General features: G+C 39.2%; 58 protein-coding genes and 1 pseudogene (2 of these 59 only partly in view). All 59 read left to right on the forward strand.

Annotated elements, in window-relative coordinates; all coding sequences use genetic code 11:
* Window positions 1-272 carry the 3' portion of a 50S ribosomal protein L19 gene (gene rplS, locus AC4NPH_RS14605; RefSeq protein ID WP_013084808.1) on the forward strand. 73 nt of this gene lie to the left of the window's left edge, so only the last 272 of its 345 coding nucleotides appear in the window; the start codon falls outside the window, past its left edge; its stop codon occupies window positions 270-272.
* Window positions 273-452: 180 nt separating this feature from the next.
* Window positions 453-1,004, forward strand: coding sequence for a signal peptidase I (lepB, locus tag AC4NPH_RS14610; protein ID WP_013058893.1), 552 nt, complete (start codon window positions 453-455; stop codon window positions 1,002-1,004).
* 21 nt (window positions 1,005-1,025) lie between these two features.
* On the forward strand, window positions 1,026-1,892 hold the full coding sequence (gene ylqF, locus AC4NPH_RS14615) for a ribosome biogenesis GTPase YlqF (protein WP_491938793.1): 867 nt from the start codon (window positions 1,026-1,028) through the stop codon (window positions 1,890-1,892).
* A 107-nt stretch (window positions 1,893-1,999) separates the two neighbouring features.
* Window positions 2,000-2,767, forward strand: a complete 768-nt coding sequence (gene rnhB, locus AC4NPH_RS14620; protein WP_013058891.1) for a ribonuclease HII — start codon at window positions 2,000-2,002, stop codon at window positions 2,765-2,767.
* A 369-nt stretch (window positions 2,768-3,136) separates the two neighbouring features.
* Window positions 3,137-4,297 carry an ADP-forming succinate--CoA ligase subunit beta gene (gene sucC / locus AC4NPH_RS14625; RefSeq protein ID WP_013058890.1) on the forward strand — a complete coding sequence of 387 codons (1,161 nt, stop codon included), beginning with the start codon at window positions 3,137-3,139 and terminating at the stop codon, window positions 4,295-4,297.
* Between the two features lie 18 nt (window positions 4,298-4,315).
* Window positions 4,316-5,218 carry a succinate--CoA ligase subunit alpha gene (gene sucD, locus AC4NPH_RS14630; protein ID WP_013058889.1) on the forward strand — a complete coding sequence of 301 codons (903 nt, stop codon included), beginning with the start codon at window positions 4,316-4,318 and terminating at the stop codon, window positions 5,216-5,218.
* Window positions 5,219-5,281: 63 nt separating this feature from the next.
* Window positions 5,282-6,163 (forward strand): DNA-processing protein DprA, encoded by an 882-nt coding sequence (dprA, locus tag AC4NPH_RS14635; protein WP_013058888.1) that lies wholly within the window; start codon window positions 5,282-5,284, stop codon window positions 6,161-6,163.
* Window positions 6,164-6,317: 154 nt separating this feature from the next.
* Window positions 6,318-8,393, forward strand: a complete 2,076-nt coding sequence (gene topA, locus AC4NPH_RS14640; RefSeq protein ID WP_013058887.1) for a type I DNA topoisomerase — start codon at window positions 6,318-6,320, stop codon at window positions 8,391-8,393.
* A gap of 206 nt (window positions 8,394-8,599) precedes the next feature.
* Window positions 8,600-9,904, forward strand: coding sequence for an FADH(2)-oxidizing methylenetetrahydrofolate--tRNA-(uracil(54)-C(5))-methyltransferase TrmFO (trmFO, locus tag AC4NPH_RS14645; protein ID WP_013058886.1), 1,305 nt, complete (start codon window positions 8,600-8,602; stop codon window positions 9,902-9,904).
* Between the two features lie 65 nt (window positions 9,905-9,969).
* Window positions 9,970-10,872, forward strand: coding sequence for a tyrosine recombinase XerC (gene xerC / locus AC4NPH_RS14650; RefSeq protein WP_013058885.1), 903 nt, complete (start codon window positions 9,970-9,972; stop codon window positions 10,870-10,872).
* Between the two features lie 14 nt (window positions 10,873-10,886).
* Window positions 10,887-11,429: an ATP-dependent protease subunit HslV gene (hslV, locus tag AC4NPH_RS14655; protein ID WP_013058884.1), complete on the forward strand. Its 543-nt coding sequence runs from the start codon at window positions 10,887-10,889 to the stop codon at window positions 11,427-11,429.
* A 16-nt stretch (window positions 11,430-11,445) separates the two neighbouring features.
* Window positions 11,446-12,846, forward strand: coding sequence for an ATP-dependent protease ATPase subunit HslU (hslU, locus tag AC4NPH_RS14660; protein ID WP_013058883.1), 1,401 nt, complete (start codon window positions 11,446-11,448; stop codon window positions 12,844-12,846).
* Window positions 12,847-12,874: 28 nt separating this feature from the next.
* Window positions 12,875-13,654: a GTP-sensing pleiotropic transcriptional regulator CodY gene (codY, locus tag AC4NPH_RS14665; RefSeq protein ID WP_013058882.1), complete on the forward strand. Its 780-nt coding sequence runs from the start codon at window positions 12,875-12,877 to the stop codon at window positions 13,652-13,654.
* 444 nt (window positions 13,655-14,098) lie between these two features.
* On the forward strand, window positions 14,099-14,488 hold the full coding sequence (gene flgB, locus AC4NPH_RS14670) for a flagellar basal body rod protein FlgB (protein ID WP_013058881.1): 390 nt from the start codon (window positions 14,099-14,101) through the stop codon (window positions 14,486-14,488).
* A gap of 2 nt (window positions 14,489-14,490) precedes the next feature.
* Window positions 14,491-14,940, forward strand: coding sequence for a flagellar basal body rod protein FlgC (flgC, locus tag AC4NPH_RS14675; protein WP_013058880.1), 450 nt, complete (start codon window positions 14,491-14,493; stop codon window positions 14,938-14,940).
* A gap of 12 nt (window positions 14,941-14,952) precedes the next feature.
* Window positions 14,953-15,243, forward strand: a complete 291-nt coding sequence (fliE, locus tag AC4NPH_RS14680) for a flagellar hook-basal body complex protein FliE (RefSeq protein ID WP_013058879.1) — start codon at window positions 14,953-14,955, stop codon at window positions 15,241-15,243.
* Window positions 15,244-15,292: 49 nt separating this feature from the next.
* Window positions 15,293-16,885, forward strand: coding sequence for a flagellar basal-body MS-ring/collar protein FliF (gene fliF / locus AC4NPH_RS14685; protein WP_491938794.1), 1,593 nt, complete (start codon window positions 15,293-15,295; stop codon window positions 16,883-16,885).
* Between the two features lie 11 nt (window positions 16,886-16,896).
* The gene (gene fliG / locus AC4NPH_RS14690; protein WP_057273955.1) at window positions 16,897-17,916 is read left to right on the forward strand and encodes a flagellar motor switch protein FliG; all 1,020 of its coding nucleotides are present in this window, start codon (window positions 16,897-16,899) and stop codon (window positions 17,914-17,916) included.
* Window positions 17,909-18,697 carry a flagellar assembly protein FliH gene (gene fliH / locus AC4NPH_RS14695; RefSeq protein WP_057273954.1) on the forward strand — a complete coding sequence of 263 codons (789 nt, stop codon included), beginning with the start codon at window positions 17,909-17,911 and terminating at the stop codon, window positions 18,695-18,697. Before fliG ends, fliH begins: the two co-directional genes overlap by 8 nt.
* The gene (fliI, locus tag AC4NPH_RS14700; protein ID WP_013058875.1) at window positions 18,672-19,985 is read left to right on the forward strand and encodes a flagellar protein export ATPase FliI; all 1,314 of its coding nucleotides are present in this window, start codon (window positions 18,672-18,674) and stop codon (window positions 19,983-19,985) included. The genes fliH and fliI overlap by 26 nt, the downstream gene beginning before the upstream one ends.
* Window positions 19,986-19,987: 2 nt before the next feature.
* On the forward strand, window positions 19,988-20,431 hold the full coding sequence (fliJ, locus tag AC4NPH_RS14705) for a flagellar export protein FliJ (RefSeq protein ID WP_013058874.1): 444 nt from the start codon (window positions 19,988-19,990) through the stop codon (window positions 20,429-20,431).
* Window positions 20,432-20,440: 9 nt separating this feature from the next.
* Window positions 20,441-21,058 carry a MotE family protein gene (locus tag AC4NPH_RS14710; RefSeq protein ID WP_013058873.1) on the forward strand — a complete coding sequence of 206 codons (618 nt, stop codon included), beginning with the start codon at window positions 20,441-20,443 and terminating at the stop codon, window positions 21,056-21,058.
* Between the two features lie 17 nt (window positions 21,059-21,075).
* The gene (locus AC4NPH_RS14715) at window positions 21,076-23,337 is read left to right on the forward strand and encodes a flagellar hook-length control protein FliK (protein ID WP_491938795.1); all 2,262 of its coding nucleotides are present in this window, start codon (window positions 21,076-21,078) and stop codon (window positions 23,335-23,337) included.
* A 9-nt stretch (window positions 23,338-23,346) separates the two neighbouring features.
* The gene (gene flgD, locus AC4NPH_RS14720) at window positions 23,347-23,775 is read left to right on the forward strand and encodes a flagellar hook assembly protein FlgD (protein ID WP_025601684.1); all 429 of its coding nucleotides are present in this window, start codon (window positions 23,347-23,349) and stop codon (window positions 23,773-23,775) included.
* 25 nt (window positions 23,776-23,800) lie between these two features.
* A complete protein-coding gene (gene flgG / locus AC4NPH_RS14725; protein ID WP_013058870.1) occupies window positions 23,801-24,595 on the forward strand; it encodes a flagellar basal body rod protein FlgG in 795 nt (264 codons plus the stop codon).
* Between the two features lie 35 nt (window positions 24,596-24,630).
* Window positions 24,631-24,840: a flagellar FlbD family protein gene (locus AC4NPH_RS14730; RefSeq protein WP_025601682.1), complete on the forward strand. Its 210-nt coding sequence runs from the start codon at window positions 24,631-24,633 to the stop codon at window positions 24,838-24,840.
* 3 nt (window positions 24,841-24,843) lie between these two features.
* Complete coding sequence (gene fliL / locus AC4NPH_RS14735) at window positions 24,844-25,275, forward strand: flagellar basal body-associated protein FliL (RefSeq protein WP_025601680.1); 432 nt, start codon at window positions 24,844-24,846, stop codon at window positions 25,273-25,275.
* Window positions 25,276-25,295: 20 nt separating this feature from the next.
* A complete protein-coding gene (gene fliM / locus AC4NPH_RS14740) occupies window positions 25,296-26,282 on the forward strand; it encodes a flagellar motor switch protein FliM (protein WP_272812412.1) in 987 nt (328 codons plus the stop codon).
* Between the two features lie 4 nt (window positions 26,283-26,286).
* Window positions 26,287-27,417 (forward strand): flagellar motor switch phosphatase FliY, encoded by a 1,131-nt coding sequence (fliY, locus tag AC4NPH_RS14745; RefSeq protein ID WP_252281670.1) that lies wholly within the window; start codon window positions 26,287-26,289, stop codon window positions 27,415-27,417.
* Window positions 27,418-27,438: 21 nt separating this feature from the next.
* Window positions 27,439-27,801 carry a response regulator gene (locus tag AC4NPH_RS14750; RefSeq protein WP_013058865.1) on the forward strand — a complete coding sequence of 121 codons (363 nt, stop codon included), beginning with the start codon at window positions 27,439-27,441 and terminating at the stop codon, window positions 27,799-27,801.
* A 63-nt stretch (window positions 27,802-27,864) separates the two neighbouring features.
* Window positions 27,865-28,506 (forward strand): flagellar biosynthetic protein FliO, encoded by a 642-nt coding sequence (locus AC4NPH_RS14755; RefSeq protein ID WP_063672596.1) that lies wholly within the window; start codon window positions 27,865-27,867, stop codon window positions 28,504-28,506.
* Window positions 28,499-29,167, forward strand: a complete 669-nt coding sequence (gene fliP, locus AC4NPH_RS14760; RefSeq protein ID WP_013058863.1) for a flagellar type III secretion system pore protein FliP — start codon at window positions 28,499-28,501, stop codon at window positions 29,165-29,167. The genes AC4NPH_RS14755 and fliP overlap by 8 nt, the downstream gene beginning before the upstream one ends.
* Before the next feature lie 10 nt (window positions 29,168-29,177).
* Entirely contained in the window at window positions 29,178-29,447 is a 270-nt protein-coding gene (gene fliQ, locus AC4NPH_RS14765) for a flagellar biosynthesis protein FliQ (protein WP_016765390.1), read from the forward strand.
* Between the two features lie 2 nt (window positions 29,448-29,449).
* Complete coding sequence (fliR, locus tag AC4NPH_RS14770; RefSeq protein WP_013058861.1) at window positions 29,450-30,226, forward strand: flagellar biosynthetic protein FliR; 777 nt, start codon at window positions 29,450-29,452, stop codon at window positions 30,224-30,226.
* Between the two features lie 2 nt (window positions 30,227-30,228).
* On the forward strand, window positions 30,229-31,311 hold the full coding sequence (gene flhB, locus AC4NPH_RS14775) for a flagellar biosynthesis protein FlhB (protein ID WP_491938796.1): 1,083 nt from the start codon (window positions 30,229-30,231) through the stop codon (window positions 31,309-31,311).
* A gap of 30 nt (window positions 31,312-31,341) precedes the next feature.
* On the forward strand, window positions 31,342-33,378 hold the full coding sequence (flhA, locus tag AC4NPH_RS14780; RefSeq protein WP_013058859.1) for a flagellar biosynthesis protein FlhA: 2,037 nt from the start codon (window positions 31,342-31,344) through the stop codon (window positions 33,376-33,378).
* Window positions 33,378-34,475: a flagellar biosynthesis GTPase FlhF gene (flhF, locus tag AC4NPH_RS14785; RefSeq protein WP_061859466.1), complete on the forward strand. Its 1,098-nt coding sequence runs from the start codon at window positions 33,378-33,380 to the stop codon at window positions 34,473-34,475. Before flhA ends, flhF begins: the two co-directional genes overlap by 1 nt.
* Window positions 34,468-35,337, forward strand: coding sequence for a MinD/ParA family protein (locus AC4NPH_RS14790; protein WP_335446768.1), 870 nt, complete (start codon window positions 34,468-34,470; stop codon window positions 35,335-35,337). Before flhF ends, AC4NPH_RS14790 begins: the two co-directional genes overlap by 8 nt.
* Before the next feature lie 9 nt (window positions 35,338-35,346).
* The gene (locus AC4NPH_RS14795) at window positions 35,347-36,390 is read left to right on the forward strand and encodes a protein-glutamate methylesterase/protein-glutamine glutaminase (protein ID WP_013058856.1); all 1,044 of its coding nucleotides are present in this window, start codon (window positions 35,347-35,349) and stop codon (window positions 36,388-36,390) included.
* Between the two features lie 14 nt (window positions 36,391-36,404).
* Window positions 36,405-38,384 carry a chemotaxis protein CheW gene (locus tag AC4NPH_RS14800; protein ID WP_491938797.1) on the forward strand — a complete coding sequence of 660 codons (1,980 nt, stop codon included), beginning with the start codon at window positions 36,405-36,407 and terminating at the stop codon, window positions 38,382-38,384.
* A gap of 30 nt (window positions 38,385-38,414) precedes the next feature.
* Window positions 38,415-38,843: a chemotaxis protein CheW gene (locus tag AC4NPH_RS14805; RefSeq protein ID WP_013058854.1), complete on the forward strand. Its 429-nt coding sequence runs from the start codon at window positions 38,415-38,417 to the stop codon at window positions 38,841-38,843.
* A 50-nt stretch (window positions 38,844-38,893) separates the two neighbouring features.
* A complete protein-coding gene (locus AC4NPH_RS14810) occupies window positions 38,894-39,388 on the forward strand; it encodes a chemotaxis protein CheD (protein ID WP_098197214.1) in 495 nt (164 codons plus the stop codon).
* Between the two features lie 49 nt (window positions 39,389-39,437).
* Window positions 39,438-40,199, forward strand: coding sequence for a FliA/WhiG family RNA polymerase sigma factor (locus AC4NPH_RS14815; protein WP_098197213.1), 762 nt, complete (start codon window positions 39,438-39,440; stop codon window positions 40,197-40,199).
* 15 nt (window positions 40,200-40,214) lie between these two features.
* A complete protein-coding gene (locus tag AC4NPH_RS14820) occupies window positions 40,215-40,742 on the forward strand; it encodes a hypothetical protein (protein WP_098197212.1) in 528 nt (175 codons plus the stop codon).
* A gap of 158 nt (window positions 40,743-40,900) precedes the next feature.
* Window positions 40,901-41,620 carry a 30S ribosomal protein S2 gene (rpsB, locus tag AC4NPH_RS14825; RefSeq protein ID WP_013058850.1) on the forward strand — a complete coding sequence of 240 codons (720 nt, stop codon included), beginning with the start codon at window positions 40,901-40,903 and terminating at the stop codon, window positions 41,618-41,620.
* Window positions 41,621-41,727: 107 nt separating this feature from the next.
* The gene (tsf, locus tag AC4NPH_RS14830; RefSeq protein ID WP_013058849.1) at window positions 41,728-42,609 is read left to right on the forward strand and encodes a translation elongation factor Ts; all 882 of its coding nucleotides are present in this window, start codon (window positions 41,728-41,730) and stop codon (window positions 42,607-42,609) included.
* 76 nt (window positions 42,610-42,685) lie between these two features.
* Window positions 42,686-43,408: a UMP kinase gene (pyrH, locus tag AC4NPH_RS14835; protein WP_013058848.1), complete on the forward strand. Its 723-nt coding sequence runs from the start codon at window positions 42,686-42,688 to the stop codon at window positions 43,406-43,408.
* Between the two features lie 2 nt (window positions 43,409-43,410).
* Entirely contained in the window at window positions 43,411-43,968 is a 558-nt protein-coding gene (frr, locus tag AC4NPH_RS14840) for a ribosome recycling factor (RefSeq protein WP_013058847.1), read from the forward strand.
* 134 nt (window positions 43,969-44,102) lie between these two features.
* Complete coding sequence (uppS, locus tag AC4NPH_RS14845; RefSeq protein WP_028410833.1) at window positions 44,103-44,885, forward strand: undecaprenyl pyrophosphate synthase; 783 nt, start codon at window positions 44,103-44,105, stop codon at window positions 44,883-44,885.
* Window positions 44,886-44,903: 18 nt separating this feature from the next.
* Window positions 44,904-45,695, forward strand: a complete 792-nt coding sequence (locus tag AC4NPH_RS14850) for a phosphatidate cytidylyltransferase (RefSeq protein WP_098197211.1) — start codon at window positions 44,904-44,906, stop codon at window positions 45,693-45,695.
* 35 nt (window positions 45,696-45,730) lie between these two features.
* On the forward strand, window positions 45,731-46,879 hold the full coding sequence (gene dxr, locus AC4NPH_RS14855) for a 1-deoxy-D-xylulose-5-phosphate reductoisomerase (RefSeq protein WP_013058844.1): 1,149 nt from the start codon (window positions 45,731-45,733) through the stop codon (window positions 46,877-46,879).
* 78 nt (window positions 46,880-46,957) lie between these two features.
* Complete coding sequence (gene rseP / locus AC4NPH_RS14860; protein ID WP_013058843.1) at window positions 46,958-48,217, forward strand: RIP metalloprotease RseP; 1,260 nt, start codon at window positions 46,958-46,960, stop codon at window positions 48,215-48,217.
* Between the two features lie 105 nt (window positions 48,218-48,322).
* Window positions 48,323-50,020 carry a proline--tRNA ligase gene (locus tag AC4NPH_RS14865; protein ID WP_013058842.1) on the forward strand — a complete coding sequence of 566 codons (1,698 nt, stop codon included), beginning with the start codon at window positions 48,323-48,325 and terminating at the stop codon, window positions 50,018-50,020.
* A gap of 118 nt (window positions 50,021-50,138) precedes the next feature.
* Window positions 50,139-54,449 carry a PolC-type DNA polymerase III gene (locus tag AC4NPH_RS14870; RefSeq protein ID WP_013058841.1) on the forward strand — a complete coding sequence of 1,437 codons (4,311 nt, stop codon included), beginning with the start codon at window positions 50,139-50,141 and terminating at the stop codon, window positions 54,447-54,449.
* A gap of 364 nt (window positions 54,450-54,813) precedes the next feature.
* Window positions 54,814-55,284, forward strand: a complete 471-nt coding sequence (rimP, locus tag AC4NPH_RS14875) for a ribosome maturation factor RimP (RefSeq protein ID WP_491938798.1) — start codon at window positions 54,814-54,816, stop codon at window positions 55,282-55,284.
* 37 nt (window positions 55,285-55,321) lie between these two features.
* Window positions 55,322-56,434 (forward strand): transcription termination factor NusA, encoded by a 1,113-nt coding sequence (gene nusA, locus AC4NPH_RS14880; RefSeq protein WP_013058839.1) that lies wholly within the window; start codon window positions 55,322-55,324, stop codon window positions 56,432-56,434.
* Between the two features lie 13 nt (window positions 56,435-56,447).
* Window positions 56,448-56,729, forward strand: coding sequence for an RNase P modulator RnpM (rnpM, locus tag AC4NPH_RS14885; RefSeq protein WP_013058838.1), 282 nt, complete (start codon window positions 56,448-56,450; stop codon window positions 56,727-56,729).
* A complete protein-coding gene (locus tag AC4NPH_RS14890) occupies window positions 56,729-57,028 on the forward strand; it encodes a YlxQ family RNA-binding protein (protein ID WP_013058837.1) in 300 nt (99 codons plus the stop codon). Before rnpM ends, AC4NPH_RS14890 begins: the two co-directional genes overlap by 1 nt.
* Window positions 57,029-57,050: 22 nt before the next feature.
* Window positions 57,051-57,671, forward strand: a pseudogene (gene infB / locus AC4NPH_RS14895) (translation initiation factor IF-2) (its annotated part continues 1,248 nt past the right edge of the window); the annotation flags it as partial.

Below are 57,671 nucleotides of genomic sequence, written 5' to 3' on the forward strand. Positions count from 1 at the left end.
CTGTACGTGTACACGTAAATATCGTTGAGGGTACTCGTGAACGTGTTCAGGTATTTGAAGGTGTTGTTATTAAGCGTCGTGGCGGTGGTATCAGCGAAACATTTACAGTACGTAAGATTTCTTACGGTGTAGGTGTAGAGCGTACATTCCCACTTCATACGCCAAAAATTGCAAAAATCGAAGTAATGCGCCGCGGTAAAGTACGCCGTGCGAAACTTTATTACCTACGTGAATTACGTGGTAAAGCTGCGCGTATTAAAGAAATTCGATAATAGTAAAGGGGAGCTTGTTTATACAAGCTCCTTTTTTCAAATGTTTTTTTAGAACGATTCGTTCTCTGACAGTAAAAAATAGACGTACAAGTCATCATTTTTTTATTCTATTTATTTATTAGGCGTTTCAAACATTATCGTTTAAAATAAAGGTATGACATAAGAGTTGGAGGACTGAAGATGGCTCGAAAGAAAAATGAACTGTGGGAATGGATAAAAGCAATCGCCATTGCCGTACTGTTAGCTGTTGTAATTCGCTATTTTTTGTTTGCACCGATTGTAGTAGATGGACTTTCTATGATGCCTACGCTGCATGACCAAAATCGAATGATTGTAAATAAGTTCTCCTATAAGATTGGTGATCCTGATCGCTTTGATATTATTGTTTTTCATGCTACAGCGGAAAAAGATTACATAAAACGTATTATCGGACTGCCGGGTGATCATATTGAGTATCGAAATGATACGCTATATGTAAATGGAAAAGCTTATAAAGAGCCCTATTTAGATCAGTATAAAAAAGAAGTGATTGACGGTAATTTAACCGAAGACTTTAAACTAGAAGACGTAACGGGTAAAAAGACTGTGCCAGAAGGCTATTTGTTCGTGATGGGAGACAATCGACGCTACAGTAAAGACAGCCGTCAGATTGGCTTTGTGAGCATGGACAAGGTGCTTGGTAAAACGAGTGCCGTATACTGGCCGATTAAAGAAGCACGTTTTGCAAAGTAAAATATAAAAGGTGAGTAAAATATGACAATTCAATGGTTTCCTGGCCATATGGCCAAGGCCAGAAGACAAGTAACTGAAAAGCTAAAATTGATTGATATTGTATACGAACTGGTTGATGCACGCATTCCGCAATCATCGCGAAATCCAATGATTGATGAGATTATTGTGAACAAGCCGAGAATCGTATTGCTGAATAAAGTGGACAAAGCTGATCCGCGCGTTACTCAGCAGTGGCTAGATTATTACAAAGAACAAGGTATTTATGCCTTAGCTATTGACGCACAAGCAGGTAAAGGAATGAAACAAATTGTTTCGTCTTCCAAAGAACTTCTTCAAGAGAAGTTTGACCGCATGCGCGCAAAAGGAGTTAAAAAACCCCGCGCTATCCGAGCGATGATTGTAGGGATTCCTAACGTCGGTAAATCAACGTTGATTAATCGCCTTGCCAGCAAAAAAATCGCCAAGACCGGAGATCGTCCAGGTGTGACGCAAGCACAGCAGTGGATTAAGGTAGGGAATGAGCTGGAGCTACTTGATACGCCAGGTATTTTGTGGCCTAAATTTGAAGATGAAAAAGTTGGATATAAGCTTGCGACAACGGGTGCTATCAAAGATACCATTTTAAATATGCAAGATGTCGCTGTTTATGCACTGCGCTTCTTATCTAGCCATTACCCAGAACAATTAAAGCAGCGTTATGATTTAAATGAAATCCCTGAAGATATTGTAGAGCTTTTTGATGCAATTGGGTCGCGCCGCGGCTGTTTAATGGGTGGCGGCATGGTGGATTACGATAAAACAGCTGAGCTTGTTCTTCGAGAAATTCGAACGGATAAAATTGGCACCTTTACATTTGATGATCCAAGTGAAGCTGAACGGCAGCTGTAAGCAATACATTGCGAACTGAAACAAAAAACGCCTCTGCCTTTTCAGCATGAGGCGTTTTTTATGTAAAGGTGCCGTGTGAAAATGTTGATATAAAGAAGGTGGAGCTAATGAAAAAGAGTATTAAGGAAATAAAAGAAGAACTAAAGCAAGTGAGAAGCCCGGAAGATGCTTTATTTAAGGCATATGCGCAAGATGAACGTAAAGGTGTGCAGCAGGTTATTATTCAAAAACAAAGGCAATTTGAAGCCGCTGAGCGCTTGAAGAAACAGTTTGATGAAATGATGGCATATGAAAATGAATTATATAGCCAAGGAGCAACCTATATTGCCGGAGTAGACGAAGTAGGAAGAGGGCCGTTAGCGGGACCGGTAGTAGCGGCTGCCGTTATTTTGCCTCCTGATTTTTTTCTTCCTGGTCTGACAGATTCCAAGAAGTTATCAGAGGCAAAGCGAGAAGCGTTTTATGAAGAAATTTGTAAAAGCGCTGTTGCTATCGGTATAGGCATTATAGGGGCAGAGGTTATTGATTCTATTAATATTTATGAAGCAACAAAAAAGGCAATGACTGAAGCAATTGAACTTCTAGCTGTTCAGCCTGATGAACTGCTTATTGATGCGATGAAGCTGCCGGTGCCTATTTCGCAGCAGTCAATCATCAAAGGCGATGCTACAAGCATTTCGATTGCTGCAAGTTCTGTTATTGCAAAAGTGACGCGAGATCGAATGATGAAAGAACTTGGTGAACGATATCCTGCATATGGATTCGAAAAACATATGGGATATGGAACAAAACAACATTTAGAAGCAATCGAAAAATATGGAATTTTGCCAGAACATCGCCGATCTTTTGCACCGATAAAAAACCAAGTAAACTAGAACATGATACCCGAGCATATCTCTGCTTTTTAGCGCATGTTTCACATGCGGGATTTTAGGTTCAAAAAGAATATAGCCTATTTAAGTGGAGATATTGTAGAGGGTGAAGTTCGTAAATTATTTTCCTCTCAGTTCGCTTTAGTTATGAAGGTTGATTTAAATGACCAACTATACGTTTAACGTCCGCAAAGCCTCATCGACTTCATAAGGTATAGTTAAGTACTATCTCCATAAAAATATCAATTTTCTTATTATTTCAATATTTTTCACTAGAATAGTAGACAATTAGACAATTATTTTTATACAATGAAAGCGCAGTCTATTTTGTGCAGTATAGTTTTGTGGTTGATTATGTTAGGAGGATGGGAAATGAATATCCATGAGTATCAAGGAAAAGAACTACTCAGAAAATATGGGGTTGCAGTACCAAACGGTCGAGTAGCTTTTACTGTTGAAGAAGCAGTTGAAGCAGCAAAGGAATTAGGTTCACAAGTATCAGTGGTGAAAGCACAAATCCATGCTGGTGGACGCGGTAAAGCGGGCGGTGTCAAAGTAGCAAAAAACTTAGATGAAGTTCGTACATATGCACAAGATATTTTAGGAAAGACCCTCGTAACACACCAAACAGGCCCTGAAGGAAAAGAAGTTAAGCGCTTGTTAGTTGAAGAGGGATGCGATATTAAGAAAGAATACTACATCGGTTTAGTTCTTGATCGTGCAACGTCTCAAGTTGTATTGATGGGTTCTGAAGAAGGTGGAACTGAAATTGAAGAAGTGGCGGAAAAAACGCCTGAAAAAATCTTTAAAGAATATGTAGATCCTGCGATTGGTTTACAAGCATTCCAAGCTCGCAGACTTGCATTTAATATTAATATTCCAAAAGAATTAGTTGGAAAAGCAGTTAAGTTCATGACAGGTTTATATACAGTATTTGTTGAAAAAGACTGCTCAATTGCAGAGATTAATCCTCTAGTTGTAACAGGTGACGGAGACGTTATGGCATTGGATGCGAAGTTAAACTTTGATTCAAATGCGCTGTATCGTCAAAAAGATATTCTTGAATATCGTGACCTTGAAGAGGAAGATGCTAAAGAAATTGAAGCATCTAAATATGACTTAAGCTACATTTCACTAGACGGTAATATCGGTTGTATGGTAAACGGTGCAGGTTTAGCAATGGCAACGATGGATATTATTAAGCATTACGGAGGCGACCCTGCTAACTTCCTGGATGTTGGGGGCGGCGCAACTGCTGAAAAAGTAACAGAAGCATTCAAAATTATTTTATCTGACCAAAATGTAAAAGGTATTTTCGTTAATATTTTCGGCGGGATTATGAAATGTGATGTTATTGCAACAGGTGTTGTTGAAGCAACGAAACAAGTTGGATTAAGCCTTCCATTAGTTGTTCGCTTAGAAGGAACAAACGTTGAACTTGGAAAAGAAATTTTACAAAAATCAGGCTTAAATATCACAGCTGCTGAATCTATGGCAGACGGCGCACAAAAAATCGTTTCACTAGTGAAATAGAAAGGCTGGGGGATAGGAATGAGCGTATTTATTAATCAAGATACAAAAGTAATTGTACAAGGAATTACAGGCGGAGTTGGCCTTTTTCATACACAGCAAATGTTAGAATATGGAACGAAAATTGTTGGTGGCGTAACGCCAGGTAAAGGCGGCTTAGAAGTAGAAGGTGTTCCGGTATTTAATACGGTTGCCGAGGCAAAAGAAAAAACAGGCGCAACGGCTTCTGTTGTATATGTTCCGCCAGCATTCGCAGCTGACTCCATTATTGAAGCAGTTGACGCAGATTTAGATTTAGTTATTTGTATTACGGAAGGTATTCCAGTATTAGATATGGTAAAAGTAAAGCGTTATATGGAAGGAAAACGTACGCGCCTTGTGGGACCTAACTGCCCAGGTGTTATTACACCGGAAGAATGTAAAATTGGAATTATGCCAGGGTACATTCACAAAAAAGGTCATGTAGGTGTAGTTTCACGTTCTGGTACATTAACATATGAAGCTGTTCATCAACTTTCTGAAGCTGGCATTGGCCAATCAACAGCTGTTGGTATCGGCGGTGACCCAGTGAACGGCACGAACTTTATCGATGTATTAAAAGCGTTTAATGAAGATGAAGATACGTATGCAGTAATTATGATTGGTGAAATCGGCGGTACGGCAGAAGAAGAAGCGGCAGAATGGGTAAAAGCAAATATGACAAAACCTGTGGTCGGCTTCATTGGCGGTCAAACAGCACCTCCGGGAAAACGTATGGGCCATGCTGGTGCTATTATTTCAGGTGGTAAAGGGACAGCGTCTGAAAAAATTAAAACAATGAATGAGTGCGGTATCCAAGTAGCTGAAACACCATCTGTTATGGGAGAAACACTTATTAAAGTGTTAAAAGAACAAGGCATTTACGAGCAGTGTAAGACTCATTAATAGAAGACATATAGCCTCCTTTGACCGGGGGCTATTTTGTCCATTTAAAAAGGAGATTGTAGAATGTCTGATTTACGGGAAAAATTAATTCATTTAGCACATTGTCCATCTGTTAATTGGAAACAAATTTTTACGCTACTTCAACAGAATTCTTCATTACAAAATCTCTACGAGTACTCTCCATCACAGCTTCAAAAACTATTGACTCTCTCGATTGAACGTGCTAATCAAATAAAAAAAGATTTGCAAACTATTCCAATACGAGATATTCTAGATAAATATGACGCTGAGAATATTCAATGTGTCACCATCCTAGATAATGAATATCCTGAACTTTTGCGCCATATTTATGATCCGCCTTGGGTATTATTTGCAAGAGGAAAGGTTTCTCTTCTACACGCTCCAGAAAGCTTAAGCGTTGTAGGAACAAGGAATCCCACTTCATATGGAACTGCAGCTCTGACTCATATTGTTAAGCCGATGCTGCATGAAGAATTTGTCGTTGTAAGTGGACTAGCTCTAGGGATTGACCAGGCTGCTCATGAACTGGCTATCGCTGAAAAAGCTAAAACGATTGCAGTTTTAGGCGGAGGGTTTTATAATATTTACCCAAGAGGAAACCAAAATTTAGCAAGAGAAATTGCGCAGCATCATTTGCTGCTTTCTGAATATGCCCCGTTTATGAAGCCGACGAAATGGTTTTTCCCTCGCAGAAACAGAATCATTAGCGGATTAACAGGAGGCACGTTGGTGGTGCAAGCAAAAGAAAGAAGTGGATCTTTTATTACCGCTGACCAGGCGCTTCAGCAAGGAAGAGAAGTATTTGCCATACCGGGTTCTATTTTTGAAGAAACATCATGTGGAACGAATAAGTTAATCCAATTAGGGGCAAAACTTGTGCAAAGCGCTGCTGATATTACAGATGAAATGATGTATATAAGATGAATGTTTCAAAGTAGTCATATTCTTGCATGGTATGAAATACTAGTGAGATACGTAGTAAAATCGTATGACTTATCTTTTGGACATTTGACAAACAAGAACCAAATATTTAATAATAATGAAGATTTTATTCTACCTCTTGAGGAGGAACAAATAGATGTCTGACTACCTAGTAATTGTAGAATCGCCTGCAAAGGCTAAAACAATTGAACGTTATTTAGGAAAGAAATATAAAGTAAAAGCATCGATGGGACATGTTCGCGATTTACCTAAAAGTCAAATGGGAATTGATATTGAACAGGATTACAATCCGAAATATATTACAATTCGCGGGAAAGGCCCGGTTTTAAAAGAACTAAAAACAGCGGCTAAAAAAGCAAAAAAGATTTACCTAGCAGCCGATCCAGACCGTGAAGGAGAAGCTATTGCATGGCACTTGGCGCACAGTTTGGATGTAGACATTGCATCGGACTGTCGCGTAGTATTTAACGAGATTACAAAAGAAGCGATTAAAGAATCTTTTAAACATCCACGAGCAATTAATATGGATTTAGTAGATGCTCAACAAGCACGCCGTATTCTTGACAGGCTGGTTGGCTACAACATCAGTCCATTGCTGTGGAAAAAAGTAAAAAAAGGATTAAGTGCCGGAAGGGTTCAATCAATTGCAGTGCGGTTAATTATTGATCGTGAAAAAGAAATTGCAAAGTTTATCCCAGAAGAATACTGGACGGTAAAAGCAACTTTTCAAAAAGGGAACGACCAATTTGAAGGCCAGTTAATCGAATATCAAGGGAAAAAAGTAGAGCTATCGAATGAAAATGATGTAACCAACATTGTTAAACAATTAGATGGAAATGAATTTTCAATTTCTAAAGTAACAAAACGTGAGCGAAAGCGTAATGCGGCTCCTTCTTTTACCACGTCTTCATTACAGCAAGAGGCAGCGCGGAAACTGAACTTCCGAGCGAAAAAAACAATGATGATTGCGCAGCAATTATATGAAGGAATTGATTTAGGAAAAGAAGGTACAGTAGGTCTTATCACGTATATGCGTACCGATTCTACTCGTATTTCAGAAACAGCTCAAACAGAAGCTAGAGATTACATTACGAACGCATACGGAAATCAGTTTGTGGCAACGGAAAAGCGTAAAGAAAAGAAAAATTCGAACGCGCAAGATGCCCACGAAGCGATTCGTCCAACTTCAGCTCTTCGTAAACCAGGAGAGGTAAAAGAGTTCTTATCGCGTGATCAGTATCGACTGTATAAGCTAGTATGGGAGCGCTTCGTTGCTAGTCAAATGGCACCTGCAATTATGGATACAATGGCTGTAGATTTGAAAAATGGAGACGTAACATTTAGAGCAAACGGCTCGAAAGTTAAATTTCCAGGCTTTATGAAAGTGTATGTTGAAGGCAATGATGATCAAGTGGAGGAAAAAGAAAATCTTCTTCCAGACTTAGAAGAAGGAGAAGTAGCTTATTCTAAGGACATCGATGAAAAGCAGCACTTCACACAGCCGCCGCCAAGATATACTGAAGCTCGTTTAGTCAAGACATTAGAAGAGCTAGGCATTGGCCGACCGTCTACATATGCTCCAACACTTGACACGATTCAAAAGCGCGGGTACGTAGCGCTCGATAACAAGCGTTTTGTTCCAACAGAACTTGGAGAAATTGTACTAGAGCTTGTATTGGAGTTTTTCCCAGAAATTTTAGATGTAGAGTTTACAGCTAAAATGGAAAACGATTTGGATGAAGTGGAAGATGGTAATGTTCAATGGGTGCGTGTTATTGACGAATTTTACAGTGATTTTGAAAAACGCTTAGAACATGCTGAAAAAGAAATGCGCGAAGTGGAGATTAAAGATGAACCTGCCGGAGAAGATTGTGAAGAATGCGGTTCACCTATGGTATACAAAATGGGACGCTACGGAAAATTTATGGCATGCTCTAATTTTCCTGACTGCCGCAACACAAAGCCAATTGTAAAAGAGATTGGTGTAAAGTGTCCGAAATGTGAAGAAGGAAATATCGTTGAGCGAAAATCGAAGAAAAAGCGTACATTTTATGGCTGTGATCGATTCCCGGGCTGTGACTTCGTATCTTGGGATAAGCCGATTGCAAGAAAATGTCCGAAATGTGAAAATCTGCTTGTGGAGAAGAAACAGAAAAAAGGAACTCAAGTCGTCTGTACAAGTTGTGATTATAAAGAGGAAGCTCAGCAGTAAAAGAGAATGGGATGAATTCCCACACTTTAAATTTAAAAATAGCAGTTATATAAGATGCGGCGACATTGCTTCATGTGCTAAAATGGAAACGTTATTAGCGACATTGAGTAATGTCGCATTTTCTTTGTCCCGTTAAAAAAGGAAAAGACAAGTGAATGAATAAGTAAAATGATAGAAAAGATAGAAATGAAGTTGGAGGATTTACAATGAATGAACAAGTAATTAATGTTATCGGAGCAGGTCTTGCTGGAAGTGAAGCGGCTTGGCAAATCGCAAAGCGCGGTTTGAAAGTCCGTCTTTATGAGATGAGACCAGTAAAGCAAACACCTGCTCATCATACGGACAAATTTGCTGAATTAGTATGTAGTAATTCACTGCGTGCGAATACATTAACAAATGCAGTGGGTGTGTTAAAAGAAGAAATGCGATTATTAGACTCTGTAATTATTCGTTCAGCAGACGAGTGTGCGGTTCCAGCAGGTGGAGCACTGGCTGTTGACCGTCACGAATTTGCCGCTCGTGTGACGGAAAGCGTTAAAAACCATCCAAACGTAACGGTTGTTAATGAAGAGATTACGGAAATTCCACAAGGACCAACTGTTATTGCAACAGGTCCGTTAACGTCAAAAGATTTATCAGAAAAGCTGCGTGCGTTAACAAGTGAAGATTATTTATATTTTTACGATGCGGCTGCACCTATTATTGAAAAGGACAGCATTGATATGGATAAAGTATATCTTAAATCTCGCTATGACAAAGGGGAAGCTGCCTATTTAAACTGTCCGATGACAAAAGAAGAATTCCAACGTTTTCATGAAGCATTAATCAATGCAGAGACGGTTCCTTTAAAAGAATTTGAGAAAGAAATTTATTTTGAGGGATGTATGCCAATTGAAGTAATGGCTTCACGCGGAGAAAAAACAATGCTCTTTGGACCAATGAAACCAGTTGGGTTAGAAGATCCGAAAACAGGAAAGCGACCTTATGCAGTTGTTCAGCTTCGTCAAGATGATGCAGCAGGTACACTATATAATATCGTAGGTTTTCAAACACATTTAAAATGGGGAGCACAAAAAGAAGTATTAAGCTTAATTCCAGGTTTGGAAAATGCAGAAGTAGTACGCTACGGAGTTATGCATAGAAATACGTTTATTAATTCTCCTAAATTGTTAAAGCCGACGTATCAATATCGTGAGCGTGATGACTTATTCTTTGCTGGACAAATGACGGGAGTAGAAGGATATGTAGAATCAGCGGCGAGCGGACTAATGGCCGGAATGAACGCAGCTCGACTTGTACTTGGTGAAGAATTGGTTGTATTGCCGCAGGAAACGGCGATTGGCAGTATGGCTCACTATATCACACATACAAGTGCTAAAAACTTCCAGCCGATGAATGCCAACTTTGGCTTATTCAAAGAATTGGAAGTGCGAATCAAAAACAAACAAGAACGAAATGAAACGCTTGCTAAAAGAGCATTGGAAACTATTCAGAATTTTACAACAAAATAATCAAAATTGTTTGCAAGGGCTACTTAATTGTGATAATATTTAGTAGCCCTTGTGAGGTGATAACATTGGAATTTGTTAAAGATGTATTAAATTCCTTTCTAGAATATTTACAAATTGAGAAAAACTATTCAAAATATACAGTTGACTGCTATGAAAAAGACATAGGTATCTTCATGTCTTTTATGCAGGAAGAGCAAATACAAAACCTACAAAGTGTTACATATGCTGATGCAAGGCTGTTTTTAACACGCCTATATGAAAAGCAGTATTCAAAAAGATCGATGTCACGCAAAATTTCTTGTTTGAGAACGTTTTATCGTTACTTAAATAGAGAAGAATTAGTAGAAGATAATCCATTTGCGCTCGTTACCCTTCCTAAAAAGGAAGAGCGAAATCCTCGCTTTCTGTATGAAGAGGAGATTGTGAAATTATTTCAAATGAATGACTTAACAACTCCGTTAGGGCAGCGTAATCAGTCTCTATTAGAATTGCTGTATGCCACCGGAATACGAGTGAGTGAATGTGCATCTATTAAGCTTAGCGATATAGATTTTTCACTTCAAACTTTGCTCGTATATGGCAAAGGGAAAAAACAACGGTACGTGCCATTTGGCTGTTATGCCAAGGGCGCTCTTAGAGTATATATAGATAATGGAAGAAAGCTTCTTTTAAAAAAGGCTCCTTCTGATACTCATTCGCTCTTTTTAAATTATAAGGGGACACCGTTGACAGACCGAGGCATACGCTTAGTCATTGATCAGTTAGTAAAGAAGACCGCTGAGAATATACATATTAGTCCACACGTTTTGCGGCATACTTTTGCGACTCATATGTTAAATGAAGGGGCAGATTTACGTACAGTTCAAGAAATGCTAGGTCATGAACATTTATCAACCACTCAAATATACACACATGTGACGAAGGATCGTTTAAAGGCAGTTTATATGAATCACCATCCTCGCGCATAAAAGGAGGAGTTAATTTGTCTACTTTCCATGCTACTACGATTTTTGCGGTTCAGCATAACGGTCAATGTGCCATGTCTGGGGACGGACAAGTAACGTTCGGAAATGCTGTTGTTATGAAACATACTGCTCGAAAAGTAAGACGTCTATTTCAAGGGCAAGTTCTTGCCGGCTTTGCAGGTTCAGTAGCTGATGCATTCACTCTTTTTGAATTATTTGAAACGAAGCTTGAAGAGTATAACGGAAATCTTCAGCGTGCAGCCGTTGAGCTTGCTAAACAATGGAGAAGTGACAAAGTATTGCGAAAGTTAGAAGCAATGCTTATTGTTATGAACAAAGATAACTTACTATTAGTATCAGGAACGGGTGAAGTTATTGAACCGGACGACGGCATTTTAGCAATTGGATCAGGCGGAAATTATGCTTTATCAGCGGGACGTGCATTAAAACAACATGCAGGCGAACATTTAACAGCTAAAGAAATTGCAAAAGCAGCTTTAGATGTAGCAAGTGAGATATGTGTTTATACAAATGATCATATTATTGTAGAAGAACTGTAGGAAAGGGGATTTTTTTATGAATTCTCATTTAACACCTCGACAAATTGTAGAAAAGCTCGATCAGTATATTATTGGTCAAACGAAGGCAAAGAAAGCGGTCGCTGTTGCGCTGCGAAATCGCTATCGACGCGGTCTGCTAGACGAATCTTTACGTGATGAAGTTGTGCCGAAAAACATTTTAATGATTGGTCCTACAGGTGTGGGTAAAACCGAGATTGCACGCCGCTTAGCTAAGCTTGTCGGTGCACCTTTTATTAAGGTTGAGGCAACAAAATTTACGGAAGTTGGATATGTAGGACGCGATGTAGAATCAATGGTTCGTGATTTAGTGGAAACGTCAGTTCGACTTGTGAAAGAAGAAAAAATGAACGGCGTGCGTGATCGCGCAGAAGAAAATGCAAACAAGCGGATAGTAGAGCTTCTTGTTCCAAGCAAAAAGAAGCAGCAATCGTTTAAAAATCCGTTTGAAATGATTTTTTCAAACGGTACACAGTCAAGCGATGCGGATCCTGATCAAGATGAGGAAACGAATATTGCAACGAAGCGCAAGCAGATTGCTCATCAGCTTGCTTTAGGAGAGCTTGAAAATCATTATGTCACAATTGAAGTAGAAGAGCAACAGCCTTCTATGTTTGATATGTTACAAGGTTCGGGTATGGAACAAATGGGCATGAACATGCAGGATGCCTTAAGTAATTTTATGCCTAAAAAACAAAAAAAGCGCAAACTTACTGTTAAAGATGCACGAAAAGTATTAACAAATGAAGAAGCGCAAAAATTGATTGATATGGATGAAGTGACGCAAGAAGCTGTGAATCGTGCAGAACAATACGGAATTATTTTCATTGACGAAATTGATAAAATTGCTCAAAAAAGTGCTAATTCATCTTCCGCTGACGTTTCACGTGAAGGCGTGCAGCGAGATATTTTACCAATTGTAGAAGGGTCAACGATTGTTACAAAATATGGCGCAGTCAAAACTGATCATGTTTTATTTGTAGCAGCCGGTGCTTTCCATGTATCAAAACCGTCGGATTTAATTCCAGAATTGCAGGGTCGATTCCCAATTCGCGTTGAATTAACGAAGCTAACCGTTGAAGATTTTATAAACATTTTAGTAGAGCCAGATAATGCGTTATTAAAGCAATATGCGGCATTATTGGAAACTGAAGGTATACAAATTGAATTTTCTGACGATGCTATACGTAAGATTGCAGAAATTGCATATCAGGTGAATCAAGATACAGACAATATTGGTGCAAGAAGGCTTCATACGATTTTAGAACGTTTGCTAGAGGATTTATCGTTTGAAGCACCAGAAGTAACATTAGAGAAAATTGTGATTACTCCGCAGTACGTGGAAGAAAAATTAGAAAAAATCGCTAAAAACAAAGATTTGAGTCAATTTATTTTATAGAACTGAAATCGCAGGAGGAAGAGTACTAATGGATTTATTAGGGAAAACTAGAAAGATTAATGCAATGCTACAAAAAGCAGCTGGTAAACCAGTAAACTTTAAAGAAATGGCTGAAACACTTTGCGAAGTGATCGAATCAAACGTATTCGTAGTAAGCCGTCGCGGTAAATTATTAGGAATCGCTGTTAAACAGCAAATTGAGAATGCGCGCATGAAAGATATGTTAGAAGCACGCCAGTTCCCAGAAGAATATACTCAAAGCTTATTTAACATTCAAGAAACATCTTCTAACTTAAACATTGAAAGTCAATATACAGCTTTCCCAGTTGAAAATAAAGACTTATTTGATGCAGGACTAACAACAATCGTTCCAATTATCGGAGGCGGAGAGCGTCTAGGTACGCTTGTACTATCTCGTTTAGACCGTCAGTTCGAAGACGATGATTTAATCCTTGCTGAATACGGTGCAACGGTAGTAGGTATGGAAATTCTTCGTGAAAAAGCAGAAGAAATTGAAGAAGAAGCACGTAGCAAAGCTGTTGTACAAATGGCAATTAGCTCATTATCATACAGTGAGTTAGAAGCTATTGAGCACATCTTTGAAGAGTTAAATGGAAATGAAGGACTATTAGTAGCAAGTAAAATTGCTGACCGCGTTGGAATTACACGTTCAGTAATCGTAAATGCGCTACGTAAATTAGAAAGTGCTGGCGTTATCGAATCACGTTCTTTAGGAATGAAAGGAACTTACATTAAAGTTCTTAACAACAAATTCTTAGTAGAGCTTGAAAAATTAAAATCTAACTAAGTTTATGAACCAAAAAGCACACGGGCTTTGCCCGTGTGCTTTTTTTTGTATGCTCTCAGTACAAAAAGGTTCGCTGTGAGTTAAGACGATTCGTTCACTATTTTTACAAGTCTATAACAAACTTCATATAAAAATCTAAAAATTATATTATAGAATCTTTAAATAGTAAAAAGATGCTAGTTGATTACAAATCGTTACTTTTATTACATATTGTTCAGGACTTATGGTATATATTTTGATTTTAAATTTTAAAAATAGAGCTAAAGTATAGCATTGATGTTAAAATGTGCTTGGAAAACGAATGAAAATTTTGGTTTATAGTCCAAAAGTTCTTAAAAAAGGATAGACATTGCATGAAGTTTTTCTTACAATAAGTTCTATGGTACTAAAGTCGAAATTTGTCTCATTTTTGAGGAAAATAGAATAGATAAGCAGGTGTAAGAATTGAGTTTGTTTTCAACTACTTTTCAAACAATTGAAAATGGAATTAGCTACGCGTCACAAAAGCAGCAGACGATTGCACAAAATATCGCAAACGTTGATACTCCAAATTATAAATCGAAAACAGTATCGCGTACGAGTGAATTCCGAGATTTATTACATAACGAGTTAGAAGCATATCAGACTGATTCAAAACATATCCCATTTTCTGATTCATCCCAGCGAGCGATTACCCAGCAAGGAAACACTTCCTATCAAGCAAATGGAAACAATGTGGATATGGATAAAGAGATGGCGGATATGGCTGAAAATCAAATTTACTATGAGGCGCTAGTAGATCGTTTAAATGGAAAATTTAATTCTCTTCAAACAGTCATTAGAGGAGGTAAATAAGTTTGACTATTTTTCGAAATATGAATATTACATCTTCAGCTTTAACTGCCAATCGTTTAAGGATGGACGTTGTTTCATCTAATATGGCGAATGCTGAAACGACAAGAGGGACGTACGTTAATGGTGAGTGGCAGCCTTACAAAAGAAAAATGGTTGTCATACAGTCTGATCGTTCGCCTTCTTTTTCGTCCCTCTTACACTCCGAAATTAATAAAAATCAAAACAATGGTGTAAAAGTCACAGATATCGTAGAAGATAATACTCCTTTTAATTTAGTATATAACCCGACGCATCCAGATGCGAATGACCAAGGGTACGTAAAGATGCCGAATGTAGATCCTTTAAAGGAAATGACGGATTTAATTAGTGCTACTCGATCTTATGAAGCAAACGTGACGGTCTTTAATACAAACAAAAGTATATTAACAAAGGCGTTAGAAATTGGGAAATAAAGGGGTGATAAAATGATTAATGGTATCAGCAATCAAATAGCAATAGCAAAAACAGCAGCTTCTACTAGCACTGGACAAACAACTCAACAGTTTTCAACGTTTTTAAAAGACTCAATCAATGAGTTAAACAATACTCAACGCGCTTCGGATATAGCGACTGAAAAGCTTGCTAAAGGAGAAAACGTCGAAATCCAAGATGTAATGATTACTGCTCAAAAAGCAAGTATTACGATGCAAACGGCTCTTGAAATACGGAATAAAGCTGTTGAAGCCTATCAGGAAATGATGAGAATGCAAATGTAATTGAGCGGTTATTAAAGAAAATGAAAATAGTAATAACCGGAGGAATACCATGAATGAAAGAATAGTTCTTTATCGAGATAAGATGAAAGTCTTTTGGAATAACCGCAAAAAAGGACAGAAAATAGCCCTTATCGCTGCTCCTCTTGCGGCTATTCTAGTCATTAGTTTAGCATCTGTTTTTTTAAACCAGGATAAATTTGTCCCTCTTTATAGCAATCTATCGGCTCAAGAAACAGGACAAATCAAAGCGGAGCTTGATGCTAGAAGCGTTCCTTCAGAAATCTCTGATAACGGAACAACCATTTCGGTGCCTGAACAAAGCGTTGACTCGCTAAAAGTTGATTTAGCTGCACAAGGAATTCCTGATAGCGGAAGTATCGACTATTCGTTTTTTGGGAAAAATGCGAGCTTTGGTATGACAGATAATGAATTTGATGTGTTAAAACTCGATGCGATGCAAACTGAATTGGCTAACTTAATGAAAAACATTCAAGGAGTCAACGATGCAAAAGTGATGATAACCCTTCCCAATGAAAGCGTCTGGGCGAATGAAAAGCAGGGAGAAGCATCAGCATCAATTGTGCTTAATACAAAGGCTGGTTATAAATTTGATGATCAGCAAATTAAATCTCTTTATCATTTAGTATCCAAAAGTGTGCCAAACCTTCCTACAGATAATATCGTCATCATGAACCAATATTTTGAGTACTTTGATTTAAAAGGTAACGAAACGAATTCAGCTTCTAGCTCATTTGCTTCGCAGAACGAAGCGAAAAAAGAAGTTGAGCGAGATATTCAGCGTCAAGTACAGCAAATGCTAGGAAGACTGGTCGGTCAAGATAAAGTAATGGTCTCTGTTACAGCAGATCTTGATTTTACACAGGAAAATCGCGAAGAAAAGCTAGTAGAGCCTGTTGATAAAGATAATATGCAAGGAATTGCCGTTAGCGCTGAAAAAATTAATGAAACATTTTCTGGTAAAAATGCTCAAGATGGAGGCGTTGCTGGAACAGGAGAAGAAGATACAACAAATTACTCATCCAGTACAACAAGTGGAGACGGAGACTACGAAAAAAAAGAAGAACGAATTAATTATGAAGTGAATCGAATTCATAAAGAAATCGTCGAAAGTCCATACAAAATTCAAGATCTTGGCATTCAAGTAATGATAGATCCGTCCAATGCAAAAGGGAAATCACAAGTTTCCGATACGCTTGAGTCAGACGTTCAAAAAATGTTAGGTACAATTGTCCGTACTTCTATTTCAAAAGATGCAAATACGAAAGCTCTCTCGGATAACGCGGTCAGCGATAAGATTACCGTTTCCGTTCAGCCGTTTAATGGACAAGAAACAGCTGACAACACAGCAAGTTCGATTCCATTGTGGATGTATATAATCGGAGGAGCACTGCTGCTTATTATTGTTGTTCTTATTGTGCTGTTGATTAGGAAAAGGCGTCAAGACTTAGATGAAGAGGAATATGATGAAGAGTATGATGAAACTTTTGAAGCATATGAAGCGGCACAAAAAGCCCCTGTTTTAAGTGCCGAACAGCAAACAAAAAGCAATCTTGAAACGTTAGCGAAGCAAGACCCGGAAGAGTTTGCAAAACTGCTGCGAACATGGATTAGTGAGGATTAGGAGGAAGGCTAATGGTAAAGGCTATGCAAAAAAATGAGTTAACTGGAAAGCAAAAAGCAGCAATTTTGTTGATTTCTCTCGGTCCGGATGTATCAGCTTCTATCTATAAACATCTTAGTGAAGATGAAATTGAGCAACTAACGCTTGAAATTTCTTCAGTGAGAAAAATAGAGCCGTCTCTAAAAGAAGCTGTGCTTCATGAGTTTGAACAAATAACGCTGGCTCAAAACTATCTTGAAAAAGGAGGAGTAAGCTATGCGAAACAGGTGTTAGAAAAAGCACTTGGACCAGAGCAGGCTATGATGATTATCAATCGATTAACTTCTTCTTTGCAAGTTCGTCCGTTTGACTTTGCCAGAAAAGCTGATCCTATGCAGCTGTTAAATTTTATTCAGCATGAGCACCCTCAGACGATTGCCCTTATTTTATCTTACTTAGAGCCGCCGCAGGCAGGACAAATCTTATCATCACTGCCTCAGGAAAGGCAAGCGGATATTGCAAGACGGATTGCAACGATGGGAAGTACGTCTCCGGAAGTTATTAATGAAGTGGAGCAAATTTTAGAGAGAAAGCTTTCTGCTACTGTTACCCAAGACTACACCCAAACAGGTGGTTTAGAAGCGGTAGTTGAAGTATTAAATGGAGTAGACCGAGCGACTGAAAAAATTATTATTGATACGCTTGAAATTCAAGATCCGGCATTAGCAGAAGAAATCAAACAGCGAATGTTTGTATTTGAGGATATCGTAACGCTCGATAACCGTTCTATTCAGCGTGTGATACGCGATGTAGAAAATGATGATTTATTGTTGAGCTTAAAAGTAGCAAGTGAAGAAGTGAAATCTATTATTTTTAAAAATATGTCTAGCCGTATGGTGGAAACGTTTAAAGAAGAAATGGAATTTATGGGTCCTGTGCGTTTGAAAGATGTAGAGGAAGCTCAGTCACGTATCGTTGCTGCAATTAGACGTTTAGAAGATGCTGGTGAAATTGTACTAGCTCGAGGTGGAGGAGACGATATTATTGTCTAATATCATTAAATCAACTTATACGAACAAACTTTCAGACGAAAATGCTAAGCACATTCAAGTCATTCCATTTGGTTTTCCGATACAAGATGAGCCCGCAGAAGAACATCTTCAGCAAGAAAATGCACAGCACGTTATTGAACAAGCGCACAGTGAAGCTGAAATAGTAAAGGCCGAGGCAGACGCTTACCGCAAACGAGCTCAAAACGAAGTTGAACGTTTGAAAAAGCAGTGGGAAGAAGAGAAGGTGCTGCTGTTTCAACAAGAACAAAAGCGAGGCTATGAAGAAGGATACGAAGAAGGGCTGCTTCAGGGAAAACAAGAGTATGAGCATGTATTAGCCATGTCGCGAAACATTGTTGAAGAAACAAAGAATCAGTACTACGAATATATAAATCAATCTGAAGAAGTCATCTTTGAATTAGGTTTCGCCCTCGCTGAAACGATTTTAAATGAGCAGCTTCAAAGAGATGAATCATTTTTATCACTTGTTGCAAGGTCTTTAAAAGAAGTTAGAGAACATAAAGAAATCCAGCTTTTTGTTTCTCCGAAAAAATATGCATATGTATGTGAACATAAACGAGAACTGTTCGATTTATTAAACGGAGAAACCGGGCTATTTATTTATGCAGATGAAAATCTTCAGGAAATGGATTGTGTCATCGATTCCTCTTATGGCCGTCTTGTTGCTTCTTTTGATAGTCAGTTAACAGAAATGAAGAAAAAATTAAAAGAACGTTTGTTAGAGGAGAGTAAACATGAAAGTCGCACAACTCATTCATGAAATCCCGCGCACATCTTCTTTTAAACGGTACGGGAAAGTTAGCCGAGTAGTAGGAATGATGATTGAATCTAGAGGACCTAGAACGTCAATAGGAGATGTTTGCTTTATTCATCTTAGTGAACGAGGAGATAAAATTCGTGCAGAAGTTGTTGGTTTTAACGGTGAGCACGTCATTTTAATGCCTTATACGTCTGTTCGATATATCGGACCTGGCTGCCTAGTGGAAACGACAGAAAAACCTCTGCAGGTAAGCGTGGGAAAAGAGTTAATAGGTCAAGTGCTTGATTCGTTAGGGAACCCTTTAGACGGGTCTGAACTTTCTCATTATTTGCCGTTTGTTTTAACTGATCAAGACCCCCCTAATCCCTTAGAGCGTCCGCCTATTGAACAGCCGATTGAAGTAGGGGTACGAACGATTGATAGTTTGCTAACAGTAGGTCAAGGGCAGCGCATAGGTATTTTTGCAGGAAGCGGTGTTGGAAAAAGTACGCTGCTCGGGATGATTGCACGCAATACAAAAGCAGATATCAATGTCATTGCCCTTGTAGGCGAGCGAGGAAGAGAAGTTAGAGAGTTTATTGAGCGAGATCTTGGAGAGGAAGGGTTAAAGCGCTCCGTTGTAGTAGTTGCTACCTCGGATCAGCCTGCTCTACTTCGAATGAAAGCAGCATATACAGCTACTTCTATTGCTGAATACTTTCGAGATGAGGGGCTGAGCGTCATGATGATGATGGATTCTGTTACTCGTGTAGCAATGGCTCAGAGAGAAATTGGATTAGCCGTAGGTGAACCTCCAACTACCAAAGGTTATACACCATCTGTTTTTGCTAGCTTGCCAAGGCTGCTTGAACGTACAGGAACTAATCAACATGGATCTATTACTGCTTTTTACACTGTATTAGTAGACGGTGATGATATGAACGAACCTATTTCGGATACGGTGCGAGGCATTATAGACGGACATATTGTACTAGACCGGGAGCTGGCCAATAAAGGTCAATATCCGGCCATCAATGTCTTAAAAAGCGTTAGTCGGGTGATGAACCATATCGTAAGTGAACGGCATAAAGAAGCAGCTGAAAAACTGCGTTCATTAATGGCTACCTATGCTAATTCTGAAGACTTAATTAACATAGGTGCCTACAAAAGAGGATCTTCTGCTTACATTGATGAGGCCATCCACTATCACCCTGTCATTGATGCATTTTTAAAGCAAAAAACGAACGAACATCCATCATTTGAAACAAGTGTAACAAAGCTCTGTGAACTGTTTGTGAAAGGTGAGTAAATATGGCATATGAATTTAGGTTATCTAAAATAATGGCAATCAAGTCAAATGAAAAAGATGAACTGCTATCTCAATATAATCAATCCTTACAGCAGTTTGAAACAGCGGGTGAAAAGCTTTATAAAAAGTTAAAAGAAAAAGAAACGCTGATTGAACAGCATACGGGCAAAATGAAGCAAGGGCTTTCTATTTTAGAAATTACGTCATTTCAGCAGTTTTTAACAAGTGCCGAACGAGTGATTGAGAGGCTGCAACAAGAGGTCATGTTTGCAAGACAGCAAATGAACTTAAAAAAACTGAAGCTAGAAGAAAAGAACATAGAAGTAAAGAAGTATGAAAAGTTAAAAAAGAGAGACTACGATTCTTATATAACCGCGGAAAAACAGTTAGAAGCGAAGCAAATGGATGAGCTGTCGCTACAGCAGTATATGCTGCATAGGAATTAGGTGGACAACATGGCTAATCAAAAAGAGTTAAGAGAAGAGTACGAAGAAGAAAAGTCTTACAGTAAAAGCCAAGTGTTTTTATTTTTAATCTTTATTCCAGCGGTGTTCCTCATCTTGGCAGCTTATATTGTTCTGACGCTTTTAGGCGTTAATGTAAATGATAAAGTTTCAGGTATTACACACGCCATTCCGTTTGTATCAAGTGAACAGTCGCAAAAAAATGAAAATATTCAAGAAAGCAATGAAGAAATACAAAAGCAGGTTGAGAGCCTTCAAAAGAAGCTCAATGCGAAAGATAAGCAAGCTGCGGCTTATGAGAAAACGATCACTACAAAAGATCGTCAAATGGATGAACTAAAAATTGAAATGCGCGATATGGAAGAAAAAGCCGATGATGAAGCGAAAAAACAAAAGAACAATCAGCTGGCAAAAAAAGATGTTATTGCTACCTATGAAAACATGTCTCCTAAAAATGCAGCACTTATCTTTGCCGAATTAAAAGAAGACAAAGCGGTCGCGATGCTTAAGCAGTTCAAAGCGAGTACAAGAACGGCAATCTTAGAAAAAATGGATCCGAAAGTAGCTGCACGCTATACGACATTGTTAACAGATCAGATTGATGAATAAAAGCAGAGGTGAAAACAGTGGAAATTTCACTACGTCCAGCAGCTGCATCAAAGGTAAACTGCGATGAAAAAGCAGCTGCTAGTCAGACTCAGGGTTTTTTTGAAGAAATCGTTCAGCAGCTTCAGCAGTTAGATACGCAGCCTTCAGCATCCGAGGAGAAATCATCAGATGAAACAGCGGTAGATCAAAACCTCTTGCAGGCGGTTGGGTTAATTGCGATTCAGTTAAGTGAAGCAGAAGATAAAGAAATGGAACCGGCTGTCTTATACGAACATCTAACCGAAATGATTAATAGGATTCCAAGTAGTCCAGATTTGGAACAGCTGCTTCTAAAGCTGCAGCACGTGCTAACAGACATGCAGCGGGCACCTGCTTCATCTGAAACAGACAGTCAAGAACAATATTTGTCTTCTATTTCTACCTTGTTGACCATTTGTAAAAATACATCATCTGCGTTTCAAACAGAGTTTGCTCAGCTGATGGAAGAACTACAAAAACCGCAGCTGCAGTCAGTGAAGCTTTCGGATTCGCAGCTTCAAGGCTTGCAGAAAACTGCTGCTGAAAAAATAGAGAAAATTCATAAACAACCACGTGTATTAACCGATACCTTACATGAAAAGCGCTCAGCTGATTTCTTCGCCGTTGTTCAAGCAGCCCCAAAAAGTTCTGTAAGAGATATGACCGCTTTTCATAAAGAGGAAAAAGTGCCGCTTTTGAATCAGCTTCCATGGAAAAAAGATGTAGTTTTACGTAACGAAAGTATGGATAGAGATAGTTCAAAAAAGGATAGTGAAATTTCTTTCACTGCTAACACGGCCGGGGCGAGGTTAGAAAATACTCCATCATCTTTTAAATCTAAAGAAGTACCTAAGGGCCAAGAGTTTTCTATTGATCTAGGGCAAGTGAAATCTGATCATCAACAGTCTGACAATCTGTTAAATGAGCTGCAAAAAATATGGAGTAAAGCTTCGCTCAGTGCTGAAAAGGGAAGATCCAAGCTTTTCATTGCGTTATTTCCAAAACAGCTAGGTACGATTTCAATTGAAGTGCTTCAGCAAGAAAATGAAACGACTGCGCAAGTAATTGTATCGTCAGCAAAAACAAAAGAGCTATTAGACGCCAACCTTTCGACTTTACGGCAAGTTCTGACTTCTCAGCATGTATCCGTTGATCAAGTCGATGTGGCTGCTGTTCAAGCAGCTCCAGAAACTTCTGTAAAAGATATGAATGCTTTTGCTAATGAAGAAAAAGTGCCGCAGTTTTCTATTGATTTAGGGCAAGTAAAATCCGACCATCAACAGTCTACCGATCTGGTAAACGGGCTACAAAAGATATGGAGTAAAGCTTCGATCAGTATTGAAGAGAGAGCATCTAAGCTTTCTATTAAGTTGTTGCCAAAGCAGCTAGGGACGATTTCAATTGAAGTGCTTCAACAAGATCATAAAACGACTGCGCAAGTAATTGTATCGTCAGCGAAAACAAAAGAGCTGTTAGACGCCAACCTTTTCAGATTACGACAAGCTCTCACATCTCAGCATGTATCCGTTGATCAAGTCGGTGTGGACGCTGTTCATACCGCTTCAGAAAGTTCTGTGAGAAATACGAACGCTTTTCGTAAAGAAGAAAAAGTACCGTTTTTCAATCAGCTTCCATGGAAAAAAGATGTGGTATTACACAGCGAAAGTATAGATACAAATAGCTCTTTAAAAAATAGCGAAAGTTCTGCAGGTACAAACACAACGGGAGCGACAGTAGAGAATCAGTCATCATCCTTTGGAACTGGAGAAATGCCTAAGCTTCAGCAGTTCTCTATTTATCTAGGGCAAGCAAAATCTGACTATCAACAGTCTAGCAATTTGGTAAACGAGCTTGAAAAAATATGGAGTAAAGCTTCGTTCAGTACTGAAGAGGGAACATCCAAGCTTTTCATTAAGTTATTTCCAAAACAGCTAGGTGCGATTTCAATTGAAATGCTTCAGAAAGACAGTGAAACGGTTGCACGAATTGTCGTATCGTCAGCAAAAACAAAAGAGTTATTGGACTCCAACCTTTCAACTTTGCGGCACGGTCTCGCGTCTCAGCATGTATCAATTGATAAAATCGATGTGCTACTGTCAGAACAAGCGATGTCGTATAACAATGAAAATGATCAGCAAAAAGAAAGACAGGAAAAAGAAGCGTTTAAAAAAGAAGAAGAAGATCAAGATTCACAACAATTGGAAGAATCGGCTTCCTTTCTATCTTCTTTTGAAGCAGCGCTCATTAACTACAACGTATAGGTGATAACAATGACAAATGAAATTACGTCTGACTTGTATTTAAGCAATAGGGAGACACAAGTGAAGCAAACGGGAAACAGCTCGCTTGGCAAAGATGACTTTTTAAAGCTTTTGATTGCTCAGCTTCAAAATCAAGATCCAATGAATCCAATGCAAGACAAAGACTTTATTGCTCAAATGGCTCAGTTTTCATCTCTTGAACAAATGACAAATATGAGCACATCGCTCAATACGTTTTTAACGCAGTCTCAGGCTTCTCCTATTTTAAAAGGAAGCGAATTAATTGGTAAAACCGCTGCATGGTTAGATGAAGAAGGAAATAAAAAGCAAGGAGTCATTTCGACAGCATCTGTCAAAAACAATGAGGTATCGTTTAGGATCAATGATGAAAATCATACGGTACTTTCGCTAAACGAGATCTTAGAAGTAAGCAGTTAACCAACCAAATTTAAGGAGTGATTTTATGTTACGTTCGATGTATTCAGGAATCAGCGGCATGAAAAATTTTCAAACCAAATTAGATGTCCTAGGAAATAACATTGCCAACGTTAATACATACGGCTATAAAAAAGGACGTACAACGTTTCAAGATTTAGTGAGTCAGCAGGTAGCAGGGGCAACGGCACCGGGAGCTAACCGTGGAGGTGTTAATGCTAAACAAGTCGGGTTAGGTTCAAAGATTGGCACGATTGATACAGTTCAAACGGCAGGAAGCATTCAGTCAACGGGGCGTCCGCTTGATTTAGCTATTTCTGGAGACGGCTATTTTGTTGTAAATGATGGGAAATCGGACTACTACACAAGAGCTGGGAATTTTTATTTAGATAGCAGCGGTAATTTGGTGACGGGTGATGGACTGTACGTACAAAAAACTGGAGGAGGAAATATTAACATTCCTTCAACAAGTAAGAGCTACAGTATAGGAGCAGATGGAAAGGTTAATATCATAGATGCTAATGGAAATATAACTCCAAATACACCAACAATTGAACTTGCTAAATTTGCAAATAACGAAGGCCTCGAAAAAGCAGGAGGAAATCTATTTGCTAAAAGCGTAAACTCAGGAAATCCTTTAGTAGGAAACCCAGGAGCTAGCGGTACAGGAACTCTGGTATCAAGCGCCCTTGAAATGTCCAACGTTGATTTATCAGAGGAATTCACGGACATGATTGTTGCACAGCGCGGATTTCAAGCGAACACAAGAATTATTACAACATCCGATGAAATACTGCAAGAGCTAGTGAATCTGAAACGATAGGCGGGAGGAAGGAGTAAGTATTACTCCGATTGATTATGATCACTTTAACAAGGCTAAACGGCAAAACGTTTACGTTAAATGCTCTCTACATCGAGCAGGTTGAGGCATTTCCCGATACGACCATTACGCTAACGAATAACAAAAAGCTAGTGGTAAAGGATTCAGTTGAAGAAGTGAATGAGAAAGTGACGACCTATTATCAGCGAATTAACGTATTAGGGCTGCAGCAAACGACGGAGGAATAAAGTGTGTTTAAAAATAAGCTAATTAGTAAGATGATTATTATCATGCTTTCTCTTACTTTAATAGGAAGCATTGCTGTTATCGTGACGCTAAAGTATACAGGGCAGGCAAGTACTGAAAAAGGTCCATCTATCGACGATGTGATTAAAGCTTCTGTAGATGTAACGGATATTAAAACAAATTTAAAAAGCAATAACTACATCAGCATTTCATTTAAAATTCAAATGGATAGTAAAAAAGCAGCGGCAGAGCTTCAAAAAAGAGATTTTCAAGTAAGAGACATTATTATCAAAAGGCTCTCAGATATGAGCGCCCAAGATTTTGAAGGAATGCAAGGACTCAGCACGTTAGAAACAGATATTGCAAAACAAATTGATCAATTAATGGAAAACGGACATGTTGTTAAAATTTATACAACGTCTAAAGTGTTGCAGTAAAGAAAAAGGGAGGGAAGCTAGTGGCAGGGGATGTATTATCACAAAATGAAATTGATGCCCTATTATCCGCGTTATCAACCGGAGAGATGGATGCGGATGAGCTAAAAAAGGAAAATAAAAAACAGCGTATTCGTACATATGATTTTAAACGCGCCCTGCGTTTTTCAAAAGATCAGATTCGCAGTTTGACGCGAATTCATGAAAATTATGCGCGCATGCTCATCAACGTCTTTTCGGCGCAGCTTCGTAACGTTGTACAAGTGTCCGTTGTATCAGTGGATCAAATTCCGTATGAGGAGTTCATTCGTTCTGTTCCGAAAGTAACCATCTTAAATGTGATAGCCGTCCCTCCTTTAGAAGGGCATATCATTATGGAAGTCAATCCAAACATTGCCTATGCGATGCTTGACCGCTTGCTCGGAGGACAAGGCGAGAGCGGTGGGAAAATTAGTAACTTAACGGAAATTGAAACGAGCTTGGTTCGAAACTTGTTAGAGAAAACGTTAGATAGTATGAGAGAAGCTTGGAGTTCTATTGCGGAAATTGAGCCTGAAACATCAGAGTTTGAAGTGAATCCTCAGTTTTTGCAGGTGATTTCACCAAATGAAATTGTCATCGTCATTTCATTAAACGTACAAATTGGAGATGAAACGGGCATGATCAATCTATGTATTCCGCACGTGACGCTTGAGCCGATCGTGTCCAAACTGTCCGTTCATTACTGGATGCAATCTTCGAAAAAAGAACCTAATGTACAAGAGGTTGAGCAGCTAAAGGAACAAATCAATGATGCGGAATTGCAGGTTGTAGCCGAGCTAGGAACAGCGGATATTTCAATTGAAGATTTCCTAGCATTAGATGCAGGAGACGTTATTCGACTGCAAACAAGCGTTCATAATCCGTTAACTATTTACGTCGGAGAACAACCTAAATTTATTGCACAGCCTGGAAAAGTCAGTCGGAAAGTTGCTGTGCAAATTCTAGATGATGTTAAGAGGAGGAACTAAAGGAATGAACGATGACATGCTTTCGCAAGATGAAATTGATGCGTTGTTAAAAGGAACTTCTTCACTTGACGAGTTCTCAGAGCCGAATAAGTCAAGTCAAGTAGACGATTACTTTACGGAAATGGAAAAAGATGCGCTTGGCGAAATTGGAAATATTTCGTTTGGTAGTTCAGCAACAGCGCTATCGGCTTTATTGAATCAAAAAGTCGATATTACCACACCGTTTGTATCGCTCGTATATAAAGAAGAGCTGACGGATGAATTTCCAAATCCTCATGTCGCTGTGCAAGTTCAGTATACAGAAGGCTTTTCTGGTACGAATTTGTTAGTTATTAAACATGAAGATGCAGCTGTTATTTCAGATTTGATGCTTGGTGGAACGGGAGAGAATCCGACGGAAATCATGGATGAAATTAAGCTGAGTGCAGTGCAGGAAGCGATGAATCAAATGATGGGTTCTGCAGCGACGTCTATGTCTACGGTATTTCAAAAGAAAATTGATATCTCTCCGCCGAGCTTAGATATTTTAAATATTCAAAAAGGGGAAGGCACAGAGCTGATTCCCCAAGATGACGTCTTTGTAAAGGTCTCTTTTAATTTGAAGGTAGGCACATTAATCGATTCGAATATTATGCAGCTTTTATCGATATCTTTTGCCAAAAGCTTGGTGGAAGAGCTCTTAGTTCCAAGCGCAGAAGATACGGCAGCTTCTATTGAAAAAGAATCAGATCTTAATGAAAAGCAAACAGAACCGCCGGCAGCTGAATACATACAGCATGAAGAAACGCAGCAGGCAGAACCTGGTCATGTATCAGTTGATGTTCAGCCCGCATCGTTTGCAGAGTTCGAGCACGTGTCTTCTCCTCAAGGGGATTCACGAAATTTAGACATGCTGCTTGATATACCGCTTCAAGTTACCGTGGAGCTTGGAAGGACTAAGCGAACGGTTCAAGAGATTTTAGCATTATCTTCTGGTGCAATCATTGAACTTGATAAACTAGCAGGCGAACCAGTAGATATCTTGATTAATAGCAAATTAATAGCAAAAGGTGAAGTGGTCGTCATTGACGAGAATTTTGGCGTTCGCGTAACCGATATTATTAGTCAAAAAGACCGTATTAACAAACTAAAGTAATGATTTTTAGGAGGAGTAGAGATGGGAAACCGAATTTTAATTGTAGATGATGCTGCATTCATGCGCATGATGATCAAAGATATTTTAACGAAAAATGGATATGAAGTAGTAGCAGAAGCGGCAGATGGCCAGCAGGCTGTGGAGTTATTTAAAGAGCATGCACCAGATCTTGTCACAATGGATATTACAATGCCTGAAATGGATGGAATTACGGCCTTAAAAGAAATTAAAACCATAAAAAGTGATGCTAAGGTGATTATGTGTTCAGCTATGGGCCAGCAGGCAATGGTGATTGATGCCATTCAAGCAGGGGCAAAAGATTTTATCGTTAAGCCTTTTCAAGCAGATCGTGTATTAGAGGCAATTTCAAAAGCAATTGGATAAACAACAGATTGGCGGGGCTTTCCCGCTAATCTTACACTATGTTGAAGTAAGAGGTGGCAGACAATGCTGCGAAAGTTCGTAATTGCTGCGCTGTTAATAAGCGTATTAGCAGGATCAAATCAAATCGTCTATGCAGAAAGTGGATCTGCATCGGTAAAAGAATGTTTGGAAAAAACGGAGAAGTGTTCAGAGAGTGGGAGTACTGATTCAAAAGAAAAAACTGAACTCCAGGGGACACCTACGCTTTCAGCTGGAGATATCGTGAAGATGATATTCGCGTTTTTACTTGTAATTGGGCTGCTTTTTGTGCTCTTAAAATTTGTCAATAAAAAAGGAAGGCTGCTGCAAAAAAATAAAGTAGTACAAAACTTGGGTGGTACAAATGTTGGAAGCAGCAAGTCTGTACAAGTAGTCAAAGTTGGAAATCAGCTTTTTGTTATTGGAGTCGGTGACAATGTGCAGCTTCTTTCAGAAATTACAGGGCAAGAGAAACAGCAGCTGCTCACGCAGTATGAAGAACAGCAGAAAAACGAGGGCGAATATAAAGTGGTATTACCGTCGTTTTTAGAAAAATTGACTTCTAAAAAAGAAGAGAAATCTAGTCATTCCTTTCAGCAGATTTTTCAGCGAGAGATGAATGAAATGAAAATAAAAAGGCAAAACGTACTGAAAGAGTTAGAAAGGAACAAAAAGAACGATGAATGAAGTGATGAACCTCTTTAACTCGAGCAGTCCTACAAATATTTCCACGTCTGTTCAGCTCTTGTTGCTGCTGACGGTGTTTTCGGTTGCTCCTGGAATTTTAATTATGATGACCTGCTTTACACGCATTGTCATTGTGCTGTCATTTGTACGTACATCGCTCGGGACACAGCAAATGCCTCCTAATCAAATATTAGTTGGTTTATCGCTGTTTTTAACGTTTTTTATTATGGCACCCACTTTTTCTCAGGTGAATGAACAGGCGCTTCAGCCGCTTTTAAAAGAAAAAATCACGCTGAATCAAGCCTATGAAAAAGCAGCTGAACCGATGAAAGAATTTATGAGTGCTCATACAAGACAAAAAGATTTAGCTCTTTTTTTAGAATATGCGGATATAGATAGACCATCCTCTGTTCAGGATATTCCCTTAACAGCGCTCGTCCCAGCCTATGCGATCAGTGAGCTAAAGACAGCATTTCAAATTGGATTTATGATTTTTATTCCTTTTCTCATTATCGATATGATTATAGCAAGCGTGCTGATGTCTATGGGAATGATGATGCTTCCTCCCGTTATGATTTCCCTTCCGTTTAAAATTTTACTGTTTGTACTGGTTGACGGCTGGAATTTAGTTGTTAAATCATTATTAATAAGTTTTCAATAGGTGATAGACAATGAATGGAGAATTTGTCATTTCGTTAGCAGAAAAAGGCGTGTATACGATCTTAATTGTATCTGGCCCTTTATTGCTGCTGGCCCTTGTAGTTGGGCTCATTATTAGTATTTTTCAAGCAACTACCCAAATTCAAGAGCAAACTCTTGCTTTTGTTCCTAAGATTGTAGCGGTCTTAGTAGGGATTGTATTTTTTGGTCCGTGGATGTTATCAAAAATGATTTCATTTACATATGAAATTTTTTCAAATCTGTATCGGTACGTAGGATAGCTATGAGTCAGTTGATCTTATCCTATCCCGCGTTTTTACTAGTGCTAGTGCGGGTAACGTCTTTTTTTATCACGGTTCCGCTATTTTCATACAAAACAATTCCCGCAGTTCATAAGGTAGGTTTGTCTGCCTCGCTATCCGTCATTATTGCGACAACGATTGATTTACCCGTCGTTTCGTTAGATGCACAGTTTGTACTTTTAGTAGTAAAAGAATGTGCTGTTGGGTTGTTTATTGGTTTGACTGCGTATGTATTTATTATGGCTATTCAAATTGCCGGAGGTCTCATCGATTTTCAAATTGGGTTTGCGATTGCCAACGTAATAGATCCGCAGACAGGGGCGCAAAGTCCGATACTGGGTCAATATTTATATGTATTTGCTCTCCTATTTTTATTATCGACCAATGGACATCATTTATTAATAGACGGCATCTATAATAGTTATTTAATTATTCCGTTAGACAAAACAGCCTTCCCTGTGGGAAGCCAAGCATTTGCTACACACATCATAACTGTTTTTTCATCGATGTTTTTAGTAGCTGTTCAAATGTCTTTACCTTTGGTAGGTTCATTATTTTTAGTAGATATCGCGCTTGGAATTGTCGCAAGAACCGTTCCGCAGTTAAATATTTTTGTAGTGGGATTTCCAGTAAAAATTATTGTTGCCTTTATTTTGCTGATTGTCGTGATGGGGAGCATGTTTTATATGATGCAAATCATATTTGAACAAATGATAGAAGCGATGCACGCGATGATTCGCATATTAGGAGGGGTGTAGCTTTGTTTTTAGTAAAAGTTGATTTGCAATTTTTCGCGGGAGAAAAAACGGAAAAAGCTACACCTAAAAAAAAGCAAGACTCTAGAAAAAAAGGACAGGTAGTTAAAAGTCAAGACGTTACAACTGCGCTCATCCTTTTAATGGTTTTTCTTTATTTTTTGTTTGGAGCTAAACAGTTTTTACAGCAAATGATGAAGTTGTTAAGAGAAGCTTTTCAAACGTATATGCTTGAGGAAGTGACGGCAGAGCGCGTATTTGCAATGTTTAAGCACCTTCTTCCTTCAATAGCCCTTGCAGCAGGTCCTGTTATGCTCGCAGCTTTTATTGCTGCGCTCGGAGCGAATTATATGCAGGTTGGCATTCTTTTTTCCACGGAGGCTCTTCAGCCTAAGTTAGAAAAGATTAACCCTATTAGCGGAGCCAAACGGATTTTTGCCATGAGAGCGCTGGTAGAACTAATCAAGTCAACGCTGAAAATTATGTGTATCGGAGCCGTTACGTTTTTTATCTTATGGATTCACATAGAAGATGTATTAAATTTATCTCAAAAAAGTATAGGGGACTCGCTGGTTGTTCTGTCTAAGCTTGTTTTTCAAATGGGACTTGCAGCCTCGCTTATGCTTTTATTTTTATCGCTGCTTGATTATTTGTACCAAAAGTTTGATTTCGAGAAAAATATTCGAATGTCAAAGCAAGATATCAAAGATGAGCATAAAAACATTGAAGGGGATCCTCTAATCAAATCAAAAATAAAGCAAAAGCAGCGGGAAATGGCAATGTCTCGCATGATGCAAGAAGTTCCAAAAGCAGATGTCATCATTACAAACCCCACTCATTATGCCATTGCTTTAAAATATGATGAAGAAAAAATGGATGCTCCCTATGTTGTAGCCAGCGGCGTGGATTTTATTGCTCAAAAGATTAAAGGGATTGCCAAAAGCCATGAAATCATCATGGTAGAGAACCGCCCGCTGGCAAGAGCACTTTTTGACCAAACCAAAGTAGGAGATGCAGTACCCGAAGAATTTTTTAAAGCGGTGGCTGAAATATTAGCTTACGTATACCGCATTCAAAATAAAATGTAACGTTACGCTATTGTAAGGAGAGAAAAATTAATGTCTGCAAGAGAACTGCCAGTTGTTATAGGTGTTGTACTCATTATCGTCATGCTTGTTATTCCGTTGCCTTCATGGTTATTAAGTATTTTAATCATGATTAACATTTCTCTTGCGCTGCTTGTACTGCTCGTTTCCATGAATATGAAAGAACCTTTAGAGCTATCGGTATTTCCGTCTTTGCTGCTGGTTCTTACGCTGTTTCGATTAGGTTTGAATGTATCGACAACACGTTCAATCTTAGGAACAGGAGAAGCAGGCGGAGTGGTGGAAACATTTGGCCACTTCGTTATTGGAGGCAATCCGTTAGTGGGCTTTGTTGTCTTCATTATTTTAATTATCATTCAGTTTCTCGTTATTACAAAAGGAGCGGAGCGTGTTTCTGAAGTAGCCGCACGCTTTACTTTAGATGCGATGCCGGGTAAACAAATGAGTATTGATGCAGATTTAAATGCAGGTATGATTTCAGAAAAGCAAGCAATTGACCGCCGTGAAAAAATTCAGCGCGAAGCAGATTTTTACGGAGCAATGGATGGAGCTAGTAAATTCGTCAAAGGTGATGCCATTGCAGGGATTGTCATTACCCTTATTAATATCTTGTTTGGAATTATTATCGGCATGCTGCAAATGGGAATGTCCATCACTGAAGCATCCCAAACCTTTACTTTGTTAACAGTAGGCGATGGGTTAGTGAGTCAAATTCCAGCTCTTATGATTTCAACAGCGACAGGTATTATCGTCACTAGAGCTGCTTCAACAGGCAATTTGAGCGAAGATATTACCCAGCAGCTGTTTGCTTTTCCCGTTATGCTTTATGTCACTGGAGGAACGATTGCGGCTCTTGGTTTAATTACGCCAATTAATGATGTTATTACAATGCCTATTGCTATTTTGTTAGGAGTGGGAGGCTATTATTTGTCTCGGGCTAAGCATCAGGCGGTTCGTGAAGAAATGGCGCCTACTGAAGAAGAGCTTGAAGACAATGAAATGAAAAGTCCGGAGAGTGTTGTCAATCTATTAAGCGTTGATCCAATTGAATTTGAATTTGGGTATGCATTAATTCCGCTTGCTGATACGAATCAAGGAGGCGATCTGCTTGATCGAATTGTGATGATTAGGCGACAGCTGGCACTTGAGCTAGGATTGGTCATTCCGGTTGTTCGCATCAGAGACAACATTCAGCTTCAGCCCAACGAATACTGTCTTAAAATAAAGGGCAATGAAGTGGCAAAAGGGGAGCTGCTGCTCGATCACTACTTAGCAATCAGTCCGGGAATGGATGATGATTTGATTGAAGGAATTGATACGTTAGAGCCAGCTTTTAAAATGCCTGCAAAATGGATTAGTGAGTCGGTGAAGGAGCAGGCTGAGATGTTCGGGTATACCGTTGTTGACCCACCGTCGGTTGTGTCTACGCACATAACAGAAGTTATAAAATCGTATGCGCATGAGCTGATTGGAAGGCAGGAGACAAAGCAACTAATCGATCACACAAAAGAAACGTATCCTATATTAATTGAGGAAGTAACGCCTAATCCGCTTTCTGTTGGAGACATTCAAAGGGTACTGGCAAAGCTTTTAAAAGAAAGCGTCTCAATTCGAAATTTACCCATTATTTTTGAGGTGCTGGCCGACTACGGCAAAATGACGTCAGACACCGATTTGTTAACTGAATATGTCCGGCAAGGACTCGCAAGACAAATTACCAGTCAATACACGGTCCAAGAAGGTCTGCTTCGAGTTCTTACCCTTTCAGGAAAAGTTGAAAAAACGATGGCTGAAGCTGTTCAACAAACGGAGCATGGGAATTATTTATCACTAGACCCTAGCGTTTCACAAGCTATCGTAGAAAGTATAGCCAAGCAAACAGAAACACTTTCTTTTCAAGAACAGTCTCCAATTGTGTTATGTTCTCCTGCGGTGAGGATGTACGTGCGTCAAATCACTGAGCGGTATTTTCCTCATATGGCGGTTTTATCATATAACGAGCTAGAAGCAAATGTTGAAGTTCAAAGTGTTGGAGTGGTGGATATCTGATGAAAGTAAAAAAATACGTAGTAGCATCTATGCCGCAAGCTATGAAAGCCATTCGTTCAGATTTAGGTGAGGAAGCGGTTATTTTACATTCAAAACAAATTCGAACAGGAGGGTTTCTTGGCTTATTTACTAAGGCAAAAATAGAAGTATTGGCAGCTGTCGATTCTGTAGAAAGGCTGAGCGTAAAGAAGAACTCATCGCCGCCAGAACCCAGTATGGAAGATAATCAATCTTTTATGAAGCAGCAGCTCAGTGAGTTAAATACTCTTCTCTCACAAATGAATCAAATGCCAAAGGTTTCTTCAGGTTCATATCCAAAAGCAGTGGAGGATGTGCTTGCCTATTTGCGTTTGCAAGAAATAGACGAAGCTATTTTAAAAAGCATAGAGGCTCCTATGCTAGAGTACTACTACTTACATCGCCCTCACTCAAACCAACTTATGGAGTGGACGAAGAGCTGGTTTGTCAATCAGTTTAAAGCAAGTGAATGGAGCGGCCCTTTCAAAAAATATGTAAGTGTAGTAGGACCAACAGGTGTCGGTAAAACAACAACTCTTGCTAAATTGGCCGCAAAGTGTGTCCTGGAACACAATCAAAAAATAGCATTTATTACAACTGACACGTATAGAATTTCAGCGATTGAGCAGCTCAAGACGTACGCTTCGATCTTGAATGCTCCTTTAACGATTTGTTATAACGGAGCAGATTTTAAAAAAGCTTTGCTAGAAACGGAAGCATACGATGTGATTTTTATTGACACAGCAGGCCGTAACTTTTTGGAACAGCAATATGTAAATGATTTAAAGAAAATTATTACGTTTCAAGAAGATTTGCAAACGTTTCTTGTTTTAGCACTAACGTCAAAAGTATCAGATATGAAAGCTGTATATGAACGTTTTGCTAGTCTGCCTGTTGATCACTTGATTTTTACGAAGCAAGATGAAACAACCCACAAAGGCTCGCTTTTAAATATGTTATATCATTACGGCAAGCGAGCTGCTTTTACAACAAACGGGCAGGATGTACCAGAAGATGTTTCGGCATTTAAAATAAAAGAGTTTATTGACGATGTGTTTGGAGATTGGAAAGATGAATGATCAAGCAGCAGTTTTAAGAGAAAAAGTGTTAAAGAAGCATCAAAACTCTTTAAGGAATTGTAAAACACTAGCCGTCTTAAGCGGAAAAGGAGGAGTTGGAAAGTCGAACCTATCATTAAACTTATCTCTTGCGCTAACGAAGCAAAAGCAAAGAGTTCTTCTTTTTGACATGGATATAGGGATGGGAAATATTGATATTTTGATTGGGCAAACTGCTTCATATACGATGGTTGATTTGCTAGAAAAAAAGCTTTCCATCCAGCAAATTATTAAAAAAGGTCCTCAAGATTTAGCTTATGTGGCTGGTGGAACAGGAATTCCCTCTGTATTTGAATGGTCTCCATCAGACCTTGCTCATTTAATACAAGAATTGAATTCGTTAACAAATCAATATGATTATATGATTTTTGATATGGGAGCGGGCATGTCAGAGAGTGTGCTTAAGTTTTTAAAAGCTGTAGATGAAATGATCGTGGTCACAACACCAGAACCTACATCTATAACAGATGCTTACGCTGCTATTAAGCTAGCAGCTTCCTATTCTGTATCAGCACCGGTTCGTCTTATTATTAATAAAACGCTTTCCGAAAAAGAAGGAAATCAGACGTATGAACGATTTAATCGAGCTGTTCAGCAGTTTTTGAACGTATCTATTTCTCTATTAGGTATTGTCCCAGATGATCAAGCTGTCCAAAAGGCAGTTAATCGTCAAATCCCTTTTTTGCTTCAAGACCCAAAATCTAAAGCTAGTACATCACTGGTGGATATGGTAAATATTCTTGTTCCACAAGACGATAGGACAGCCACTAACACACAAGGAATGTTTATTCGGCGCCTTAAACGATTTTTTCTTGAAAGGTAGGAAATTAGAGTGAATGAAATAAAGGTGCTTATTGTAGATGATTCTGCATTTATGCGAAAGCTAATCGGCGATTTTTTAGCATGTGACAGTCGTTTTCACGTTGTGGGTACCGCACGTAATGGTGAAGAAGGGTTGAAAAAAGCGCTCGAGCTGTCGCCAGACATTGTGACACTTGATATTGAAATGCCCAAAATGAATGGCTTAGATATGTTAAAACAGCTCATGCGCGTGAAGCCCCTTCCTGTTGTCATGTTATCGAGTACAACAATAGAAGGTGCTGAAAATACGCTGACCGCTATGCAGTACGGCGCAGTTGATTTTGTTGCTAAACCTTCGGGAGCTATTTCGCTGGACTTACATAAAGTGAAAGATGAGCTTATTTCTAAACTATTGCTTGCTAGTAAAGCCAACATATCTTCAAGCAGTCATCAGCACGCGCAAAACAGCAGTGTATATAACCTCCCGATGGGGACGAAAGTGAACAAAATGATTTGTATTGGCACTTCTACTGGAGGACCGCGTGCGCTGCAAGAAGTATTATCAACTGTTTCAAAAGACATAAACGCACCTATTTTTATTGTGCAGCATATGCCGCCAAATTTTACAAAATCATTAGCAGCTAGATTAAATCAGCTGTCTGATATTGAAGTGAAAGAAGCAAAAGACAATGAAATCGTTCGCTCAGGATGTGCGTATATTGCGCCTGGAGGTTTTCATATGACGGTTGTAGAGAAAAAAGGACAGCTCAGCATTTGTTTAGATACTTCTTCACCTGTAAAGGGACATCGCCCCTCAGTGGATCGTTTGTTTCAGTCGATTAGTAAAATTTCAGGTTATCAAGCGCTTGCCATTGTGTTGACGGGAATGGGGGCGGATGGAACGGAAGGCGTGATTGAGTTAAAGAAAAATAAAGATGTGCTTGTACTAGCTGAATCTGAGGAAACTGCTGTCATTTATGGGATGCCCAAATCAGCCGTTTCTACAAAACTTGTTGATTATATTGAACCGCTGAGAAACGTTGGAAGCTTTATTTCTCGCTACGCACAGAAATAGGAGGGGAAGTTACGATGGATATGAATCAATATCTAGAAGTGTTTATTGAAGAAAGCAGGGAACATCTTCAAAACGTTAATGACCAGCTAATGCGTTTTGAAAAAAATACCGATGATCTTGGCTATGTAAACGAAATTTTTCGGTCTGCTCATACGTTAAAAGGTATGTCTGCAACAATGGGATTTGATGATTTAGCACAATTAACTCACAAAATGGAAAACGTGTTAGATGCTGTTCGAAATCACCAACTCGACGTTCATACGGAAGTTCTTGATGTTTTGTTTGAATCAGTCGATGCGCTAGAAATAATGGTTCAATCTATTTCTGAAGGCGGCGATGGTCAGCTTGATGTCAAATTGCTTGTTCAAAAGCTGCAGCGTATTGTAGCAGAGGAACCCGTAGCACAGCATGCAGCTTCTTCCATTGAGTACGATGAATTAGTACAAACGCTGCTCAGCCAAACAGCAGACCAAGGGTTTAACGCGTTTGAAATAACCGTACAGCTTGAACTCACCTGCTTATTAAAAGCTGCACGCGCTTATATGGTATTTGATGTGTTAGAGCAAGCGGGAGACGTCATTAAGTCAGCGCCAACTGTTCAAGATATCGAACAAGAAAAATTTGAATCATCTTTTATCGTTATATTAGTAACAAACGAATCGCAAGAAAAGCTGCAGGCGAGCATTATGGAAGTTTCTGAAGTAGAAAGTGTGAAAATTGCTGCGGTCCCCGTAAAAAAGGAGACAAAAATGGAGGAGCTTGTTTCACCAGAAGTAGCAGCAGCCATACAGGAAGTTACTGTGTCAGCACCTTCTAAATCGCCTGTTGAAGAGAAAAGACAGCCCTCAAATAACAAGACGATTCGAGTTAATATTGACCGTTTGGACAGTCTCATGAACTTGTTTGAAGAACTAGTTATTGATAGAGGCAGGTTAGAACAAATATCAAAAGAATTGAATAATAGCGAATTAGACGAAACGGTAGAGCGGATGTCTCGTATTTCTGGAGATTTGCAAACGATTATTTTAAATATGCGTATGGTGCCTGTAGAAACCGTTTTTAATCGTTTTCCCCGTATGGTGAGACAGCTTTCAAAAGATTTAGGGAAACAAATTGAACTTCAAATTGTCGGAGCTGATACAGAGCTGGACCGGACCGTCATTGATGAAATTGGAGATCCGCTTGTTCACTTATTAAGAAATGCCGTTGACCACGGAATTGAAATGCCTCAAGCACGCTTAGAGAACGGAAAGAATGAAAAGGGAACGATTCGCCTTAAAGCTTATCATAGCGGAAATCATGTCTTTATTGATTTAGAAGATGACGGGGCGGGCATCAATCGTGAAAAGGTACTGCAAAAAGCGTTAGATCGAGAAATTATTGATGGGAAAACAGCTGAAACGCTGACGGATAAACAAGTGTACGAGCTCATTTTTGCTTCGGGCTTTTCGACGGCTGAGCAAATTTCAGATGTTTCCGGACGAGGAGTAGGTTTAGATGTCGTGAAAAACACGATTGAATCGCTAGGGGGTTCTGTAACGATCGATTCTAAAGAAGGATACGGTTCGCGTTTTTCTATTCAACTGCCGCTCACTCTGTCTATCATTTCTGCTTTACTCGTGCAAATGAGTGAAGAGCGCTATGCCTTGCCGCTTTCTTCGATTATTGAAACAGCTATTGTTCAGTCGAAAGAGGTCATGCATGTACACGGTCAAAAGGTTATTGATTTTCGAGGAGCCATTATTCCTCTTATTGATTTAAAAGAACTATTCACTGTGCCTAACTCAGTACAAGGCGATCATTATTCAGTAGTCATCGTGAAAAAAGGAGAAAAGACCGCCGGGCTAATTGTTGATTCTTTTATCGGTCAGCAGGAAATTGTTTTAAAATCTTTAGGTCATTATCTGCCGGATGTGTTTGCTATTTCAGGAGCCACGATTTTAGGTGATGGACAAGTAGCACTTATCATTGATTGCAACGCTTTGATTAAATAACAAATGCTGTAAAAAGAAAGGGAGAAAGGCATGAAAATTATTGTGTTTCAATTGGGAGACGAGGAGTACGGAATCTCAGTAGAAGAAGTGCAGTCGATTGAAAAGATTCAGCACATAACACGTGTTCCTGGAGTAAAAAAATATGTAAAAGGTGTTATTAATCTTCGCGGTGTTATTACACCGATTATTGATTTGCGCACTCGTTTTAACTTGCAAGAACAGCTTAACCATGAGCTGACACGTATTATTATGGTTCGTCTTAATGATGTAGAAGCAGGTTTGATTGTCGATGCAGCAAATGATGTAGTGGATATTGATGAAAAAACGATTGCTTCAGTGCCTGAAACAGTTGAAGGAACAGCTGTAGAATACTTAAACGGAGTCGTTAAAGTAGATAGCCGTTTAATTGTTCTTCTAAATTTACCTAAAGTGCTCTCTTTAGAAGACCACCTCCAGTGAGCCAAACGAATAATGGATATCACGCTGAAGGTTCTAGGAGTTGAAGAATCATGAGAGATGATAAACAAGTGATTAAGGTAGGAATTGCCGAGATGAATGTTACACATGCACCCGCAGTGCTTCGAACAGCGGGATTAGGATCATGTGTAGGAGTTGTCGTTTATGACTCTATTCACTCAGTAGCTGGGCTCGCTCATGTGATGCTTCCGGATTCAAGCGGGGCTAAATGTCCTTTTAATAGAGCTAAATATGCAGATACAGCCATTTTTGATTTGATAAATATGTTGATTAAACAAGGCGCACATAGAAAATTGTTAAAAGCAAAAATAGCAGGAGGCGCGCAGATGTTTCAATTTGAACCAAGAAATGATGTCATGCGAATTGGCCTTCGAAATGTTCAAGCAGTAGAGAGAGAGCTGCATAGAAACAATGTAGAAATTGCAGCAAAAGCTACAGGAGGACACAACGGACGCACAATTGAATTTGATCCTCAAACGGCTCTTTTAAAGGTTCGTACGATTAACGAAGGGATAAAAACGATATAAAGCGCGCTCTGACCGTTTAATAGCGCTATAAAAAGGAGTTGAAAGACCCTTGAAAAGTATACAAGAAGTTGAAGAACATAAAATTTGGCAGGAATGGATAGAGACGAGAGACTCACATGCAGGAAACATGCTTGTTAAAAAGTACATGCCGCTTGTTAACTATCACGTTCAGCGGATTAGCGTGGGGCTGCCAAAGAATATTCATAAAGAAGAGCTTCGTAGTTTAGGGTTAATCGGCCTTTACGATGCTTTGGAAAAGTTTGATTACGGTAGAGACTTAAAGTTTGATACATATGCGTCTTTTCGAATTCGAGGGGCGATAATAGACGGGCTTCGTAAAGAAGATTGGTTATCAAGAAGCGCAAGGGAAAAGACGAAAAGGATTGAGCAAGCAACAGAAGCACTTGAACAAAGATACTTGCGCAGAGTTGCACCAAGTGAGGTTGCAAAAGAAGTAGGCATGACAGAAGCAGATGTCGTTCATACGATGAACGAAGGCTTCTTAGCTAACGTGTTGTCAATGGAAGAACAGCCGAAAGAGTATGAAGATGGAGAGCAAAAATATACGATTAAAGATGAAAAAACGCTCTCTCCTGAAGAGGAGCTAATTAACGACGAACGATATCAAGACCTTGCTGAAGTTATCGAGCAGCTAAATGAAAAAGAGCAGCTCGTTGTTTCATTATTCTATAAAGAAGAGTTGACTTTCACAGAAATCGCACAGCTGTTAGGGCTATCTACTTCACGTATTTCTCAAATTCATTCGAAAGCGCTGTTTAAAATGCGTACGAGCTTAAGCAAAATAATTTAACAAAGAGGTAAAAAGATGGGGTTTTTACTCGCAGTTAGTTTTTTAATTCATGGTCTATCACTGTTTTGCATTATTCTTTTATATATGCAAGTGACCAAAGTGAAAAGGATTGAACGCTTGCACCAGCAAAATATAAATAAAATGGAAGCTGCGATGAGTTCATATCTAGCTGAATTTCAGGAACAAAACGAGCAGTTTTTAAGGCAGCTTCGAGAGCGTTCCACTTCGCTTTCTTCGGAAGTGGAAAAAAGCAGCGTAAAATCACCTTTGGTAGATGAAGAAGACGTGCCTGTTCAAAGGGTGGATCTAAAAAGTGAGCCTTCCCAGTCGCTACATGAACTTCTTTCTATAGAAGAAAATCAGAAGCATATACACACATATTTTGACGAATTAACTACAGACCAAATTCAAGATTTGTCAAGTGAAGAGATAAAAGAATTTTCCGTTTATTTAAAAAGAAAAGGTTTAACAATCGAAGAAATTGCAAAACATTTACACAGAGGGAAAACTGAAATTGAATTATTATTGAAATTTCATCAATAAACTTAATGAAACGCTTGCTTGTGAAAAAGGAGTGTGCTATATTTGTTTTTGGTGTTATTACACACGCTTGTTGATTCGGTTGATGGTGCTACTTTTTGTAGTTTCGGCTGAAGATGAAATGAGCGGAGGAGACTTAAAACCATTAGGAGGAAAAACACATGTCAGTAATTTCAATGAAACAATTACTAGAAGCTGGTGTACATTTCGGTCACCAAACTCGCCGTTGGAACCCAAAGATGAAGAAATATATCTTCACTGAGCGTAACGGCATCTACATTATCGATCTTCAAAAAACAGTTAAGAAAGTAGAAGAAGCGTACAAATTCGTTAAAGAATTAGCTGCAGACGGCGGTACTGTTTTATTCGTAGGTACGAAAAAACAAGCTCAAGATTCTGTTAAAGAAGAAGCAGCTCGCGCTGGTATGTACTTTGTTAACCAACGTTGGTTAGGTGGTACATTAACTAACTTCTCAACTATCCAAAAACGTATCAAACGTTTAAAAGATATCGAAAAAATGCAAGAAGACGGTACTTTCGAAGTACTACCTAAGAAAGAAGTAGTTCAACTTAAAAAAGAGTTAGAGCGTCTTGAAAAATTCTTAGGCGGCATTAAAGATATGAAACAACTTCCAGATGCATTATTCATCATTGACCCTCGTAAAGAGCGTATTGCAGTAGCGGAAGCTAAAAAATTACACATTCCAATCGTTGGTATCGTAGACACTAACTGTGATCCAGACGAAATTGATTATGTAATCCCTGCAAACGATGATGCAATTCGTGCTGTTAAACTTTTAACTTCTAAAGTTGCTGATGCTATTCTAGAAGCTAAACAAGGTGAAGAAACAGCAGTTGAAACTGAAACAACTACTGCTTAATTCCGTGAAAGGTGATAAGAGGGAATAGCCTTTTATCACCTTTTTTTGAAAAGATTTAACCCATTTATATACATTAATTACATACCCAAACAAGGAGGCTACACATTATGGCAATTACTGCTCAAATGGTAAAAGAACTACGTGAAAAAACTGGCGCTGGTATGATGGATTGTAAAAAAGCGTTAACTGAAACTAACGGTGATATGGAGCAAGCAATCGATTTCTTACGTGAAAAAGGTATTGCAAAAGCTGCTAAAAAATCAGACCGTATTGCTGCTGAAGGTCTAACTTACATCGAAACTCAAGGTAACGAAGCTGTTATCCTAGAAGTTAACTCTGAAACTGATTTCGTTGCGAAAAACGAAGGTTTCCAAAAATTAACAAAAGAATTAGCTGCTCACATCTTAGCTAACAAACCAGCTGACGCTGCTGAAGCTGCTACTCAAAAAATGGAAAACGGTGCAACTGTTGAAGAACACATCAACTCTGCAATCGCTACAATCGGAGAAAAATTATCTCTACGTCGTTTCGCTGTAGCAACAAAAACTGATGCTGATGCATTCGGTGCTTACCTACATGCTGGCGGACGTATCGGTGTGTTAACAGTATTATCTGGTACAACTGAAGAAGCTGTTGCAAAAGACGTTGCTATGCACATCGCTGCAATCAACCCTAAATACATCTCTCGTGACCAAGTTTCTGCTGAAGAAACTGAGCGTGAGCGCGAAGTATTAACTCAACAAGCATTAAACGAAGGCAAACCAGAAAAAATCGTTGCAAAAATGGTTGAAGGTCGCCTTGGCAAATTCTTCGAAGATATTTGCTTACTAGATCAAACATTTGTTAAAAATCCTGATCAAAAAGTACGTCAGTTCGTTGAGAGCAAAGGCGCTACTGTTGAAAGCTTCGTTCGTTTTGAAGTAGGAGAAGGTATTGAGAAGCGTCAAGACAACTTCGCTGAAGAAGTAATGAACCAAGTTAAAAAGTAAGGGTTTGACCGTATAGGGAACACTGTGTGTTCCCTTTTTTACAAAAGAGATCTCACCGTTAACGATGGAGGTAAGCATGAGTCAAGCAAAATATAATCGTATCGTATTAAAGTTAAGTGGAGAAGCATTAGCTGGTGAAGAGGGTTTTGGTATTAACCCATCCATCATCAAATCTGTTGCTGAACAAGTAAAAGCCGTTTATGAATTAGGTGTGGAAATTGCTGTAGTCGTTGGTGGTGGAAACATTTGGCGTGGTAAAATTGGCAGTGAAATGGGTATGGATCGTGCCGCTGCTGATTATATGGGAATGCTAGCAACAGTAATGAACTCTTTGGCTCTTCAAGATAGCTTAGAGAACATTGGTGTGCAAACACGAGTTCAGACTTCTATCGAGATGAGACAAGTAGCAGAGCCTTATATTAGAAGAAAAGCTGTTCGTCATCTTGAGAAAAAACGCGTTGTTATTTTCGCCGCGGGTACAGGAAACCCTTATTTCTCTACAGATACAACAGCAGCTTTGCGTGCAGCTGAAATCGAAGCTGACGTGATCTTAATGGCTAAAAATAACGTAGATGGCGTTTATAATGCAGATCCTAAGCTTGTACCTGATGCTGTAAAATACGAAACATTAACGTATATTGATGTTTTAAAAGATGGACTAGCTGTTATGGATTCTACAGCTTCTTCATTATGTATGGACAATGATATTCCGCTAATTGTTTTTTCAATTACGGAAGAAGGCAATATTAAACGTGCCGTTACAGGCGAAAACATTGGAACAATTGTAAAGGGGAAATAAACATGCCAAAACAAGTGTTGCAAAACGCAAAAGAAAGAATGGAAAAAGCAATTCAATCATTTAGCCGCGAACTAGCATCAATTCGTGCTGGACGTGCAAGCGCGTCACTTCTTGACCGCGTAACGGTAGAATACTACGGTGCACCAACACCAATTAACCAATTGGCGCAAGTAAGCGTGCCTGAAGCTCGTATGCTTGTTATTCAGCCTTATGACAAATCACAAATTGGTGAAGTTGAAAAAGCTATTTTAAAATCTGACTTAGGGTTAACACCTACAAGCGATGGAACTATTATCCGTTTATCGATTCCTGCTTTAACGGAAGAACGTCGTCGTGAGTTAGTGAAAATGGTGAAAAAATATGCTGAAGAAGCAAAAGTTGCGGTTCGTAACGTACGCCGTGATGCAAACGATGATTTCAAAAAGTTAGAGAAAAAAGGTGAAATTACTGAAGACGATTTACGCGGCTACAGTGATGACATTCAAAAACTAACAGATGACCATATCGTAAAAGTGGATAAAGTGGCGAAAGATAAAGAAGAAGAAATTATGGCAGTTTAAGTCATTTCAAGGTAAAATATATTGTAAAAGACCCTCTATTGTTTACAGGGGGTTTTTTTGTTAATAATGTGTAGTAAGAAAAAACTCACATAAGCCACACGTTTATGTGAGAGCGTACAACGGGGGACCTTTGCATGTTAAGAAAATTTCAAGCATGGAAGAAAAGTCAAGATTTAAATACACTGTCTTTGTCAGAACGAAAAGATCAAGTGAAACAGCACCCTGTTCCTGAACATATTGCAATTATTATGGATGGGAACGGTCGTTGGGCGCAAAAACGAGCTCTTCCTCGCATGATGGGCCATCATGAAGGAATGAAGGTAGTGCGTCATGTGACCAGATTGGCCAATGAATTAGGTGTTAAAGTATTAACTTTATATGCATTTTCCACTGAAAATTGGAAGCGCCCCAAAACTGAAGTCGAGTTTTTAATGAAACTGCCAGAGGAATTTTTAACAACCTTTCTGCCTGAGCTAATTGAAAAAAATGTGCAAGTTCGTATTATGGGGGATAAAAGTGAGCTCCCTGCCCATACGATTCGAGCCGTGGATAACGCAATTGAAAAAACAAAGCATAACACAGGGCTGATTTTAAACTTCGCGCTCAATTACGGTAGCCGTCACGAAATCATGGGCGCTATTCAGTCATTGGTAGAAGATGTAGAACAGGGAAAAGTAGCTTCCTCTTCTATTTCAGAAAATTTATTTTCTTCCTATTTAATGAGCAAAAGCCTTCCAGATCCGGATTTGCTTATTCGTACAAGCGGTGAGCTTCGCTTAAGTAATTTTATGCTTTGGCAGCTAGCTTACACAGAGTTTTGGTTTACAGAAGTATTATGGCCAGATTTTAAAGAAAATCATTTAATCGAAGCAGTCGAGGCGTTTCAAAAGCGCGGTCGTCGCTTTGGTGGTGTATAAGAAGGTGTGGAAAACAAGATGAAACAGCGCATTATCACCGCGATTGTAGCACTTGCGGTATTTGTGCCGATTGTTTTAATTGGAGGGTTACCTTTTACCCTTATCATGTATGTAATCGGAACAGTTGGTGTAATTGAGCTTTTAAAAATGAAACATTTGAAAGCAATGTCTTTTCCAAGTATCATTAGTTTATTGCTAACCTGGGTGTTTTTACTACCAAATGGAAGAGATGTTGCATTTCAATTCTTAAGTGAACATAAGATAGAAGTAGCGCTTGCTGCTGTCCTTCTTTTATTAATGTACACGGTTGTAGTTAAAAATAAATTTACCTTCGATGACGTTGGGTTTATTTTATTAACGACAGTATATGTTGGCTTTGGCTTTCATTATTTTATTGAGGTTCGTCAAGAGTTCGGGCTAGCTTATTTGTTCTTTGCTTTTCTTATTATTTGGGCGACGGATTCCGGAGCTTATTTTATTGGACGAGCAATGGGGAAACGAAAGCTATGGCCGGAAATCAGCCCTAATAAAACAATTGAAGGTTTTGTTGGTGGCGTCGTATGCGCGATCGTAGTAGCCGTTGTATTTAAGCTGTTAGCAAATATTGATCAAACCATGATCGAACTACTTGTAATTGGTATTATCGTATCGTTATTTGGACAGATGGGCGATCTTGTACAATCAGCGTTCAAACGTCACTATGGTGTAAAAGATTCAGGGAAGATTTTACCAGGTCATGGTGGGATTTTAGACCGTTTTGACAGTTTAATGTTCATCATGCCAATTCTAGCTTTTTTATTATCTCTATAAAAAAGATGTCTTTGTTTTAATAGGAGTGAATATACTTGAAGAAAATTTCCTTGTTAGGAGCTACAGGTTCAATCGGTACTCAAACCGTTGATATTGTTCGAGCGCATCCGGAGCATTTTGAGCTCTCAGCAATCTCTGTAGGTCGAAATATTAATGAAGCAAGAAAGATTATTCAGCAGTGTAAGCCAGCCCTTGTTTCTGTGATGAAGAAAGAAGATTGTCTGTCACTGCAAGCAGAATTCCCTTCTATTCGATTTGTTTATGGAGAAGAAGGGCTTGTAGAAGTGGCAACTCATCCATCCACAGAAGTTTTAGTAAATGCTGTTCTTGGAAGTGTAGGGTTAACTCCTACGCTAGAAGCAATCAAAATGAGAAAAACGATTGCTATTGCAAATAAGGAGACACTTGTTACCGCTGGTCACCTTGTCATGGAAGCAGCCAAGGAATATGGCGCTGATATTTTACCGGTAGACAGTGAGCATTCAGCTATTTTTCAAAGTTTGCAAGGGCAAGATCAAAAAGCAATAGACCGTTTAATTTTAACGGCTTCTGGAGGGAGCTTTCGAGATAAGACGAGAGCAGAACTACAGGGAGTAACGGTTGAAGATGCGTTAAATCATCCAAACTGGTCAATGGGAGCTAAAATTACAATTGATTCGGCGACGATGATGAATAAGGGACTAGAAGTGATTGAAGCACATTGGCTTTTTGATCTTCCCTATGAGAAAATTGATGTATTGTTACATAAGGAAAGCATCATTCATTCTATGGTAGAGTATTCTGATACAAGCGTTATTGCTCAGCTTGGAACGCCTGATATGCGCGTGCCAATTCAATACGCGTTAACGTATCCAAAACGCATGTCTTTGCCCAACACCAAGCGTTTAAGCTTGGCGGATATTGGCCAGCTTCACTTCGCTAAAATGGATGAAGAGCGTTTTCGCTGTTTAGCTTTTGCATTTGAGGCTGGCAAAGCAGGTGGAACACTTCCGACTGTTTTAAATGCAGCTAATGAAGAAGCTGTTCAAGCCTTTCTAGATGGTCACATTACATTTTTACAAATTGAAGATGTGATTGAAAAAGCAATGAATGAACATACTGTAATACAGAAACCTTGTTTATCTACTATTAAAGAAGTAGATTTAGAAGCAAGAGAGTTTGTTAGATCCGCTATCTCTCGATAATGTGCGTGCGAGAGAAGCCACTCATTTATTTCTGGTGGGTGGAGGTTTGACTCTATTACATGAAGGGGGTAATACCCATTGAACACAGTCATTGCGTTTGTCGTCATTTTTGGAGCTCTTGTATTCTTTCATGAGCTTGGTCATTTAGTTTTTGCAAAGCGTGCAGGCATCTTATGCCGTGAGTTTGCCATTGGGTTTGGTCCCAAAATCTTTTCATTTAAACGAGATGAAACAGTTTATACCATTCGATTGCTGCCTCTAGGTGGATTTGTTCGAATGGCTGGAGAAGACCCAGAAATGATCGAAGTTAAGCCTGGTCAAATGGTGGGCCTCATGTTTGATAAGGAAGGCAAAGTAAATAAAGTCATTATTAACAACAAGGAACAGCATCCAAATGCAAAAGTTATTGAGGTAGAGCAAGCAGACTTAGAGCATAATCTATTTATTTCAGGTTATGAAGAAGGTGAAGATGAACGTCTGCAAAAATTCGAGGTAGCAGAAGAATCTTACTTCGTTATGGACGGAGAAGAAATTCAAATTGCACCTTACAGCCGTCAGTTTGCTTCCAAAACTCTTGGTCAGCGTGCGCTAGCCATTTTCGCTGGTCCGCTAATGAACTTTATATTAGCCTTTGTTATTTTTATCGTTCTTGGGATTTCTCAAGGATATGTTATTGACAAACCCGTGATGGGCAAATTAACATCAGATGGAGTAGCCGTTGATGCGGGACTTAAACAAGGAGATAAAGTTCAAGCAATTGATGGACAAAGTGTTTCAACGTGGGATGATGTCGTAAAAGTAATTCAAAAACATCCTGAACAGCAAATTACATTCACGGTTCAGCGCGGCGGCAAAACGCTAGATATTCCGATTACACCTGAAAGTCGCAAAGTTGGGGAACAGACAATTGGACTAATTGGCGTATATGCACCGGTTGAAAAGTCATTCATTGGTTCGATCACGCACGGAGCTACTGAAACATATACGTGGATGAAAGAAATCTTAACGGGTCTAGGGAAGCTTGTGACAGGACAGTTCAAATTGGATATGCTTTCTGGTCCTGTAGGTATTTACGCAGCAACCGATCAAGTAGCACAGTCAGGCATTTATTATTTAATGAAATGGGCAGCCGTTTTAAGTATTAACTTAGGGATTGTCAATTTGCTTCCACTTCCTGCTTTAGATGGAGGACGACTATTGTTCTTCGCTGTAGAAGGAATTCGCGGTAAGCCAATTGATCGTCAAAAAGAAGGCATTGTTCATTTTATCGGTTTTGCTTTATTAATGCTGCTGATGCTCGTTGTAACGTGGAACGATATTCAAAAGTTCTTTTTATAAGACATACGCTCAGCGAGGGATACTCCCTCGCTGATTATATGAAAATTGCGGCATGGTCCGCCTAAAAAAAATAAGATAGAGAAGTAAGCAAAGAGGTGCGAGGTTATGAGACAAAGTTCTACATTGATTCCTACATTAAGAGAAGTGCCAGCTGATGCGGATATAAAAAGCCATCAGCTTCTATTGCGCGCAGGTTATATGCGCCAAAATGCAAGCGGCGTGTACAGCTTTTTACCGCTTGGTAAGCGCGTATTGCAAAAAGTTGAACAAATTGTTCGTGAAGAGATGGACCGTGCAGGTTCTGTCGAATTATTAATGCCTGCTTTACAACAAGCTGAATTGTGGCAAGAGTCTGGCCGCTGGTATTCATATGGACCTGAGTTAATGCGTATGAAAGATCGTCACGGCCGTGAATTTGCTTTGGGAGCAACACACGAAGAAGTTATCACAAGCTTGCTTCGTGACGAAGTGAAGTCATACAAACGTTTACCGCTGAATTTATATCAAATTCAAACGAAGTTCCGCGATGAAAAACGTCCACGCTTTGGCTTATTACGCGGTCGTGAATTTATTATGAAAGATGCATATTCGTTTCATGCTTCTCAAGAAAGTTTAGATGAAGTATATGACAAAATGTTTGCTGCCTACAGCCGCATCTTTGAGCGCTGCGGATTAAATTTCCGTGCGGTTATCGCTGATTCAGGTGCAATGGGCGGAAAAGATACGCATGAATTTATGGTTCTTTCTGAAATCGGGGAAGATACAATTGCTTATTCAGATACATCTTCTTATGCAGCAAATGTTGAAATGGCACCGGTTGTAAATACGTATGAAAAATCAGGTGAAGCTGAAAAAGAATTAACAAAGGTAGAAACACCAAATCAGCATAGCATTGAAGACGTAGCTGCTTTCTTAAATGTTGAAGCGACTTCTTGTATCAAGTCCCTTTTATTTAAAGTAGATGATCGTTTTGTGCTTGTACTTGTTCGCGGGGATCACGAAGTAAACGATATTAAAGTGAAAAACTATTTTGAAGCTTCCGTTGTTGAACTGGCAACTCCAGAAGAAACAAAAGAAGTATTAAAATGCGCAGTTGGTTCAGTAGGACCGATTGGAGTAAGTGATTCAGTAGAAGTGGTAGCTGATCATGCTGTAAAAGCAATTGCTAACGGTGTATGCGGAGCAAATGAAGAAGGTTATCACTACACAAATGTGAATGAACGTAACTTTAATGCAACTTACGAAGATTTCCGCTTCATCCAAGAAGGGGATCAGTCACCGGATGGACAAGGCGTTATTAAGTTCGCTAAAGGTATTGAAGTCGGACACGTCTTTAAGCTAGGAACTCGCTACAGTGAAGCGATGGGAGCAACGTATCTAGATGAGAACGGACGCAACCAGCCAATGATTATGGGCTGCTATGGTATTGGTGTTTCTCGTACGGTAGCTGCGATTGCAGAACAATTTAATGATGAGAACGGTCTTCTATGGCCAGAAGCTGTTACGCCTTATCAAGTGCACGTTATTCCAGTTAACGTGAAAAATGATGAACAGCGTGAACTAGGTGAGAAATTATATAATGAGTTATTAGATAATCGCTTTGAAGTGCTGTTAGATGACCGCCAAGAGCGTGCAGGAGTAAAATTTGCAGATTCAGATTTAATTGGTCTTCCTGTTCGAGTAACAGTTGGTAAACGTGCATCTGAAGGGATTGTAGAAGTAAAAGTACGCAAAACTGGGGAGTCATTAGAAGTGTCAGTTGACAATCTAGTTTCAACAGTGAAAGAACTGCTAGCGAAGTAATGAAGCAGCGGGGATTTGTATCCCTGCTGTTTTTATGTTTATAAACAGAACATATGACAGAATAGAAGTCATTTATGTTAAAATAGATTGCACTCATTTATAAAAGGAGGCAGAAAACTTGGAAGCACAAACGCTAGGAAAAAAAGAGCGTTTTAAGTTGCTGCTGCAGCAGTTAGAGCTGACGAGTGATCAAATTGTTCCTTACTTTGAAAACGCAGCGATTGAAAAGCTCGTCATTCAGAAAGAACAAAAAAGATGGCATTTCCATTTTTCTTTAGAAGGGTTATTACCTTTTGAGATTTATGAGTTATTCCATGCTCGCATGTCTTCAGCTTTTTCTCATATTGCGAGTGTTTCTTTTTCTATTCAAACCGTTAATAAAGAATGTACGGAAGAGCATGTACAGTCATATTGGAAGCATTGTATTGGAGAAATGCAGGGCATATCTCCCCTTTTACAGTCGCTTTTACAAGATCAAATGCCGAGATTGAACGGTGCCAAATTGATTGTGAACGCACGCCATGATGCAGAAGGAACGGCTTTACGTAAAAAGTATAGTCAGTTAATTGCTGATCAGTATGCGTCCTATGGGTTTCCGAACCTTCAGCTAATGACGGAAGTTGTACATTCAGAAGAAGCATTTCAGCAGTTTGTAGAGCAACGAAAACAAGAAGATACAGAAAAAGTATTACAAGCCATCACAGAAATGCAAAATAAAGAAAATGAAAAAAGTGATGGACCAGACCTACCAAAAGGTCCGCTTACAATTGGATATACGATTAAAGACGAGACGGTTCGCCTGGATTCCATTGTGGATGAAGAAAAGCGAATTGCCGTTGAAGGATACGTATTTGATGCAGAAACTAGAGAATTACGAAGCGGACGTACGCTTCTTATTTTTAAAGTGACAGATTATACAAACTCTATTATGGTTAAAATGTTTTCGCGTGACAAAGAAGATATTCCTTTACTTCAAGCTATTAAAAAAGGAATGTGGGTAAAGGTTCGCGGAAGTGTACAAAATGATACATTTGTCCGTGATCTAGTTATGATTGGAAATGATGTTAACGAGATTACCGGTCCCGCTAGACAGGATACAGCGCCTGAAGATGAAAAGCGTGTGGAACTTCACTTGCATACGCCAATGAGTCAAATGGATGCCGTTTCATCTGTTGGAGCTTTAGTCGGACAAGCCAAAAAATGGGGACATCCGGCTGTAGCGATAACTGATCACGCGGTTGCACAGTCGTTTCCTGAAGCGTATGGAGCCGGGAAAAAGAACGGCATTAAAATACTGTACGGAGTGGAAGTCAATTTAGTAGACGACGGCGTGCCGATTGCCTATAATCCGCAGCATGTGGATTTGACAGAAGCAACTTACGTCGTATTTGACGTCGAAACAACCGGTTTGTCAGCCGTGTACGATACCATTATTGAACTTGCTGCCGTGAAGATGAAAGAAGGCGAAATCATCGATCGATTTGAACGGTTTGCAAATCCTCATCATCCTCTGTCTGCAACAACAATTGAGCTGACGGGTATTACAGATGATATGGTCCAAAATGCGCCTGAAATCTCAGAAGTACTTCGGGATTTTCACGAGTGGATGGGCGACAGTATTTTAGTCGCTCATAATGCAAGCTTTGATATGGGATTTTTAAATATGGGACTGCAAAAAATCGGATTAGAAAAAGCAGCTAACGGCGTTATTGATACGCTTGAACTCGGAAGATTTTTGTATCCGCATATGAAAAACCATCGTTTAAATACTCTTGCGAAAAAGTTTGATATTGAACTTGTGCAGCATCACCGCGCGATTTATGATGCGGAAACAACCGGCTATTTGTTAAATAAAATGCTGAAAGATGCATTTGAACGCGAAATTACGATGCACGATCGCTTAAATGATTATATGGGAGAAGGGAATGCATATCAGCGGGCCCGTCCTTATCATGCGACGCTTTTAGCACAAAACGACGTAGGTTTAAAAAATCTATTTAAACTCGTTTCGATTTCTCATTTAAATTACTTTTATCGAGTTCCGCGAATTCCAAGATCTCAGCTCGACAAATATCGAGAAGGCATCTTGATTGGAACCGCATGTGACCGAGGCGAAGTATTCGAAGGCATGATGCAAAAAGGAATTGATGAAGTAGAAGGAGCAGCTGAATTTTATGATTACATCGAAGTGCAGCCTCCTGACAACTACAAGCACTTAATTGAACTGGATTTAGTGCGAGATGAGAAAGCCTTAAAAGATATTATCAGCAATATTGTGAAGCTCGGTGAAAAGATTGGAAAGCCGGTTGTAGCAACAGGAAATGTTCACTATCTCAATCCGGAAGACAAAATTTACCGAAAAATTTTAATTGGTTCACAAGGCGGGGCTAACCCGTTAAACCGTCACCAGCTGCCGGATGTTCATTTTAGATCAACGGATGAGATGCTGAATTGTTTTTCATTTTTAGACGGGGACAAAGCGAAAGAAATTGTTGTTCATAATACGCAAAAAATAGCGGATATGATTGACGATATTAAACCAATTAAAGATGATTTATATACACCAAAAATTGAAGGTGCAGACGAAGAAATGCGTGAAATGAGCTATGCGATGGCACGCAGCATCTACGGTGAAGAGCTGCCTGAAGTAGTAGAAGCTCGCCTAGAGAAAGAGTTGAAAAGTATTATCGGCCACGGGTTTGCCGTTATTTACTTGATCTCGCATAAACTCGTTAAAAAATCCTTGAATGATGGTTACTTAGTTGGTTCACGTGGTTCCGTAGGGTCTTCATTCGTTGCGACGATGACGGAAATTACAGAAGTAAACCCACTGCCGCCGCATTATGTTTGTCCAAAATGTAAGAAATCCGAGTTTTTTAATGACGGTTCCGTTGGTTCTGGATTCGACTTGCCGGATAAAAGCTGTGAAGATTGTGGCGTACCATTTATTAAAGACGGACACGATATTCCGTTTGAAACGTTCTTAGGATTCAAAGGAGATAAAGTTCCTGATATCGATTTGAACTTCTCCGGAGAGTATCAGCCGCGAGCTCATAACTATACAAAAGTACTGTTTGGACAAGATAATGTATACCGCGCGGGAACAATCGGTACAGTAGCCGAAAAAACAGCTTATGGCTATGTCAAAGGCTATGCCGGTGACCGTGATTTACATTTACGAAACGCAGAAGTGGATCGTTTAGTAGCAGGATGTACGGGCGTAAAACGTACAACGGGTCAGCATCCAGGGGGGATTATCGTTGTACCGGACTATATGGATATTTTCGATTTTTCACCGATCCAGTTTCCAGCTGACGACCGCAATTCCGAATGGAGAACAACTCATTTTGACTTCCATTCGATTCATGATAATTTATTAAAACTTGATATACTCGGACACGATGATCCGACCGTGATTCGCATGCTTCAAGATTTAAGTGGAATTGATCCAAAAACGATTCCGACGGATGATCCTGAAGTGATGAAAATTTTTAGCGGAACGGAATCACTTGGCGTAACAGAAGAGCAAATTATGTGTAAAACAGGAACGCTTGGCATACCTGAATTTGGAACGCGCTTTGTGCGTCAAATGTTAGAAGATACGAAGCCAACGACGTTTTCAGAGCTTGTTCAAATCTCGGGACTGTCTCACGGGACGGACGTATGGCTTGGTAATGCGCAGGAGCTAATTCGCAATGATATTTGCAACTTAAGTGAAGTAATCGGCTGTCGTGATGATATTATGGTTTATTTAATTTATCAAGGTCTTGAACCGTCACTTGCCTTTAAAATTATGGAGTCTGTGCGTAAAGGGAAAGGGCTAACACCTGAATTTGAAGAAGAAATGATCAAAAATGGTGTACCGGACTGGTATATTGATTCCTGTAAAAAGATCAAGTACATGTTCCCTAAAGCCCATGCCGCTGCTTATGTATTGATGGCCGTGCGTATTGCTTACTTTAAAGTGCATCACGCGCTTCTTTATTACGCAGCGTACTTTACGGTTCGTGCAGATGACTTTGATATTGATACGATGATTAAAGGCTCAACTGCCATTCGAGCGAAGATGGAAGAAATCAACGCTAAAGGTTTAGATGCATCTCCTAAAGAGAAAAACTTATTAACAGTGCTTGAGCTTTCTTTAGAAATGTGCGAACGAGGCTATTCGTTTAAAAAAGTAGATTTATATAAATCAAGCGCAGATGAATTTTTAATTGACGGCACGTCTTTAGTGCCACCGTTTAATGCCATTCCCGGTCTGGGTACAAATGCAGCGCTGAATATTGTAAAAGCTCGTGAAACAGGAGAGTTTTTATCGAAAGAAGACTTGCAGCAGCGAGGCAAAGTATCGAAGACGATTTTAGAGTATCTAGACAACCATGGATGCCTTGAATCATTACCTGATCAGAACCAGCTTTCTCTTTTCTAACATTTGCATAAAATAAGCGGTTATGATATAGTAATTGTGGAAATGCTAAGGATACGGACGAGAAAGAGTGGGGAAACCCGCTCTTTCTTATTGATATGAACTTACTGACATAGTAAGTAGTATGGAGAACGAATCGGCTTCTAGCATGATTCGTTTTTTCTGTAGATTTTCAATCACCATGATTGATTTATTATGTGACGTTTAAAATCCTGCAACACAAATGACAACATTTCCACTCTAGTAGGTTAGACCTCTTATAGAGTGCAAAATAAAAATAGCAAATAAACCACTCTTTTTTGATATAAGAGACATAAAAAACGCGTAACCTAAACATACCATGCAATGTCTCGAAGGGAGGATTAGAATGAGTAAAAATGTAAAACAAACAGTGGAAGAAATGGTTTCCCCTATCTTAGAGGAAATGAATTTAGAGCTTGTTGAAATTGAATACGTAAAAGAAGGAAAAGATTGGTTTTTACGTGTGTTTATCGACTCTGATAACGGCGTGGATATCGAAGACTGCGGAGCAGTAAGTGAAAAATTGAGTGAGAAAATGGATGCAGTAGATCCAATCCCTCATAACTATTTTTTAGAAATATCATCGCCTGGTGCGGAACGCCCATTAAAAAAAGATAAAGATTTTGAACGTGCAATTGGTAAGCATGTATACATAAAAACATATGAACCAATTGAAGGTGCAAAAGAATTTGAAGGCGAATTACAATCATTTGACGGAGAAACTGTCACATTATCTATTCGTATCAAAACACGCACAAAAACAGTGGTTTTACCATATGACAAAGTCGCTTTTGCTCGATTAGCGATTGTATTTTAATGTGTAGGGGCCAATATTAAAGGGGGATTATCCAACGATGAGCAGTGAGTTATTTGATGCCTTAGTCATTCTTGAAAAAGAGAAAGGCATTAGCAAAGATGTAATTATTGAAGCAATTGAAGCAGCGCTAATTTCTGCTTACAAACGCAACTTTAACCAAGCGCAAAACGTACGCGTTGATTTAAATTTAGAAAGAGGTTCAATGCGCGTGTTTGCTCGCAAAGATGTGGTTGATGAAGTATATGATCCACGCCTGGAAATTTCGGTTGAAGAAGCACAAACAATCAACCCTAACTTCCAGCTAGACGATGTGGTTGAAATCGAAGTAACGCCAAAAGACTTTGGACGCATCGCGGCTCAAACAGCAAAACAAGTTGTTACACAGCGTGTTCGTGAGGCGGAACGAGGCGTTATCTATTCAGAGTTCAGCGATCGCGAAGAAGATATTATGACAGGTATTGTTCAGCGTCAAGATTCTCGCTTCATTTATGTGAGCCTTGGCAAAATTGAAGCATTGCTTCCTCAAAGCGAGCAAATGCCAAATGAACAGTATAAACCTCATGATCGTATTAAAGTGTATATTACGAAAGTAGAAAAAACAACAAAAGGCCCACAAATCTATGTTTCACGTACGCACCCAGGTCTTTTAAAACGTCTTTTCGAAAAAGAAGTACCGGAAATCTATGACGGTACAGTTGAATTAAAATCAGTAGCTCGCGAAGCTGGAGACCGTTCAAAAATCTCTGTTCATTCTGAGTATGCTGAAGTAGATCCGGTCGGTTCTTGTGTTGGGCCAAAAGGTCAGCGCGTACAGGCTGTTGTAAATGAACTAAAAGGTGAAAAAATTGACATCGTTCGCTGGTCAAATGACCCAGTTGAATTTGTTGCCAATGCTTTAAGTCCATCTAAGGTAGTAGATGTGATTGTAGATGAAAATGAAAAAGCAACAACTGTTATCGTTCCTGACTATCAGCTGTCACTTGCAATTGGTAAACGTGGACAAAATGCACGTCTAGCTGCTAAGCTGACAGGCTGGAAAATTGATATTAAAAGTCAATCAGAAGCTGAACAAGAAGGTATGGTTGTAAAAAACAGCGATGATATGCTAGTAAGTCAACATGCATTTGATTCAGATGAAGATATGGAATAAGAGGTGAGCCAAGGTGAACAATCGTAAAAAAGTCCCGATGCGAAAATGTGTGGCCACTGGAGAAATGAAGCCTAAAAAAGAGCTAGTACGCGTTGTACGCTCAAAAGAAGGCGACGTTTCAGTTGATGTAACGGGTAAAAAGTCCGGGCGCGGAGCTTATGTAAGCAAGGATAAAGAAGCAATTTTATTGGCAAAAAAGAAAAATGTGCTTTCGACACATTTAGGCGCGTCAATAGATGAAGCGGTTTATGAAGAGTTGCTAGCGCTTGTAGAAAAGGAGAAACAGTCACGCTAATGAATGAACAATGGATCTCCTTTTTAGGGCTTGCAAACCGTGCACGCAAATTGATTTCTGGAGAAGAACTTGTGGTTAGAGAAGTTCGGAAACAAAAAGCAAAGTTAGTACTTTTAGCAAGCGATGCGTCTGAAAACACAAAGAAAAAAGTAACGGATAAATGTTCTTACTACAACGTTTCGGTTAAAATCGTTCCCGATCGCTATACGCTAGGTCAAGCGATTGGTAAAGATGCTCGAGTTGTAGTAGCGGTGATGGACGAGGGATTTGCTAAAAAGCTAGCAACGATGCTCGGTTAATTTTATGGGGGTGAAAGTATTGAATAAAAATACAAAATCAACAGCTAACAAAGGAAACAATAAAGGTAACAAAAAGCCACAGGCACAAAAGTCACAGGCACCAAAAGGTAGACCAGCTCCAGCAGCTGCAAAAGAGTTACCGGAAAAAGTAACGTTTGTCGGAAGCTTAACGGTTTCTGAGTTAGCAAAAGAATTAGGCAAAGAGCCTTCTGAAATTATTAAAAAACTATTTATGCTTGGTGTAATGGCAACAATTAACCAAGAGTTAGATAAAGATTCTATCGAACTAATTGCCGGAGAATACGGTGTAGAAGTTGAAGAAGAAGTAGTAGTAGATGACACTGCTTTTGAATCATTAGAAATCATTGATGACGAAAAAGACCTTCAAGTGCGTCCTCCAGTTGTTACAATTATGGGTCACGTTGACCACGGTAAAACGACGCTTCTTGACTCTATCCGTAACACAAAAGTAACGGCTGCAGAAGCAGGCGGTATCACGCAGCATATCGGTGCTTATCAAGTTGTGGTTGACGAAAAGAAAATCACGTTCCTTGATACACCAGGACATGCTGCATTTACAACGATGCGTGCTCGCGGTGCGCAAGTAACGGATATTACAATCCTTGTTGTTGCAGCAGACGAT

Source organism: Priestia sp. MDV22-iso46, from assembly GCF_058629175.1.

What these genes read in the sequence shown, in the direction of transcription:
- lepB (WP_013058893.1), top strand. Translation starts at nt 453, where the DNA reads ATGGCTCGAAAGAAAAATGAACTGTGGGAATGGATAAAAGCAATCGCC.
- ylqF (WP_491938793.1), top strand. Translation starts at nt 1,026, where the DNA reads ATGACAATTCAATGGTTTCCTGGCCATATGGCCAAGGCCAGAAGACAA.
- rnhB (WP_013058891.1), top strand. Translation starts at nt 2,000, where the DNA reads ATGAAAAAGAGTATTAAGGAAATAAAAGAAGAACTAAAGCAAGTGAGA.
- sucC (WP_013058890.1), top strand. Translation starts at nt 3,137, where the DNA reads ATGAATATCCATGAGTATCAAGGAAAAGAACTACTCAGAAAATATGGG.
- sucD (WP_013058889.1), top strand. Translation starts at nt 4,316, where the DNA reads ATGAGCGTATTTATTAATCAAGATACAAAAGTAATTGTACAAGGAATT.
- dprA (WP_013058888.1), top strand. Translation starts at nt 5,282, where the DNA reads ATGTCTGATTTACGGGAAAAATTAATTCATTTAGCACATTGTCCATCT.
- topA (WP_013058887.1), top strand. Translation starts at nt 6,318, where the DNA reads ATGTCTGACTACCTAGTAATTGTAGAATCGCCTGCAAAGGCTAAAACA.
- trmFO (WP_013058886.1), top strand. Translation starts at nt 8,600, where the DNA reads ATGAATGAACAAGTAATTAATGTTATCGGAGCAGGTCTTGCTGGAAGT.
- hslU (WP_013058883.1), top strand. Translation starts at nt 11,446, where the DNA reads ATGAATTCTCATTTAACACCTCGACAAATTGTAGAAAAGCTCGATCAG.
- codY (WP_013058882.1), top strand. Translation starts at nt 12,875, where the DNA reads ATGGATTTATTAGGGAAAACTAGAAAGATTAATGCAATGCTACAAAAA.
- fliE (WP_013058879.1), top strand. Translation starts at nt 14,953, where the DNA reads ATGATTAATGGTATCAGCAATCAAATAGCAATAGCAAAAACAGCAGCT.
- fliF (WP_491938794.1), top strand. Translation starts at nt 15,293, where the DNA reads ATGAATGAAAGAATAGTTCTTTATCGAGATAAGATGAAAGTCTTTTGG.
- fliG (WP_057273955.1), top strand. Translation starts at nt 16,897, where the DNA reads ATGGTAAAGGCTATGCAAAAAAATGAGTTAACTGGAAAGCAAAAAGCA.
- fliI (WP_013058875.1), top strand. Translation starts at nt 18,672, where the DNA reads ATGAAAGTCGCACAACTCATTCATGAAATCCCGCGCACATCTTCTTTT.
- fliJ (WP_013058874.1), top strand. Translation starts at nt 19,988, where the DNA reads ATGGCATATGAATTTAGGTTATCTAAAATAATGGCAATCAAGTCAAAT.
- AC4NPH_RS14710 (WP_013058873.1), top strand. Translation starts at nt 20,441, where the DNA reads ATGGCTAATCAAAAAGAGTTAAGAGAAGAGTACGAAGAAGAAAAGTCT.
- flgD (WP_025601684.1), top strand. Translation starts at nt 23,347, where the DNA reads ATGACAAATGAAATTACGTCTGACTTGTATTTAAGCAATAGGGAGACA.
- flgG (WP_013058870.1), top strand. Translation starts at nt 23,801, where the DNA reads ATGTTACGTTCGATGTATTCAGGAATCAGCGGCATGAAAAATTTTCAA.
- AC4NPH_RS14730 (WP_025601682.1), top strand. Translation starts at nt 24,631, where the DNA reads ATGATCACTTTAACAAGGCTAAACGGCAAAACGTTTACGTTAAATGCT.
- fliY (WP_252281670.1), top strand. Translation starts at nt 26,287, where the DNA reads ATGAACGATGACATGCTTTCGCAAGATGAAATTGATGCGTTGTTAAAA.
- AC4NPH_RS14750 (WP_013058865.1), top strand. Translation starts at nt 27,439, where the DNA reads ATGGGAAACCGAATTTTAATTGTAGATGATGCTGCATTCATGCGCATG.
- AC4NPH_RS14755 (WP_063672596.1), top strand. Translation starts at nt 27,865, where the DNA reads ATGCTGCGAAAGTTCGTAATTGCTGCGCTGTTAATAAGCGTATTAGCA.
- fliP (WP_013058863.1), top strand. Translation starts at nt 28,499, where the DNA reads ATGAATGAAGTGATGAACCTCTTTAACTCGAGCAGTCCTACAAATATT.
- fliQ (WP_016765390.1), top strand. Translation starts at nt 29,178, where the DNA reads ATGAATGGAGAATTTGTCATTTCGTTAGCAGAAAAAGGCGTGTATACG.
- fliR (WP_013058861.1), top strand. Translation starts at nt 29,450, where the DNA reads ATGAGTCAGTTGATCTTATCCTATCCCGCGTTTTTACTAGTGCTAGTG.
- flhA (WP_013058859.1), top strand. Translation starts at nt 31,342, where the DNA reads ATGTCTGCAAGAGAACTGCCAGTTGTTATAGGTGTTGTACTCATTATC.
- flhF (WP_061859466.1), top strand. Translation starts at nt 33,378, where the DNA reads ATGAAAGTAAAAAAATACGTAGTAGCATCTATGCCGCAAGCTATGAAA.
- AC4NPH_RS14790 (WP_335446768.1), top strand. Translation starts at nt 34,468, where the DNA reads ATGAATGATCAAGCAGCAGTTTTAAGAGAAAAAGTGTTAAAGAAGCAT.
- AC4NPH_RS14800 (WP_491938797.1), top strand. Translation starts at nt 36,405, where the DNA reads ATGGATATGAATCAATATCTAGAAGTGTTTATTGAAGAAAGCAGGGAA.
- AC4NPH_RS14805 (WP_013058854.1), top strand. Translation starts at nt 38,415, where the DNA reads ATGAAAATTATTGTGTTTCAATTGGGAGACGAGGAGTACGGAATCTCA.
- AC4NPH_RS14810 (WP_098197214.1), top strand. Translation starts at nt 38,894, where the DNA reads ATGAGAGATGATAAACAAGTGATTAAGGTAGGAATTGCCGAGATGAAT.
- AC4NPH_RS14820 (WP_098197212.1), top strand. Translation starts at nt 40,215, where the DNA reads ATGGGGTTTTTACTCGCAGTTAGTTTTTTAATTCATGGTCTATCACTG.
- rpsB (WP_013058850.1), top strand. Translation starts at nt 40,901, where the DNA reads ATGTCAGTAATTTCAATGAAACAATTACTAGAAGCTGGTGTACATTTC.
- tsf (WP_013058849.1), top strand. Translation starts at nt 41,728, where the DNA reads ATGGCAATTACTGCTCAAATGGTAAAAGAACTACGTGAAAAAACTGGC.
- pyrH (WP_013058848.1), top strand. Translation starts at nt 42,686, where the DNA reads ATGAGTCAAGCAAAATATAATCGTATCGTATTAAAGTTAAGTGGAGAA.
- frr (WP_013058847.1), top strand. Translation starts at nt 43,411, where the DNA reads ATGCCAAAACAAGTGTTGCAAAACGCAAAAGAAAGAATGGAAAAAGCA.
- uppS (WP_028410833.1), top strand. Translation starts at nt 44,103, where the DNA reads ATGTTAAGAAAATTTCAAGCATGGAAGAAAAGTCAAGATTTAAATACA.
- AC4NPH_RS14850 (WP_098197211.1), top strand. Translation starts at nt 44,904, where the DNA reads ATGAAACAGCGCATTATCACCGCGATTGTAGCACTTGCGGTATTTGTG.
- AC4NPH_RS14865 (WP_013058842.1), top strand. Translation starts at nt 48,323, where the DNA reads ATGAGACAAAGTTCTACATTGATTCCTACATTAAGAGAAGTGCCAGCT.
- rimP (WP_491938798.1), top strand. Translation starts at nt 54,814, where the DNA reads ATGAGTAAAAATGTAAAACAAACAGTGGAAGAAATGGTTTCCCCTATC.
- nusA (WP_013058839.1), top strand. Translation starts at nt 55,322, where the DNA reads ATGAGCAGTGAGTTATTTGATGCCTTAGTCATTCTTGAAAAAGAGAAA.
- AC4NPH_RS14890 (WP_013058837.1), top strand. Translation starts at nt 56,729, where the DNA reads ATGAATGAACAATGGATCTCCTTTTTAGGGCTTGCAAACCGTGCACGC.